Genomic DNA, 57,671 nt, shown 5'->3' with positions numbered 1-57,671 from the left:
ACCTTACCTTTTGGATAATCTAACATAGGAAAAGATAAAACATCTGTTTCTTTATCCATATTCCTAGTTTCTTTATTTATTTCCTTTATAGCTATATTATCTACAAATATTACACTTATTTCACAAGACCTATCTACATTTTCTTCATTTAATGCACTTATTATTACATCCTCTATTATTTTTTCAAAATCCTTATCTAAACTAATCTTATCTTGTCTATTGTCTATATATATCATTTTATCCCGACCTTTGTAGCTAAATTTATTTTAATTATTTTATATGAACCACTTCATACTAAAACTTACATTTTCAAATCCCACTTTCAGAAACAGAGGAGATTTGAAAAGAAAGTTATGATCGAAGTGGCTCATCTAAGCATCGGATTACCGACCACTTAATTTCAACACTGTACTTTAACAGAACCTTTTTTTAAATCTTATCTTTCTCTGTTGGATACTCTATCCTCTGATGATATATTCCATTAAGAACTTTTAAAAAGCACTTAGATATCTTATTGATATCCTTCAAGGTAAGATCACAATTGTCTAGTTCCCCAGAGTATAGCTTATCCTTAACTATCTTGTTTACCATTTCATCTATCTTTCCCTTAGTAGGGTCACTTATGGATCTTACAGAAGCCTCTACGCTATCTGCAAGCATTATGATTCCTGCTTCCTTACTTTCAGGCTTTGGTCCAGGATATCTAAAATCCTCTTCCTTAATTTCATCAGGATTTTCAGCATTATTCTTCATGGTTATATAAAAATATTTAACTAAGGTAGTTCCATGATGCTGTTCTATTATATCTCTTATTACCTTAGGTAGATTGTATTCTCTCGCAAGTTCTAATCCATCCTTAACATGAGATATTATTATTAAAGTACTCAAATTAGGAGTTATTTTATCATGAGGGTTTTCTTTCCCTATTTGGTTTTCCTTGAAGAAATAAGGCCTTCTGGTTTTTCCTACATCATGATAGTAAGACCCTATTCTTGCCAGCACTGGGTTACCTCCCACTTCTTCAGCGGCAACTTCTGAGAGGTTAGCAACCATCATGCTATGATGATATGTTCCTGGTGCTTCCATTAAAAGCTTCTTTAAAAGCGGATTGTTTGGATTTGATAATTCTAAGAGTTTCACAGTGGTAACTACATCAAAGGTGCTTTCAAAGAAAGGTAATAACCCAACAGCCATAACTCCTGAGAATAGACATCCTATTATTACAAAACCAGACTTCATTAAGATGTCCAGTATATTATTCGAAAGTATAATTCCTTGAGTAAATGTAACTATTGCTCCAATCACTGATAAAAACAGCGTAGAATACAGTATATCATTTCTTTGCTCTATCTTCCTTAAAGAAGTAGAAGCTAAAATAGAAACCAAAAATGATAAGACAATAGCTTCTGCATTAAAATTCACAGCTCCAGCAATAAGAATGCAGTTAAGCACGCTTAGAAATAAAGAAACCTTATAATTTACCAGCAAGGTTAATAATATAGGAGCACAAGCTAGAGGTATTAAAAATGGAGATACTATAGCAAAGGCTCTAGCCAGAATTAATGAAGTTATATTTACTATACTAATAAGCAGTAACTTACTATTATCATCGTATACGGCCTTATAATACTTTTTAAGGTATCTAAACTGTAAAGATAGTATAGTCGCTACGAAAAATGCTGTAGAAATATATATAATGAAATTTATATCCGATTTATTAAGTAAACCTAAAGAGTCAAGAATCTTTATTTGATCTTCAGTAACCGGTTCACCCTCTTTAACTATTGTTTGATTTTTTTTGATTACTATAGGAGCTACTTCCTTTATAGCTTCTTTTTTCTTTTCTTCAGTTTTATCCTTATCAAAGAATAGATTTGGCTTAATTATATAATAGCCTATATTACGTAGGATATCCTTTATATTTCTATTGTAATTTATGTTTGCTATTTGATTATCGAGGATGCTTTTTGAACTCTGCAGATCCGAAGGCTTATCCTCTTGTATATTTTTCTCATAAGACTTTTTTAGGCCATCTAACATGACCCCTAACAATTCATTGAGATTGTCTTTAGAAAGCCCTAGCAAGCTGCTTATTTCATCGTTGTCAAGTTTTATTGGTGTAAGCTTGCTAATTTGCGATATTTTATCAGTCTCAGGAATATTTGAATCCTTAAGGGCACTTATTTTATTAAACAAGGTTCTTAGATTATCTTCCGCATCCTTCTGTATATCAGTCTTTAAAGTGTATTGCTGTCCATACTTATCCGCCTCTGCCTGTTGCCTCTTAGTAGTTGCATCTTGGTCTACTATTTCTCTCGGCGCTTTTATGTCTACCTTTGATATGTCTCCTTCTTTCAAGTCATATTTCTTAGTTACAAGAGAAGATATAATACATAGATAAGCTATTAAGAATGTCAATACAAACATAATTATTCTTTTAGGATTATTTATAAACTTAAAACTGATTCCTTTTTCTTTGCTCAAAACTCCCACCTTCTTGTTAGGCTTATTTTTTTGTAAATCACTCTACATCCTATAGATAAACAAATCCTATTAACATAGATTAGGTACTAATCCTTAGATTTGTTATATCTGTTTATAAATCTATGGCTTTATAGCTATATTTTGTTCTATCACTACCGCTACCTTAAGTCTAACCTTACCTTCACCAATATCTTCTGTATTAACCATCTTTTTAACGAACTTTCCTTGCTTATCGATATCCTTCATTATAGCATCATATAGCTTATTTGTTGCATTATTAATTATATTTTCTTTAGTGTCTGCAATAGGCTTTACACTTTTCTCATAATATACTATTTTATTAAATATTTTACCCTTATTTTCTATTTTATCATAATTAGCGAATTCTTTTGTAGGCTTTTTTATATAAATTTTCTTGCCAAAAATCTCAAGATAAACAGCCTCCTGTTTATTGCCTGTTTGCTCTTCTACATTTCCACTTATCTGAAGCTCAGTTATCTTTTCATAGAAAGTATTAGCAAAAACCTTTCCAGCAGCTTCTACTTTATATTCTGCTCCTTCTTTGCCTTGTACACCTTTTATCAGAACTTGTCCCTTTTTTACCAAGTCTCTTTGATTCACAGCTGCAGTTCCAGATGTGGTATATACTCTTACAACTTCTCCATCCATCTTTGCTACTACATCATTTTCATTAGCTTGTTTTACTATCTCTGGAGGATTAATTTTCTCCTCTATCTTCACCTTTAAGGTGGAGCCTTCTATTCTTGCTCTTACCCACATTATCTCTCCATTGCCATCCTCAAGCTTTTTCTCAAGCTGCCTAAAATCTACTAAGGACTTTTTTACACCTGGTTTTATTCCAAGCCGTCCTAATTGCTGCCTTATTTCATAAGGTGATACATATCTACTAGTATCAACCTGAATACTCCATATGTATGTTGAAAGATAATATAAGATCGCTAAAAACAAAACTGAACCAACTATAAGAGTGCTTTTCTTTTTCATCCTTAGTAAAGTAAAGGCTATGCCTTTCCTTCCTATTACCTTTATCCTAGCCTTTGACTTCTTAGCTAAGTCCAATACTTCATTATAATTTTTAAGCTCCACTTCTATAGTTATAGTAGATATGTCTAGTTTTTGAATATTCTTGGCTAGTATTCCGTTTCTCCACAGAAGATTTATAAACTTCTCAGGATACAATACCTTTACTTCTAGATTTACAATTCCTTTACTATATCTCTTAAAATCCATAACATCATAACTCCTCATATACTAAAGATTTGAATTTGCCGCTTATGGTTATTGTGTTTCCCCCTATAAATAAAATCTCTAAATTGTGTCCACCTAAAGTGATGGTTCCAACCTTCGAATTTATTTTTATCTCATTATTATCAAAGGATATTATTCCTTTATGGTTCTCAATAATTATTTCGTTGTCACCTGTAATAACTATCTTAGGAATATTAAGAATAATATCTCTTGGCAAATCAAGTTTTTCCGCAAGCCCTTCTTTAACCTTGTCTAGTTTATTCTCCATTACACAAAACTCCCATAAAGTACTTTCATATTAGTTTATGAATTAAATTTTGTATAAATGCTAACTTTCTTATAAGAGGTGTTTTTGAATATAAAAATTTGGTTCTGCTTAAGTATCCTTTTAAACTTAAGGCACTGTTAAAGTACCGTGTTGAAATTAAGTGGTCAGTCATCCGATGCTTAGATGAGCTTGCGCTAGTTGCTCGCTCATATAGCATCTCCTTCATGACCACTTAATTTCAACAATATCATTAAACATAGTCACGAATTTAAATTGTTATCTTTTTATATTGTTATCTTCTTATATTCTTAAATTGTTAAATTGTTAAGAATTTATAGTAATAATGCGGATTTCAAGGATATCGCAAAGTTATACTCTAATATATTAACAGCTTAATGCCACTAGGTTTAGCTAACAAAAACCTTATACTTTTAAAAACAGTAAAAAAGGCAGCACCACTAATTGGTACTGCCTAAATTTCATTATTATTATTTAAACAATTCTTCAAAAATATATATCCGAGGAATTCAAACAAAAAAGAACTCAAATAGAGTTCTTCTTTATTTATTTAAATAATCTTTTACCATTTGACTAACAAGTTTACCATCAGCTCTACCTAAAACTTTAGGTTTTACAGCTGACATAACCTTACCCATGTCTTTCATGTTATTCGCACCCACTTCGATAGCTGCTTCTTTGATGATTTCTAAAATTTCGTCATTACTTAACTGCTGAGGAAGGTATTCTAACAAAATCTGGATTTCAGCATTTACTTTGTCTACAAGATCTTGTCTATTTCCCTTTTCGAATTCAAGCATAGCTTCTCTTCTTTGCTTGATTTCTCTAGATAGAATCTCTATAACTCGTTCATCCTCAAGCTGTACTACTTCAGTTTTTTCAACTAAAAGTATTGCAGACCTAGCAGTGCTTAATGTTTCAGCTTTAAATTTGTCTCTCGCCTTTAAAGCTTGCTTCCAGTCTTCTTGAAGTCTTTCTTTTATTGTTGGCATCGTTCTACCTTCTTTCAAAGAAATTCCTACTTAAACTTTCTCTTTCTAGCAGCTTCTGACTTCTTCTTTCTCTTTACGCTTGGCTTTTCGTAGTGTTCTCTTTTTCTAACTTCAGAAAGAACACCAGCTCTAGCACATTGTCTTTTAAATCTTCTAAGTGCTTGATCTAATGATTCATTTTCTCTAACTCTTATTTCTGACATTCCTTTTTTCCCTCCCTCCGCTAGCTATATACTGTATTAAATATATCACAGCTGTGGGCTTAACAACACACGCTATATTATACAATAGAATTTTAAACACTGTCAAGAATTTCATTGCTATTTTTAGTTTGTTTTTAGCCTGGAGGCCATTTTAGTTCTCTTCCGCCTAACACATGAAAATGCATGTGATTAACTGTTTGTCCTCCGTCAACACCACAATTATTAATAATTCTATATCCAGTATCAGCTATGTTAAGTTCTCTTACTATTTTATTAATAACATTGAATATGTGTGCAATTACTTTAGAACTTTCTTCATCTATATGATTAACACTTTCTATATGCTTCTTAGGAATTACTAGAAAGTGAATTGGAGCTTCTGGATTAATATCATTAAAAGCTATCACATCTTCGTCTTCATAAATCTTTTTTGAAGGTATTTCACCTTTTATTATTTTACAAAAGATACAATCGTCCATATATATTCACCTCCTTTTAAAAGATATACATATATCTTACCACTAAATGAGGTATCTTAACCATAATATTCTAAATAAATACTATATTATTTCTCCTACAGCATAGTCAGTGCTACTTTCAGTTATCTTCGTAGGCATTATTTTTCCTATTACAGAGTCACAGTCAAACTTTGCCACAACTCTAACATAGTTTTCTGTGTAACCTTCATAACAGCCTTCCATGTTTGAGACAGCTTGTTCAAATAAAACCTTTTGAGTACTTCCATTTAAAGCATCAATAAATTGCTTTTCATTTTCTTCATTTAGTCTTATTAATAGCTTGCTTCTTTCTTCTTTTATATTACCATCAACTTGCTTTTCCATAGAAGCAGCCCTAGTGCCTTTTCTTGGACTGAACTTGAATATATGTGTCTTAGTTAACTTTATATCCTTTAAGAAGTTATAAGTAGCCTCAAATTCTTCTTCTGTCTCACCTGGGAATCCAACAATAACGTCAGTAGTTATAGAAACATCTTGGAAATGTTTCCTTAATACATCCACTATATACTTATAATCCTTAGCTGTATACTTTCTATTCATTCTCTTTAAGGTTTCATCACAGCCGCTCTGTAGAGAAAGGTGGAAGTGATGACATAACTTTTTAAGCTTTGATATACGGTCTACCACTTCTTCTGTAAAGAAGGTTGGATCAATAGAGCCTATTCTAACTCTTTCTATTCCATCTATGGCTTCTATAACCTCTAATATATCAACTAAGGTTACCTTCTGTTCCAAATCTACTCCGTAAGAGGCAGTATGTATACCTGACAGTATTATCTCCTTAAATCCATGTTCTGAAAGCTTCTTTACTTCTTCTTTTATCTTCTCTGGATCTTTTGAACATACAGCTCCTCTTGCATAAGGAATCAAGCAATATGAACAGAATCTGTTGCATCCATCTTGAATCTTTAAGAAAGCTCTTGTCTTATCTTGATATTCTTCTATATTTAGATCCTCAAACACATTATTCTTTAGAACCGGGGAAACCTGGATCTGCTGTTTACCTTCATCAATAGCTTTATTTACCCAATAAACTATTTCTCCTTTGTTCCTAGTACCTAGTACAACATCTACCCCTTCAATGTTCCCAACTTCAGTTGGAGCTATTTGAGAATAACAGCCTACTACAGCTATTACTGCCTCTTCATTTTCACGTCTAGCTCTTCCTATAATCTGCCTAGACTTCTTATCTCCCATGTTAGTAACGGTACAAGTATTTATCACGTATACATCAGCAAAGGAATCGAATTCAACCACTTCATAACCTTCTCTGATAAACTTTTCTGCCATAGCTTCAGATTCATATTGATTTACTCTACATCCAAGTGTAGAAAAAGCCACCTTCATCACTTATTTCCTCCTATATCCCCAAGTTCATATTGCAAAAGAGACAGTGCAGTAAAGCCTGCAGTCTCTGTCCTTAAGATTCTAGGTCCTAAAGTCACAATATGCGCTCCATTCTTCTTAAGTTCTTCTATTTCAAATTCTTCAAAGCCACCTTCAGGGCCAATGATAATTGCAATATTAATAATCTCCGCACTAGAAATTTCACTTACAGCATTTCTTATACCATACCCCGTAGCATTTTCATAAGGAACTATAACCATATCCATACTCTTCAAAGCTTGAAGCATAGCACTGAATTCTATTGGTTCATCAATATTAGGTATAATAGTTCTCTTGCATTGCTTTGATGCCTCTAAAGCTATTCTATGAAGTCTATCTAGCTTTTTAAACTCTCCTTTAAGCTTTACATCCACTCTATTAGTTATCAAAGGAGTTATTCTTCTTATTCCAAGCTCAGTACACTTTTGGACTATCAGATCCATCTTTGTAGATTTAGGTAATCCCTGAAACAAAGTGACATTAATATTACTTTCATTATTGCAGGCTAGCTCTTCAACAAGCTTAACCTTAACATACTGCTTTGTAATCTCTTCGATTTCTCCAAGGTACTCCTTGCCTTCTAAGTTGTTTAAAGCTATCTTTTCTCCTTCTTCTAATCTTAGAACCTTGTAAATATGTTTTACATCATCTCCAGATATAGTAGCATGAGTTTCTGTAAAGGTGTCCTTTGGAGTGAAAAACTTATGCATCTTACACTCTCCTTAAAAGTTTATTTTACTTTTGCTATAATGCAGTTCCATTCACCATCTTTATTAACTTCAACTATTTCAAAGCCTGATGCTTCTAATTTGTCTATAACCATTTGTCTTCTATCATGTATTATTCCTGAAGTTATGAATAATCCACCTTGATTCATAGCCTTTTTAACATCGTCCACTAATACACATATTATTTCTGCTATAATATTAGCTACAACTATATCAGCTTTTCCACTAACAACATCTAAAAGATTTCCTTCTAATATCTCAATATTATTAAGGTTGTTAAAGCCTACGTTTTCCTTGGCAGAATCAACTGCAACCGGATCAAGATCAACTCCTACAACATGCTTTGCTCCCAGCTTTGAAGCAACAATAGCTAGTATTCCTGATCCTGTACCTATATCAAAAACTACGGAGTTCTCTTTAACATTATTTTCCAGGGCTTCTACACACATTCTAGTAGTCTCATGAGTTCCTGTACCAAAAGCCATACCTGGATCTATTTCAACTACAAGTTCATCTTTTGTAACTTGGTATTCTTCCCATATAGGCTTTATAACTATGTTCTTACCTATCTTAGTAGGCTTATAATATTGTTTCCAGTTATTAGCCCAGTCTTCTTCCTTCATCTCTGTTGCTATAACTTCACCTTCGCCTATATCTATGCCGGACTCTTTAAGCTCAGCAAGCTTTTCTTTTATATATGTAACCACTTCTTCTATGTTATCTTCTTGAGAAAAGTACCCTTTAACTACTGCCGCTTTTCCCTTATGCTCTAATATATTTATGTCTGCAAAGTCCCAAGTAAGAGGCCCTTGTTCTCTTGTTAATATATCGTTTGGATCCTCAATAGCTACACCTTTGCAGTCCAATCCATAAAATATACCTGACACAGGCTCTAAAGCCTCACTTTTACTTATTACCTTTATTTCTATCCATATTCCGTTCATATGCTCAATCCTTTCCTGCTTTAACTACATATATATGTTTGACAAATAAGCTTATATAAATACCTCTAGCTCGTAGAGACGCTATCTTAAATCAAACATTATATCTCTTTAATATATCATAATATTTTATGCTTTGTCATAACTCATATATTTTACACTCTTAGTTATCTTATGTAAATAGATTATCCTCTTAGATTTGTCAATTCCTCTAAATTTAACTAGGCTTTAATATAATTATTGAAATATGGATGCTAGGCAAGCTATACTATAAGAGTAATCATTTACATGAGATATTTTTACATTTCACTTTAACGGTTACTGGCAGTATAATTTTTATCTGCATTTTTGTCCCAGAAGTACTTTTCTATAATCTGTTGCATATCATATAAATAAATATTTATAAAATAGGCGGGTGATAACATGAATTGTTATGAAGCAATGAAGAGAATGCTTGAAATCGACTCAAAGATGCTTGAATTAGGCAAACTATTAGCAAACGCTAAGACTGTTGATGATAAAGCTAGATATGAAGCTAGTATCGATACATTAGAATTAGAATTTATAAAATTGAAACATCAATTACAATTTACTGAACTTAATACTAATAACCCATTAAATCTATAGCATAGTGAATAAAATCTTATGGACTAACTATAAGATTTTATCTTAAATAAACTGGCTTCTGCCACACTTTTCTTAGTAAATCTTACAACTATTAATACAGTAAATAAGTACTATGGGACATATTTATCAATTTACTAAGCTTGTGGCAAAACATATATACTAGAATCTATATTCGATTGAGTATAAAAAGTAAAAGTAGTTAATGAACTGTCATTAACTACTTTTTGCATACTATCCAAATATCTTGCCCATGAAACCTTTTTTATCTTTATCTTTATGATCGTTACTATCACTTACTTTTTCACCTGAAGCTTCTAAGAACATGTTTAGAGCTTCTCTTTGCTTATCATTTAGACTCTTAGGAATATCTACGATAACATTAACGTATTGATCACCTCTGCCTGAGGAGTTGACTCTAGGTACACCTTTTCCTTTTAATCTAAATAAAGTTCCTGGTTGAGTTCCTGATGGAACAGTGTATTTAACATCACCATCAACTGTTGGAACCTTTATCTCTGTACCCATAGTAGCTCTTATCATATCCAAATGATAATCTAAGTAAATGTCAAAGCCTTGCCTCTTAAAGACCTTAGAAGGCGCTGCATTGATTCTTATATATAAATCTCCAGGTGAACCGTTGTTTGAACCGTGTTCTCCTTGTCCTCTTAAAGGCATTACATTGCCAGTATCAACACCTGCTGGTACATTAACTTTTATCTTTCTAGTCTTTCTTACCTTACCTTTTCCTCTACAATCTGGACATGGATCTTCTATTACGTGTCCCCTACCACCGCACTTATCACAAGTAGTTTGGCTAACCATATTGCCAAAAGGAGTTTGTCTCTGCACTCTTATTTGACCTGTTCCACCACATTTTGAACAAGTCTTTGGTGATGTTCCAGGCTTAGCACCTGAACCTCTACAAGTCTCACAGTTTTCACTTCTAGTTAAAGAAATCTCTTTTTCTGCTCCAAATACTGCTTCTTCAAAGGAAAGATTAAGAGTATATTCTATATCAGCACCTCTTTGTGGTCCATTTCTTCTGGCACCGCCACCGCCGCCTCCGAAACCTCCTCCAAAAATACTTTCAAATATATCTCCAAAACCACCCATACCTCCAAAATCAAAACCATCAAAACCGCCTGCACCACCGGCATTAAAGTCTGTTGTTCCGAATTGGTCATATTGAGACTTCTTCTGAGGATCACTTAAAACTTGGTAAGCTTCATTTAATTCCTTGAATTTTTCTTCTGCTTCCTTATCCCCTGGATTTCTATCAGGGTGATATTTTAGGGCTTGCTTTCTAAAAGCTTTTTTTATCTCATCATCACTTGCACCTTTTTCAAGACCAAGTACACTGTAATAGTCTTTGCTTGCCAATTATTTCACCACCTAAGTTGTAATATTAAAGGGAAGACGAGTTAGCCTTCCCTGTCATATTATATATTAAATACTCGCTTTGTTACAACTATTTGTCATCATCAACTTTAAAATCAGCATCTACAACATTGTCATCATGAGGTGCTCCAGCATTTGCTCCACCTGCATTAGCAGCGTTTGGATCGAATCCAGCACCACCTTCAGCATTTGCTGCTCCATATACCTTAGATGAAATTGCATAGAATTCTTGAGTTAAGTCTTCTACAGCTTTCTTTATTCCTTCTATGTCATCACTATCTTTTATTCTCTTAACTTCATCAAGCTTAGCTTGAACCTTTGCTTTGTCCTCAGCAGAAATCTTATCTCCAAGCTCAGTTAGAGTTTGTTCTGTTTGATATACAACTTGATCTGCATTGTTCTTAACTTCTATTGATTCTTTTCTCTTCTTGTCTTCTTCTGCAAATCTTTCAGCTTCTTTAACTGCTGCATCTATTTCAGAATCACTTAAGTTTGTTGAAGCTGTAATAGTGATATTTGCTTCTTTTCCAGTTCCCTTATCAACTGCTGATACTTTAACTATACCGTTAGCATCTATATCGAAAGTAACTTCTATTTGAGGAACTCCTCTTCTTGCTGGAAGGATTCCTGATAGTGTAAATCTACCAAGAGTCTTGTTGTCAGCAGCCATTTGTCTTTCACCTTGAACAACGTGTATTTCAACTGATGTTTGGTTGTCTGCTGCTGTTGAGAATACTTGACTCTTTCTTGTAGGTATAGTTGTATTTCTTTCTATTAATGGAGTTGCTACTCCACCTAGAGTTTCTATACCAAGGCTTAATGGAGTTACATCTAGAAGTAATACGTCCTTAACATCTCCAGTTAATACACCAGCTTGAATAGCAGCACCTACTGCAACACATTCATCTGGGTTAACTCCCTTTGAAGGTTCCTTGCCAGTAAACTTCTTAACAGCTTCTTGAACTGCTGGTATTCTTGTTGAACCACCAACAAGAACTATCTTATCTATATCGTTTAAGCTTAAACCTGAGTCAGCAAGTGCTTTTCTCATTGGTTCTATTGTTCTATCAACTAGGTCACGAGTTATTTCGTTGAATTTTGCTCTTGTTAGAGTTAATTCAATGTGCTTTGGACCTGAAGCATCAGCTGTAATAAATGGAAGATTTATTATAGTTTGAGTTGAAGATGAAAGTTCTATCTTAGCTTTTTCTGCTGCTTCTTTAAGTCTTTGTAAAGCCATCTTATCATTTCTTAAATCAATTCCATTTTGTGATCTAAATTCTTCTGCTATATAGTCTATGATCTTTTGGTCGAAGTCATCTCCACCTAGGTGAGTATCTCCGTTTGTTGCTTTAACTTCGAATACACCATCACCAAGTTCAAGTATAGATACGTCGAATGTACCACCACCTAAGTCATATACGAATATCTTGTGGCTGTGATCTGTCTTATCTAAACCGTAAGCAAGAGAAGCTGCTGTTGGTTCGTTTATTATTCTTAAAACTTCAAGACCTGCTATCTTACCAGCATCCTTTGTTGCTTGTCTTTGTGAGTCATTAAAGTAAGCTGGAACTGTTATAACAGCTTGAGTTACAGTTTCTCCAAGGTATGCTTCTGCATCAGACTTTATCTTCTGAAGTACCATTGCTGATATTTCTTGTGGAGTATAATCTTTTCCATCTATTGTAGTCTTATGGCTAGTTCCCATATGTCTCTTTATTGATATTATTGTCTTATCTGGATTTGTGATCGCTTGTCTTTTAGCTACTTGACCAACTAATCTTTCTCCGTTAGCTTGGAAAGATACTACTGAAGGAGTTGTTCTAGCACCTTCTGAGTTTGCTATTACTACTGGTTCTCCTCCTTCCATAACAGCTACACAAGAGTTAGTTGTTCCTAAATCGATACCTATAACCTTTCCCATTTCCTATTTCCTCCTCGTTATTGCGAATTTAATTTATTTATTCAAAGTAAATATGTTTACTAGTTTGCTACCTTGACCATAGTGAATCTAAGAACCTTGTCACCCTTTTTATAGCCTTTTTGAAACACTTCAGCTATTGAGTTTTTGTTAAAGTTCTCGTCTTCTATATGCATTACTGCTTGATGTAAGTTAGGATCAAACTCTCCAGTTGTGTCAATTTCCTCAACACCTAACTTTTCAAAAGCATTTTTGAACTGTCTTATTGTCATATCAACGCCTTTCTTAAGGTCATCCACACTTCCTTCAACAGCTACAGCTCTTTCAAGGTTATCTAAAACTGGAAACATTTCTTTTAGTACGTCTTCGCAGGCATCAGTGTAAATGCCTTCTTTTTCTTTAGAAGTTCTCTTTCTGAAATTGTCATACTCTGCATTTAGTCTTAAAAGTCTTTCCTTTAATGCATCTAATTCATTATTAAGCTTAGAGTTTTCGTTTTTTAGTTTAATCATCTCATCTTTGAATGAAGTAACATTATCATTACCACTCTCAAACTCTATATCCTCTAAAACTTCACCTTCTAGAACTTCGTCTACGTTCTCTGTTTCTTCAACGTTGTCAGTGATATTTTCTGAAGCATTTACTTCATCTTTTTCATTAACTTGATCGCTATTCACTTCTTTCATATCTTGTTACTACACCTCATCTCTCATTTATGAAATAGGGCTTTTTTCTAAAATTATATAAACCCTTTGTTGGTTTTTATCTTAAATATATATCTATTAAACTCAAAGCTTATTTTAAGCCCTGATTTTTTAACGATTCGTTTAGTTCTCTCATTACTTCTTCCATAATGGACATAACCTTCGGATAATTTATCCGTGTGGGGCCAATCAGTGCTATGATTCCTGTATTTTTATTACCTAAGGTATAAGCCGCGGTAATCACACTACAATCCTTAGCTTCAGGCAGATAATTCTCATCACCTATTCTTACAGAGATATCATCTTCACTGACTATTAGTTTAGCAACATTATCCTTATCATAAAGAAGCGATAATATTTCTTTAGCTTTTTCTATGTCATTGTATTCTGGGTAATTAAATATGTTAGTTGTACCCTCCATAAAAACCTCGCTTTCAGAAGTATTTAAGGTTTCATACAATGCAGGTATCAGAGCATTGAATATTTCATCAAAACCTGATAAATCTTTCTTAAGCTTATTTATTGTTTCTAAATTAATCTGCTCTATAGTTAAATCCTTAAGTCTTATATTCAATATGTTATTTATTTTTATTAAAGTCTCTGACGAAGGTATACTAGAAACCTTAATTAGACTGTTCTTAATAACTCCACTGTCTGTAACAATAACACAAAGAAGATTTGCCTGATCTACTGTTAGTAGTTGTATAGACTTTATAACACTCTTCTTTACTGAAGGAGCATTTACTATACAAGTTAACTTTGTAAGCTGAGATAAAAGCGTACTCGCTTGCTTTATCATCCTATCTACTTCAAAAAGAGCCGAGTCTATAAGATATTTTTTAATCAATAATTCTTCTTCTAAGCTAACGCCTTGAAACTCCATTAGTTTATCAACGTATAATCTATAGCCTTTACTTGACGGAATTCTACCAGCAGACGCATGAGGTTGTTCCAGATATCCCAATTCTTCTAAGTCAGACATTTCATTTCTTATAGTGGCTGAACTTATTCCTAAATCATATTTTTTAGCGATAGTCCTTGATCCTACTGGCTCACCTGTCATAATATAGTCATTTATAATCGCCTGAAGAATTTTTATTTTTCTCTCATCTACCACTAATATCACCTCTTTTGTTAGCACTCGTTAGTAGTGAGTGCTAATGACTACGATTTAAATATATTATTTATATATTTTTTTGTCAATTTGTTTTATGCTAATAAATCTATAGATTCAATTAATTTAAGCCGTTATAGAGAAATTTTCTTTCAAAATCTCAAGATTACTCCATGTTTCTCAATAATTCTTTTTTACAACTATTATAGCCCTCTTCTACAGCTATTATAATAATAAAAAACCTAGTTTATTTTAAGTTTAGACTACATCCAATAATATCGTTAAAGTTAAGTGGTTATAAAGGATATTCTGTATGAGCGAGCTACTAACGCAAGCATCGGATGACTGACCACTTAATTTCAACACAGTACTTTAAAACAACCTAAATTTATGCCAGCATAAAATCACTCATAACATAGTTTGACAACTCTATACCTTTTTTACTCAAAAAGATTCTTCCATTTTCTCTTATTAGAAGTTGTTCTTTAATATGTTTTTCTATGATATCTGAGAATATTTCATCTATAGTTGCTCCGAATCTAACTCTAAAATCTTCTTCTGAGATTCCATCTAATTTTCTTAAGCCCATAAAAATAAATTCTTCTATATTATCTTCTCTAGAATTTTCTATAACTTCTTCGTATTCCTCTAAATTGTTTTCCATAGCTTCCATATACTTATCTAGGTTAGAAAGATTCTTATATCTTGTTCCATTAATATAAGACGATGCTCCAGTTCCACAAGCCAGGTAATCTTCCATATTCCAATATACCAGATTGTGTCTGCACTCTCTGTTAGGCTTGGCATAGTTAGAGATTTCGTATTGCTCATATCCTGCCTCTTTAAGTAAAGTATGTGTCAACTCATTCATTTCTCTTTCTTCATCTTCTGACGGAAGATTCAGTTTATTTTGTTCGTACCATCTATAGAATACGGTATCTTCTTCAACTATAAGACTGTAGGCAGATATATGCTCTGGTTTTAATTTGACTATTTCTTTTAAGCTTTCTTCCCAATGACCTACCTTCTGACCAGGTAGTCCATACATAAGATCTATATTTATATTAGAAAATCCTTTACTTCTGGCTAAGTAATAATTTTCTTCAAACTCTTTATAATTGTGTATTCTGCCTATAACCTTTAGCAAGTTATCCTGGCAGGCCTGTAGTCCAATTGAAAGCCTGTTCACCTTGTTTTCTTTCATAATTTCTAATATTTCATTACTTAAAGTTCCTGGATTACATTCAACAGTATATTCAACATCCTCACAGAGTTTTAAATCTCCAATGCACTTGAGCAGCTTTTCAAATAAATTTAAATGTAAATAGGTGGGAGTTCCCCCACCTATAAAAATAGTTTTAATCTCATATTTATGAGCTTTTCTATTTATCTCTGCTATAAGAGCATCTGTATATCTATCCATTATGTTTTCAATACCTTGAAATGAATGAAAATCACAGTAAAAACACTTTTGTTTACAAAATGGTATATGTACATAAAGCGCTATCTTTTCCATACTGCCATCCTCCAATATCAAGTTTATATCATCAGTTATAATACTTATGCTATATTGGCAAAAGTATCGTAATAGTTTCTCAAAATACTTAAGCTTTTCTATAGCTTATTAACTTATAGGAATCTATAGAAGCAGTCCTATTCTACCTTTAGAACAGCCATGAATGCTTCTTGTGGAACTTCAACAGAACCTACCTGTCTCATTCTCTTCTTTCCTTCTTTTTGCTTCTCTAAAAGCTTCTTCTTTCTGGAGATATCTCCTCCATAGCATTTTGCAAGAACGTCTTTTCTCATAGCCTTTACAGTCTCTCTTGCTATTATCTTTGTACCTACGGCAGCTTGAATTGGAATTTCAAAAAGCTGTCTTGGAATTATTTCTTTAAGCTTTTCAGCTATTCCTCTACCTTTATGATAAGCTCTCTCTTTAGGAACTATCATGGATAAAGCATCTACAGTATCACCATTTAATAATATATCTAACTTAACAAGCTCAGAAGTTTCATACCCCTTTAGTTCGTAGTCTAGGGATGCATAACCTTTAGTTCTTGATTTTAATGCATCAAAGAAGTCATAAACTATCTCGTTTAGAGGTATCTCATAATTGATAACAACTCTAGTAGTCTCGATATACTCCATATCAAGATATTTTCCTCTTCTCTCCTGACATAGCTCCATTATAGGTCCAACATATTCAGTAGGGCTTATTATTGCCGCTTTTACTATTGGTTCCTCCATGTAGTCAATTTCAGTTGGTTCTGGAAGATTTGTTGGGTTTGTAAGCTCTATTAAAGTGCCATCTGTCTTTATTACTTTATATATAACAGAAGGTGCAGTAGTTATAATTTCAAGATTGAACTCTCTTTCAATTCTTTCTTGAATTATTTCCATGTGCAATAGTCCTAAGAATCCGCATCTAAATCCAAATCCTAAGGCAATAGAAGTTTCAGGTTCAAATGACAAAGCTGCATCATTTATTTGAAGCTTTTCAAGAGCCTCTTTAAGCTCTTCATACTTTGCACCGTCTACTGGATATATACCTGAGAATACCATTGGTACCGCTGGTTTGTATCCTTCTAGTGGTGTATCAGTAGGCCTATCAGCCTCAGTTATGGTATCTCCAACTCTAGCATCTCTTACATTTTTTATGGAACCAGTAATATATCCAACATCACCAGCTCTTAGCTCCGCAATCGGCATAAAGCCAGGTGTAAACACTCCAACTTCAGTTACCTCGTATACCTTATTTGTAGCCATTAGTTTTATCTTTGTTCCTACTCTAACGGATCCCTCTTTTACTCTTACATAGGAAACTACTCCTTTATAGCTATCATAGAAGGAGTCAAATATAAGAGCCTGTAAAGGGGCTTCTTCATCACCAGTAGGTGCAGGAACTTTCTCTATTACTGCATTTAATACATCAATGATGTTAAGTCCAGTCTTAGCTGATATAAGCGGTGCATCATGTGATTCTATTCCTATTACATCTTCAATTTCCTGTTTTATTTCTTCTGGTCTAGCACTAGGCAAATCTATCTTATTTATTACTGGAACTATCTCTAAATTATTGTCTAAAGCTAGATAGCAGTTAGCAAGAGTTTGTGCTTGAATACCCTGAGTAGCATCTACAACTAATACTGCGCCCTCACAAGCAGCCAAACTTCTCGATACTTCGTAGTTAAAATCTACGTGTCCAGGAGTATCTATAAGATTAAGTATGAATTCTTCACCATCTTCTCTTCTATAAACCAGTCTTGCAGCCTGAGATTTGATGGTTATTCCTCTTTCTCTTTCAAGCTCCATATTGTCTAAAACTTGCTCTTCCATTTCTCTTTGGGTTAAGGTTCCTGTGGTTTCAAGAAGTCTATCTGCCAATGTAGACTTACCATGATCGATATGTGCAACGATTGAAAAGTTTCTTATGTGTTTCTGTCTATTACTTTGCATATTCATAAACCCATCCTCAAGGAATTTCCTTGGAACAGTTTTCACCCCCATGTAGATTAAATCTTGTTAAATTATATCATAGCCTCCAGCTTGATTGTCAACATATATATGCTATGATACCACACCATCTATCTTTTTACTTATCTTTTCGTAAAAATACTCCATCCCATTTCCTATCTTGTCTATGATAAGACCGCCTTTTTCCTTTATTTTACCTACAGATTTAAGCTTTGACGCAATTCCATTTATATCATAATACTTTCCATTGAACTCTAGTTTATAACTTCCATCTTCATCATGTATCTTTAACTCACAATCATCTTCTAAAAGCCCTAAAAAATCCTGTCCAAATTCACTTTTTAACTCCTTATAATCGTCTTGTGATATAGTGTTAACGCCTTCCGTACTTTTGCTTAAAGAAGCAGTATTTATGATATTTATATTTATAATGCCCCATAACACAAAGGATATAATCATAAACACAAAAATAACATTTATTAATTTTCTCAAAAAAAACACCCCCGAGATTTAAGTATTGAGTTCTAACTTATATCTATAAGGATGTTCATTTTTACCATTTTTATTCAGTTCTCACTTAGTTTCAATTATTATCCTACAGTACTATTTACTTTATTCAAGCTATATTTAATAATATAATTGAAATTAAGTGGTCATGAAGGAGATGCTATATGAGCGAGCTACTAGAATTAAATGATTTTTTCAGATGGAATGGCCTCAAAAAATCGCTAATTGCTCTTCATTAGTGATTTTTTTGCGCATCTGCCTTTTCTGAACGTATGTGAAGAAATTCTGGCAGGCGACATAATTTTTTACTCTTTACTCTTTGAAATCAAAACATCTTATATTATTTATATTTAAATTCAGATATAAAATGTTTATAAAGATTACAATAGCTAAAGAGTAAACCTGTATGTTCGAACGTAGTGAGTTTACAATTTTAGCCATGGAATATGACAAAATCATATTAATTCTTTGCGCAAGCTCATCTAAGCGTCGGATGACTGACCACTTAATTTCAAGAAGTTATTTAAACAAAATCAAAAATCTATTAATTACTTTTTATTCAAATACTCAGCAATTACTCTAGCTACATACTTTGCTGACCCTTGAGACTCATCGCAAGTATTGATATCAGAACCAACCTCTATCAATATAGAGTGATTACTTAAATTTTGATTAAAAGAATTCATTCCTCTTCTATAGGACAATATTCCTTTTGAAAAGCCTGGAAAAAGCTTTCTGCTTATATCATTTAAACTTTCAGTTATTCCATTATTCTGATCATAATAAGGCGTATTTTGTGCAGTAACAAACATTATTTTTGCTACATTTTCACCATTTATATTCAAGGTAGTTGCATTTTTATTTTCAGTGGAATCTCTATGAAGATCTATTATCAACTTAAAATTGTTATACTTTCCTAAATATTTTTTTACAGTTTCCGCTGACCTTAAGTAACTGTCGTTATATACCATACTGTGCATGGTCTTATCGTGAATTACAGAAATACCGTAATTCTCAAGCTCCTTTTCAAGAGCAGTTCCAACTCCTACCACACTATATTTTTCTTCTGTAGAATCAGAATTTGCTGGTTTGTAGGCTTCTGTTGTATGAGTGTGATATATAAGCACTTCAGGTTTGGATTCATTTAGCTGTTTCTTAAGCTTTGGATCAAAAGCAGCAGAAACTTTAATTGGTGTTCCGCTATCTCCCTGCTGATTCGTACCTTGCTTTTCTTCTGGATTAAGCTTAGCTATAGCTCCATCAGAAAGGCTAAATGGATTGATTGATGCATAGTTTTCATTATATTCTTTTTCATTGCCGCTGGCTAAATTGAAGTAAGGTATCTCCTCAGCCAATAGATTTGATGGGTTCATTAGGCCATTGGTTATTTTATCGTAGATAAGATCCCTAAAAGATTCACTTTTTTCGCTTTTGTCATTAGTAGCTTGTACATTTGTACCAAAGTAAGGTATAGATTTCTCTATAGCTTTTATATAAAGATAGGAATCCTTTATTAAAGCTGTCCTCATATTAGTAAACAATACCACCACTACTAAGGCTAAACAAACTATCATAAAAAGCATAAATTTTAAAGAGCTATGTTCATTACTTCTCCTCCTATTATAATACAAATTCATCCCCTCCTCATATAATTTATATGAGAAAGATATTTAAATTATGTTATGTAAAATTGCTAGTTATTTAATGAAAAAATCGCCAATACATTAGTCGTATTAGCGATTTTTTGAGCATATCGTCTTTAACCCATAAATTTATTTATATCATCCATATCAAGGCTAGGCTGTAGTGCCATATTTAGGCCATTTGATATTATCTTAGACACAGAATCTATAACAACATCTACTTCTTTTGGTGTTACCATTAAATCACCTACATGAGGATTTAATAAGGACTTTATCATCTTACTCTTTTCATTTTTATCTATTGTCTTAAGCATATTATAAAATTCACTGCCTTGAGTAGATTGGTGTATCATTTCATCTAATACCAAATCCATAGCATCATTTACTATTGTGGCAGCATCTACCACAGTAGGAACTCCTATGGCAATAACTGGTATTCCCAGATTCTCTTCATTAATTTCCATTCTCTTATTGCCAATCCCTGCTCCAGGAGATATGCCTGTATTGGCAATTTGTATTGTCCTATTTACTCTCCTAGTGCTTCTAGAAGCTAAAGCATCTATACATATTACCATATCAGGTTTTATTTTTTCTGCTACAGCTTTTATTATTTCTCCTGTTTCTATTCCTGTTATGCCTAGAACTCCAGGAGCTAAAGCACAAACCGGTCTCACCGAATCGTCGATAGAATCTGGCATAACTGCTTTTAAGTGCCTTGTTATCATCAATCTTTCCACAACCTTTGGCCCCAAAGCATCCGGTGTTACATTCCAGTTACCTAACCCAACTACTAGAGCAGTTTTAGATGGATTTATGTCAATTAGTTTGTTTAAGCTATCGTTTAAAACGTCAGATACTTCATCCATAACCTCACCATCATAATGAGTAAATTCAGGTATATCAATTGTTATGTAGGTACCAATTGGTTTTCCAATCTTTACAGCACCATCTTCATTTATTATTTTTACAGTAGTTACCTTTATATCATTTATTTCTTCTTCCTCGGAAATAATGCCATCTGCTTCTCTTTTATTTATTTGTTTATATAATTCTCTTGCTTCCACAGCCAGGTCAGTTCTTACATTTATCATAAGGTTCACCTCCGAAATAATTATTTTGTTCATATTTTATCCCACTAAATAAATAATTATTTATAGCTGTTGATTGGTATCTCAAGCTTATTTAAACTATTGGTTATTTTGAATTATTAGTAATAGCGCTTTATTTACTTGCCTTTATGCTAAAGTATTAGTATATTTAATACATCTACATTTTTCTTGTAGAATAATTATTTTGAATAATTATAGGGAATTTTAATGATATTAGGCTATAGCTTTATTCGCTGATACCGTTATTATGTATAATTTTAACTGGAATTTACCAGCTAGTATGGCTTAAAAAAATAAAATAGTACTTGAATTAGGCACTTATCAATGCTATAATATCATTTGTTGAATATGAACTCGTACGCAGATTTCCCCAAAAACTGCAGAGACCCTATAAAATTGAAGGGGGTGAACATGAATGGCAAATATAAAATCAGCTAAAAAGAGAATAAAAGTTATTGAAACTAAGACTTTAAGAAATAAGATAATAAAATCTGCTCTTAAAACAGCTATAAAGAAGTTTGAAGTAGCTGCTGGCGCTAACAATGTTGAAGAAGCTAAGGTTACTTACAAGGACGCTGCAAGAGCTTTAGATATGGCTGCTGCTAAGGGAGTAATCCATAAGAATATGGCTGCTAGAAAGAAATCAAGATTAGCTGCTAAGTTAAACACTATAGCATAATAAGCTTGTAAACCGGTCTAAAGACCGGTTATTTATTTTTCAAAAACTACTACCCTTCTATTTATCTTCAGCTGGTAATTTTCCCAAAATACTTTAAAAGCTTTAAATACTTTCGAAGTTTTATCCTTCTAATGCATAGTTCCTTACTAAACAAAACAACTTAAATCATATTGTAGCTTACAATCTTCTATAAATTAGAAAAGTCACGTACATGAAGGATCGGTTCCAAACACATACATGACTATTTATTTAATATAATTGCTAAATCAAATAATTATTAATATACAAATTAATATTAATTATTTAAACCATCAACGTACTCATTATCATAATTTCCATCTCTGTTTTCTTGTCAAAGGCTGTACTCTTTAGCTTTCTTTCTGTTTCTATGCATAGCTTCATACAGCTATAAAGCTGCTTGTAAGAAAACTTTCTACTTTGAGTCATGAGCTTTTCACATATGAAAGCTGGTCTTCTGATCTCCTTTGCTAGATCATCCTTAGTTTTTCCCTTCTCCATACCAAGCTTTATCTTGTACAACATGGTAAATTGGGATTGTATTAAGGACAGTATAAGCATTAAATTCTCACCTTTATTTATAAGCTCATTCATAATATCAATTGACTTTTCTGACTTCTTTTGACTTATAAAGTCTACCAAATCAAATACATCATCTTCACTTTTATGAGGAAGCATCTTAGTTATATCCTCTCTTGTTATATCTCTACCTTCTGTATAGCTTATAAGCTTATCTATCTCTCTTTCAATTATATTAAAATTGTTCTCTACAGAATCACAGAAATATCTTAACTCTACCTTACCTATATTCTTTCCCCTCTCTTCAAATATAGATCCTACCTTTTTATAAAGCCTTTCTCCCTTTAATTTATCAACCTTTACCACTGTAGCATTTTTTTCAAGGGTAGTTAGCTTTTTATTTCTAGTAGGATTTTCTCTCTTATCATTTAAAAGATAGTACATAACTAGTATACAATGAGAAGGCGCATTTTTTAAATACTCTACCAGCTGGTTATATATTTTAGTACCCGCTGCATCACTTTTATCTCTTATAAAATTAGCTCTATATATTACAACAACCTTTTTATCTGCAAAAAATGGCAAGGTTTCGCAGGCATTCATTATTTCATCGAAGGAGGTTTTCATTCCATCTATTCTTATATAATTAAGATCTTTAAATTCACCACTTACGGTTTTAGCTACTATCTTATCTATATTTTCACTGATTATCATCTCATCTAAGCCTACAAAGACATATGCACCTTCTAGGCCTTTTTTCATCTTACTTTCTAATCCATCTAAATCAATCACCGTTATCACCTTCAGACTCAATTATAGTATCGCTTAAAACATCGGAGGCTTTTTTGCTTGAAATAAGCTCTCCCTTTCCACTAGTCTTTATTATATCATAGTATTGTTTGCAAATATAACACTGATTGTTAAGAGCTACTATGTAGCTTTTTCCTTTGTTCACTATCACTATCTCTTTTTCCTTATCTTTAGGCATGACAGCAATATTACCTTCAACATAGGGCTGCTTATTTACCCACTTTAAACTTTCAGTTGGATAATACTTTTTGTTGATAACATTATAACTATAACCAGTTAAATTAGGGATGATTAAGATTCTCTTAAATCCCTGCTCTATCAATAATGCCTTAGTTTTATTCTCATTAATTAAAGTTACCTTTGTTTGAAAACTATATAAAGAGACGATTACACATACAAATACCGCCCATGCTACAGCCTTAGCTTTCCTATACCCTTTACTATACATATAAATACAGATCAGTATGAGACAGTATCCGTAGACTATATTAAAGTTAATAGTAGTAACCTTCAGAGAAAACTGATCAATAAAGCTTATGCCTCCTTGCAGTGCCACTATAAAGAGCTTTATTATATAAGCCGATATCGTAAATACTTTATCATTAAACATAAGCAGAAACGCTATGTTGCCAAGTATTACTATAGCTGTAAACATCGGCAGCAAAAATAGATTTCCCCACATAAAGTTAGGTGAAAAGTTATTTAAGGACAAGGTAGCTACTGGAAAGGAAAATACCTGAGCTGAAATAGAAATACAAAAGGTGTCACTTATCAGCTCCGGTAGCTTATAAAACTTTCTTCTAAGCTTATTATAAAACAGCAATATACCTAAGGTTGATAGGTACGACAACTCAAAGCCTATGTCATATAAATAATAAGGCTTATAACATAAAAGAAGTATTGCTGAAAAGCATAGGGATGATATAGAATCATAATTTCTATACAGCTTTTTAGATAACTTAAGGATAAGTATCATTATGAAGGCTCGCCAGGTAGATGACTTTCCTCCACTAAATATGGTATATATAAAGCTTATTAACAGAGCCACCTTAAATCCTAGCAACCTTTCTATGATTGAATATACAACGGCTATATGAAAGCCTGACACTGACACCACATGGATTATTCCAAACTTACTCATCAATGTATTTTCATCATCTTTTAAGTATTTAGTATATCCAAAGGCAGCTGAACAGACTAAAGCTGTTCCATCTTCTCCTATATATTTTTTCATTCTATTATAAAATTCATCTTGCTTTTCGTTTGAACTGCCGCTAAATCCATTCTTTAAACAACTATATTTAGATACTTCTATGGCTCCTACTATCCCTTTTTCATAGTCAGCTTTTCTCTCAAGCCTTCCATATAGAACGTATTTACCACCATCCTTAAGCTCTGGCAGCTTGCCCTGAAGCTTAAAGCTCTGTCTGCCAATCTCACAAATATTACTTTTAGAATTCAAAACTTCAACCTTAAAAACATCTTCTGTATTGGTGTAAAAATTGTAATACACCATAGAATTAACATAGGACGCTATAAAAAATATAATAATAACTGCTATAAAATTTTTGCTATATATGAAAAAATGTATTAAAAAAAATGATGCAGCTATAAGCACTGCACCAAGAAAACTTACTTTTACTATATTGAAAGTTAAAATCCCAGCAATACATGAAACTAGTATATTAACCGCTGGTCTTTTAACCTCTTCATTGTTTATAATCTTATTTATCATAGTAATCAAAATATCATATATAAACTAATAAAAATAATACCTTTAAATATACTCACTATACAATATCCTTCATACATTAACTTATCCTATAGATATTACACTTTGTAATAAAACCTATATTTTCAAATTAATCTTCTCAGAACCCAAAGGATTTTTGAAAATAGATTTTCTATGAAAGTGATACATCTTTATAATTCAATAACAAGCTTTATATATAATACTAATTCCTTTCATAATATAAGTGATATAAGTTTAAAAGGACTTTCTTAGCTTTCCTTGTATATTCTCTCCACTTATTTGCAAAAATTTCAATAATTCCATATAAAATCATAAAAACAGCTGCAATTATAAGCACTTTTGAATTAAATCCATACAAGAAATACAATCCTAAGATGACTTCAACTATATATACTGGTAAACCGTAACCTATAAACTTCAACAACTTCTTAGATTGTTTAAGGTTAATATCAAATACTATATATGCTTTTAACAATAATAAAAGGTAAAAACATAGGGTTATAAGCTGTCCATAATTTACGAAATTAGTAATCTTACATATGACTGCAAAGATGACAGTTGGTAAAACAGCAGTTCCTGCCAGATATGCTAAGCTTTTTTCCTTAATTACATATCTTTTGTTAAATAATAGCCCTACTGCCAGTAATGGAATCAGTAATATATTTTCAACAATAGTTAAAAACATGTCCCTATTGAAGTCAATGGCAAAGATTTTTGGTACTACCAAGGAAGAAATCTGTAGTAACACTAAATAAATCAATAAACTTTTTCCTATCCTTAGATTTCGTCTCAATATAGTTATCTTCTTTATTAACTCCAAATACTTATGTAAACAATCTTCCTTCATGTACACGTCTGATAGTTTCTTAACCAAACTAGAACATTTCTCTCCGTTGGATATTCCAAGCTGAGCTGCACTTAAGGATGGAAGGTCCGTTAGGTTATCTCCTACAACCGCTACTTTATATCCATCATTTATAAACATATTGATTATCCTATTCTTCATCTCATAGGATATCCTAGAATAAACCTTTACTTTTGAAAGTACATTTATCATCTCTTCTTCAGTTAATGAGTCCAATTCAACACCTGATATTACTTCGTCTATACTGTTTATTAGTGATATATCTGTTGCTACTTTTGCGGCAGCTATCTTGTTCTCTTCTGTTATTATCATAGGAGCTATATTATTTCTTTTCAGAGTCTTAATTATTTCATCACTATCTTGTACTACTGGATTTAAAAAGGCCATAATACCTACAAAAACCATATTACTTTCTATATTTTCATCTGGGGTAGGCTGATATCCAAAGCTACGATAAGCAAATCCAATGGTTATTAACCCTTCACTAGAAAAATTATAATCACAGTTTTTGATATTTTCTATATCTTCTTCTGTTATTTCCTTTTCTACTCCCTCTTTCATTATATGAGTACATCTGCTTAGTACTTCATCTAAAGCTCCTCTTGTGTTTACTCTGTAATTCTTCTCCACCTTATTTAAAGTTGTAACCATTCTTCTTTCTGTATCATAAGGCAGCTCAAAAATCCTTCTCTGCTGGGTCATAAGCATTCCCTTGTAGATTCCTCTACCTGCCCCCAGTCTCAATAAGGCTATCTCAGTTATATCTCCCTTTCCAGAGTCATCATTAACATTGTATATGGCATTATTAGTTAAAAGTCCGATATTAATCATTCTTTGAAGGTTTATATCATTATTGTCCCCTTCATCTTCTCCATAAACTTTTTCATCAGTATACATCTTCTTAGCTATCATCTTATTAACTGATATAGCTCCTATCTTCTCTAAAAAGATTATATCTATCTTTTCTTCAATATCAAGAACTGAAAGATTTATGAGTTCTATCCCTTCTGATGCTAATTCCTTCTTATAAAGATATATAAATGAAATCACTATAATTACATACCCTACAGTCTCTAAAGAATATAATTCGTTTAATAATAAATTAATTCCACTATTTCTCCCAGCAAAGAAATACTCTGCTAAAGCTACCACACCTGCAATAATCAATGTGTACTTAAAAACAGTATTAATCTTCTCTTCTAATTTTCTTCCTAAGGTATTTTTTCTAATACCTGCACTGTTAAGAAGAGCCATATTCCTACCTAGCTGAGTTTTACTACCTATAGCTATTACAATTCCTAACCCGTCCCCTCTTACAATAGTGCTTCCCTTGAAAAGTATATTTTTCATTTCTGACAGAGAGTTGACAGCCCCTTCTATCATAGTTTCATACTTCTCACATAAAAACTCTTCTCCGGTAACATTCTTTTCATTTACTTTAAGCTCTTCACTTTCAATCACTCTTATATCTGCCGGAACTAACATGTTTTTTGTAAGAACAACAATATCTCCAACAACCAGTTCTTCTGAATTAATATTTTCCCTAATTCCATTTCTTATAACTCTTGTAGTGGTATAGTTTAGGCTATTTAGCAAACTTAATTCTTTTCTACTTTTAACAATTTCATAATATCTTATAGCAACTGTTAAAATAGCCAATAATACTATAATTACACCTTGTACAAAGAAATGAAAAAATATAAAAAGTACTGTAGTGGCAAGCATAATTAGAAACCATGGCCTTAAAAGAAGCTTTATCAGTATAACCTTTGAAGTTTCTTCAATAGTTATTGGCATTATATTTAATCCGTTTGCTTCTCTTCTCTTACTTACCTCGTCACTACTTAACCCTCTATTTAAATCACTTTGCAACTTATCTATGACTTTATTCCAAGATATGTTATACCATCTTTCCACTATATTTACTCCCTGCTATAATTATTTGTTACTTTAATTTTCGTCTATATTGCTAACACACTTTACCAAGTAAATATAAAAAGTAAAATTATACTTCTCAAATTAATTTACTTTGTATTATTTATTATAACAGAGACCCTATATGTAATGAACTAGCATTTTTAACTAATGATATAGCACTTCAATCAAAAACTTATTTTCCAAACTCTTATGAGTTTTGAGAAGAGTATTTGAAGACATAAATTTTAGCATGAAGTGATACATCTATAGTATACTTCTTATGATTTCGTCTTTGGATTAAATATAAGCCCCATTATATATCCAAAGAATATTGCAGCAGTAATACCTCCTGCAGTTCCAGTGATTCCTCCTGTGAAAGCACCAATTAAGCCATTTTCTTTAACTGCCTTTATAGCTGCTTTAGCTAAGGAATTGCCGAAACCAGGTAAAGGAACAGTAGCCCCAGCTCCTCCTATGTCTATTATCTTATCATATATGTTAAAAGCACCTAATATGACACCTAGAGTTACAAAAGCTACTAATATCCTTCCTGGAGTAAGCTTAGTTTTATCCATCAACACCTGAGCTATTACACAAATAGTTCCACCTACTAAAAAAGCATAAATGTATTCACTCATATTATTTATTATCTCCTTTCAAGATTGTGAATCTCATTTTAACTATATTCAATGGCCACTGCATGAGCTATACCTGGTATTGTTTCCCCTTGAAGGGAAGTTGTTGTACTCATCAGTGCTCCAGTGGAAACAAGTAATAGCTTCCCAATCTCACCTTTCAACATCTTTTTGTATAAATAGCCACAAGTCACAACTGCTGAACAGCCGCAGCCACTAGCTCCTGAGTTAGTCTTTTGCCTTTCATTATCATAAATAACAGCTCCGCAATCTATGTAAACATCCTTAATATCATAACCATATTCTAAAAGAAGCTTTTGTGTTATTTCTTTACCTACAAGTCCCAAATCTCCAGTGGCAATAATGTCGTAATCATCTGGTGTTCGTCCTGTATCTTGAAAGTGTCTATAGATAGTATCTACAGCAGCCGGTGCCATTGCTGCTCCCATGTTTGATGCATCCTTAATACCATAATCTTTTACTATTCCTGTGGTTACGTAAGTTACATATGGGTTATCTCCTTCATTCGATAGAAGTATGGAACCTGCCCCTGTAACAGTCCATTGAGCAACCTCTGATCTTTGAGCTCCATACTCTAGCGGAAATCTAAATTGCCTTTCAGCTGAGCTAAAATGTGATGAGGTTGCTGCTATAACGTACTTTGCATATCCTCCATCCATAAGAAGAGATGCAAGCCCAAGAGATTCAGCCATGGTAGAGCAGGCGCCATATAGACCTATAAAAGGTATATTCATATCCCTTGCAGCAAAGCTTGAAGACGCAAGCTGATTGAGTAAATCCCCAGCAAGTAAATAATCGATATCTTTTTCCTCAAGTTTTGCCTTTTTTATAGTTTCTTTTATTGCAGTGTACATCATGGAAGACTCCGCTTTTTCAAAGCTTTCTTTCCCATTGGTATCATCTCGAAGTATTATGTCAAAATAGTCCTTTAAAGGACCATCACCTTCCTTTGGACCAACTATACTGGTAGTACATATTATCTTAGGTGGATTCTGTAGTTTAACGGTTTGTTTTCCTACCTTTTTCTGTTCATTGTTCATATATATCTAATAGCCAAAAATTTATTATGTAATATATAAACTTTAGCACCTTCAAATTTTTGGCCTCTCCTTTCTATCTATATAATTAAGAGAAAAGTTTTAATAAAGTACCCTAATTTAGTAACTTTTAAAGCATCTGTCTTAAAAAAACAGAGTTTCAAAGTTTTACATTATAATACCGATAACATAGTATATCAAACCTACTATTACGGAAGTTCCAATTCCGTAAACTAGCACTGGACCTGCAATAGTAAACATCTTTGCTGCTAATCCAAATATATAACCTTCTTTTTTAAACTCTATAGCAGGAGAAACTATGGAGTTCGCAAAACCCGTTATAGGTACAACAGTACCTGCTCCTGCAAAGGACGCAATTTTATCATACACTCCTATACCTGTTAATAAAGCTCCTATAAAAACCATAACTATTGCTACCCAGGTCCCAGCATCTTCTTTGGACATACCCCAATATAAAAATGTATTTGAAAAAAACTCTCCTACATCACAAATTAAACCGCCAACAATAAATGCATTAATACAGTTCCTTAAAAGCTTTGGTTTTGGTTCTGATTCCTTGGACAACTTGTCAAATCTCTTTTTTATACGTTCTTCTTTAGGCTCCATCTTATCCCTTCCTTCTAAGAAATGAACTAAACCCTTTTATGCGTATCTTATTCTATGAAATAATTTATTATAATACTAAACTCAATTGATTTTTTTCTTTAGTGTAATTTTTCGTCTAAGTGTATTTTATGGATTTGTAATATATTTATAAGCAAGAAAATTTGCCAATAATAAAAAACTTTTATAAAAGAAAAAAAACGGTGGCAATCCATCCGTTTTTTTAAAATTCCGATAATTTTTTTCGCATTTGTTGCAGTACCTTTTTCTCTATTCTAGAAACTTGTACCTGACTTATCCCAAGCATCTTAGCTACTTGTATTTGAGTTTTATCCTTAAAATATCTAAGTAATATAATTTGTCTTGACTTCGGTTCCAAACTCTTTAAAGCTTCCTTTAAAGCTAATCTATCTATCATTTCAGCATCTTCTTCACCATTTTCAGCAATCTTATCTATAAGCAGTACTGGTGACCCATCATCTTGATGTATAGTGTCATATAGATATTGCATACTATTAGCTGATTCTAATGCAAAAACGATTTCTTCCTTTTCTACACCAGAGTATTCTGCCAATTCTTCAATAGTAGGTTCCCTATCTAACTTTTTTGATAGTTCCTCTCTACTAAAGTGAAGTTTTCTGGCTAAGGTTTTAGTATTTCTAGATACTTTTATAAAACCATCATCCCTAAGAAATCTCTTTATTTCTCCTATTATCATTGGAACTGCATAAGTGGAAAATTTTACATTGAAGGAATCATCAAAATTATTGATAGCCTTAACTAGTCCTATTGAACCTATTTGAAATATATCCTCATAATCATAACCTCTATTTAAAAACTTTCTACTTATTGAAGAAACTAGAGGCATGTTAATTTCAATAAGCCTATTCATAGCTTCTACACTACCAGCTTTAGCCTGCCTTATCAGTGTGGTATTATCATCATAATTGAACTCTTCTTTTTTTAAATTATTATTTTCCATAGATTATCACCTAACCTACAGAATTAAATTTTTTTTTCATAACTATTTTAGTCCCTTTTACTCCATCACTGTATACTTCTAAGGAATCCATAAAGGTCTCCATAACAGTGAATCCCATACCTGATCTCTCTAAATCCGGTCTGGAAGTATATAAGGGCTGCATTGCCTCGTCTAAATTCTTTATTCCTATTCCTTGATCTTCAATTATGATGGTTGCTTCACTCCCCTCTAATATGGTCTCTATGCTTACTACTCCATCTTCTTTTTCTTCGTAGCCATGAATAATAGAATTGGTCACAGCTTCAGATACAGCAGTTTTAACATCACTTAACTCTTCTATAGTAGGGTCTAGTTGAGATATGAAGGCAGCTACAGCAACTCTGGCAAAACCTTCATTTTGAGATTTACTTAAAAATTCTATCTTCATTTTATTTCCTTCCATGTTAATTCCCCCTTAATTAGCCGCATTTGATGGCATCATTTATGCTTTCGTAGTAATTAATAATTTTGAACATGCCAGACAATTCAAATACTCTTTTTACATTTTTATTTGCTGCTACCACACTTACCTTCCCTTTTCTAATAGAAAGCCTTTTATATCTTCCTATCACCATGCCTATTCCTGAACTATCCATAAAAGTTACCCTAGAAAAATCAAAGACAAGATTATTTATTCCATCTCTATCAATTCTATCATCAACTTTAACTCTTATTTCCTCAGCACTATGGTGGTCAAGTTCACCTGTCAGTGCTACCACTAAATTATTATCAACTTTACTAAAATTTAATTCCATAAGCATTACTCTATTAAGAGTAATCCACCTCCTTAGCTCTTTCGCCAATTTAGCTTCCTTCTTTTTCCATAATTTTAACATAATTTTTTGTAATAAGTCAAACATATTTATCATATATTTGTAAATTATGGTATTTAATTCTGCAAATATATAAAAAAGTGGCTGAAGTGAGCTTTTTTCTCCATCTGCATTTACAGAAAAAAACACACCGAAGCAGCATTAAAGAGTAAATATATTTCGAGTTAAAATTCCCCAAAAATGCAATAAAATATGGTATAATATAATAAGGTAAAGCACCTAATTTACTACGTTTGCGGGGATTAAATATGGATAAAATAACAAGAAAACAAAAGAGAGAAAAAGAGAAAGAAATAAATTATTTCGGAGAATTTTCGAAAATTAAAAACCACTTTTTTAAAGATTTAAATAAAAAATTAGCTATTGTAAAAGACAAAAGAAAGCAGAGTTATGTTACTTATACTCCAGAAATAATACTATTTACGGTAATAATGAAAAATGTTTCAGGCATAGTAAGCATGAACAAAATGACAAAAGATTTTAATAATGACGCCGTAATAGAAAATATTGCAGCGTCATTAGGATATGAGTCTTTAGAAGAAATACCACATTATGATACAATTAATAACTTTCTAAAAGAGTTAGAAGTAAGTGAATTAGAAAAAATTAGAGACTACATGATAAGAGAACTTTTTAAAAAAAGATCCTTAGAGAAATATAGATTGATGGATAAATACTGGTGTATAGCCATTGATGGTTCACAACTATTTTCTTTTAACGAAAAGCATTGTGATCACTGCTTAAAAAAAGAATATAAAAATAAAGAAACTGGAGAAGTAGAAAAAACTGTATACTATCATACGGTTTTAGAAGCAAAGTTAGTCTTAGGAGATATGGTGTTTAGTATATTAACTGAATTTGTTGAAAATGAGACCGAGAGCGTCAGCAAACAGGATTGTGAAATAAATGCAGCTAAAAGGCTAATGAAAAAATTAAAATACAAGTTTAGAAAGCTAAATATCTGTCTTCTAGGGGATAGTCTATATGCTTGTGAACCAATATATCAATTGTGTGATGAGTATAATTGGAAATTTATCTTTAGATTTAAAGAAGGTAGAGCCCAAAAACTCTGGGAAGAAATTCAGGTTATAAAGGGTTTTGAAAACAACGAACTTAATTCTAAATTTGTTTTGGCAGAACAAGAGGTTATTTGGGATGCAACTTATATTAATGAAGTCTCATACAAAAATATATTTATTAATACAGTAGACTTTACTGAGACAATTTTCAAGAAATCTAAAGATAAAGACAGCCGTGAAAAAACGTCCAAAAACTTTGTTTTTGTTACGAATATACAGATTACCAAAATAAATGCGTTCAAAATTGTATCTGCTGGTAGAAGTAGGTGGAAAATTGAAAATGAAGGTTTTAATAACCAAAAGAATATAAGATATGATATAGAACATGCTTGTTGTTTAAATTATCAAGCTATGAAAAACCACTATTTATTGATACAGATCTCAGACATATTAAGACAACTTTTAGAAAACGGTAGCGTAGCAATAAGAGAATTAAAAGTTGGTATAAAAGAAATATCTTCAAGAATATTAGAATCTTTTCGTCGAGACACTCTAATATCTGAAGATATATCACGATTAAATCAACATATAAAAATACGCGACCTATAACAATACAATTTTAACAAAGGTGATGATAAAAAGAAAGACTATGGAACAAAAAAATAAAAAAAATTTTATTGGTTGCAAAGCAACCTAAGATATTATTTTTAAAATTATCGTAATAAAGATATTTTCTTAATTTTCTGAAAAAGAAAAAATCAATTTAAGAAGATTTTCTAAACATAAATTAATTTAATCGTTGATACTGACACCGAAGTAACTTACTTCAGTGTGTTTTTGCGTATCTGCCTTTTCCAATACATATGAGGAAAATCTAGAAGGCAAATAAATTTCATTTATTATTTTGATTTATTATATGCATTTATTTCACTTTTTATGGAACTCAGTATATCTTCAACGGTACATGTATCCTCTGCCATAAGTATCTGAATAGCATCATCTATATCATTTATAGCGTAAATATGGAATTCACCATCTTCAATAGACTTTTCCACTTCGCTGTTCAGTACTATGTCACTAATATTACTAAATGGTATAACAACTCCTTTTCCATATACATTATCTATAGCTTTACACACCTTATAGAAACCTTCTATCTTTTCATTTACTCCTCCAATTGGCTGAACCTCACCAAATTGATTTAAGGAACCAGTTACTGCTATACTCTGCTTTATTGGCACCTTGCTTAAGGCTGAAAGCATGCAGACAATCTCTGCTATAGATGCACTATCCCCCTCTAGCATCCCATAGGTTTGCTCAAAACTAACATGAAAATCTACAGGAATCCTGGAGTAAGGATCTATTAGCTTATTTAATAAACCATTTAATATATCTATGGATTTTGCATGAATATTTCCACTTAAGTTGCTTTCCTTATGCACATCAACTATTCTGCCAACTCCCTTATGACATACACAGGTTATTCTAGTAGGTTTTCCAAAACTGTAATAGCCTGTATCTAAAACTGATAAACCATTTATACTTCCAACTATTTTAGACTTAACATCTATGATCATTTTCCTTTCCTTGAACATAGAAATTATTTCTTTTTCTATAAGCTCTTCATTGTAAGCTACTGAAATTATCTCATTTTTTCCTATTATTCTCTTATCGATTTTCTTTGCAATATCATTTGATAAAATAAGTATCCTGCTTATCTCCTCATCATCGATAAACAACTTATTTTTATCCTGAGCCTTTCTTGATAGATATTTTCCTATTTCATTTATAGCTTCATTACTGACTAAAAGAAGTTTGTTTCTTTCCTTTATCTCTTTTATTATGGAGATTAATGACATCTTTACTTCTTCATTTATACTCACATATGGATTATATTGAGCTTTTATTTTAAATAGATTTCTAAAGTCCTCATCGTAGGTATATAAAAGATCGTAAGTTTCACTGTCACCAATTATAACAATCTTCACGTTTATATCTATTGGCATTGGTTTAAGCCCATTAAGTGCTAAGAATTCTAAATAACCTCTATTATAATCATAGCTTAATTTATTGCTCATCAAGGTTTTTCTAAGATAATAATAGCTTCCTGGATTGTTAAGCAGTGAACTTGCTCTTACTATAAGACATCCTTCATTGGCTTCTAGTAGTGAACCTGAAGTTATTAGAGATATATCAGTAGTATATACACCATTATGGTTTTCGTATTCTATACTTCCTATCAAACTAGTTATGCTAGGATCTTCTTCAAAAACAACTTTTGGATGTTCTGTTTCATTATTATCTACTAACAAATTTATCAGTAGTCTATTAGCTAGTTCTTCTATTTTCTCTATATCCTCTTCATAGTTCATAGAATAATTCTCTATGACTTCCTTTTCAATCAAATCACATATTTTATTTAGATAATCTAAGGCTTCCTTCTCTTCAATAAACTCCTTAAATACATCTTCCTTTATATCCTTGGACTCTTCTATTAGATACTGTTTAAATATCTTTTTTATTTTATCAATAGAATTTAACTCTATATCTTTTAATTGTTCTAAAACGTCCTCAGCTCCATACTTCAGCTTACTTGCTTTTGTTACAATTTGATCCTTTGATACTTCTTCCAAGCCTTCATATTCTTTTTCTGTCATGGCCTCTCCCTCTTTAAGAGGTATGAAAGCAAAGCCATTGGTTGTAGCCTTTACATCAAACCCTTCAGTCTTAGCCATTTCAACAAGGCTACTAATATAATCGCTTCTCTTCTTCTGAATTTCCTCTATTATATTTTCTTTCTCTTTATTGGATGATGAATTGTAAAAAGCAAAAACTTTTTCAAGATAGAAATTCTTTATGCCTTCCAACCTTTCTTTAAAAAGCTTTCCTTTTCCATTACTTAAAAATAAAGGCTTAGGGTATCTATCATCTTCTAAAACAACATAGCATATATCCTTTGGCGGAGCTTTTTTTACAAAAATATCTTCAATGAAATTAATTATATTTTCTAATTTGTCTTTTGAAAACAAGTCTATAAGATAAACATTAAACCCTTGCTTTTCGATTCTAAGAGCTGTTTCTAGACTCTTATAAACTTCTGCATATTCTGGTATAAATCTTTTATCCTCTGCTTTTGAAGCTTGACTAAAATCAACATTGTAAATGACCTCTTGTGGAGTTAACTCTCTCTTCATAATGTCCCACTCAAAAATTGCAAAAGGCAAATCTTTTTCCAATTTATTAGAGTAGTTTCCTCCTCTATAAAGTAATCTACTATATTAATATTCTATTTTTTTAATTTTAGGTGTAAATTTTACCAATTTATTTCATCAACTTTCATCAGAATTATACATTGTTTAAATATTAGTAATTCACATATCATACTTTTATTACTCTGTCATCTCAAGATATCTATTCTCAACTTATGTATTGATTGGCACCTTTTGTATAAATATAATTATATATAAGGATGTACTACTTCAATCCCAAATCTATTTTCGAACATATATAACTTAAGTTTTAGTAATTGAACCCTATATAGATAATTCAACTCCTGATAATATATCCACCCTAAACCAAGCTCATAATTAAATAAATGGAGGAATCTTGTTTTGAAAGAATTGTATTTAATTAATGTCAACAATCGCTACGGCTTTATTGATAATGATGGAAAATTTGTTATTGAACCAGTCTATACCTCTGCAAACGAGTTTTCTGAAGGCTTAGCTCATGTTATAACTTTAGATAATACTAAAGGATATATAAATACAAATAATGAAATGGTAATAAAACTAGACGCAAGTTTCTACGATGACTTTCATGAAGGACTTGCTTCTGTAACTTTAGATAAAAACTCAGGTTATATAAATAGTGAAGGAAAATTTGTTATAGAGCCAATATATTCTTATGCAAGTCAATTTAAAAATGGTACTGCCTCTGTTAAACTTGGAGTCAAAGCTGCTATAATTAATAAGCAAGGAGAATATATAATAGAGCCTAAGTATGATAATATATCAAACTTTTCAGAAGGCTATGCTGTTGCTACACTTAATAATACTGCTGGTTTTATAAACAAAGACGGAGAAGAAGTTATTGATTTCAAGTTTCAATCTGCCTACAGCTTCTCAGAAGGACTTTCCTGTGCTAGAGTATACGGTAAATGGGGATTTATAAATAAAACTGGCGAGTTTGTTATTGATCCAAAATACTATTATGCTGAAAGCTTTAAAAACGGCTATGCTAAGGTCACTATAAATCCTGATGGAGGAATTGGCTTCATAGACAGGTTGGGTAACGAAATAATTAAGGATGATTTTTATTATGCAGAGGACTTTTCTGAAGGTTTGTCTGCTGCTGGCTATTACAATGTAGGTTTTGGCTATATAAATCCCCAAGGTGAATTTGTTATAAATCCAATATTTAATGTAGCACATAGCTTTCATAATGGAGTAGCTTTGGTTGTGTATAGAGGTGTCTGGGGATATATAAAAAAAGATGGTTCCTGGCTTTATAAGCCAGAAAACTTAGAATAATAAAAAGTTTTATACTTTTCTTAACAAGAAAAAGGATGACTGAAATAATTTTCTTCAGTTATCCTTTTTTATAACATGTCTTATCTAATACATTTAAATAATTTTTTATATACACTTAATTTCAACAGTGTATTTTAAATAGACCCATCTTAGTAGTTTGAAGTAGATACTTTTCCTTCGCATATTTCTATAGAAGCTGATGCCCCTATTCTAGTTGCTCCGTTTTCTATCATCTTTAAAGCATCTTCTTGACTTCTAACTGCCCCAGAAGCTTTAACTCCTAGTTCTGGTCCTACAGTGTCTCTCATTAATTTAATATCTTCTGCAGTCGCCCCACCAGTTGAAAAACCAGTTGAAGTCTTCACAAAATCAGTCCCTGCTTCTTTTGCTAGTTTGCAAGCCATTACCTTTTCTTCATCAGTCAATAAACAAGTCTCAATTATTACTTTTGTAAGCGCTTTACCTTTTGCTGCATCTACTACAGCCTTTATGTCTGCTTTAACATATTCATAATCTTTATCTTTTAACTTGCCTATGTTTATAACCATATCAACTTCAGTAGCACCCTTAAGTATTGCATCGCTTGTTTCGAAAGCTTTTACTTCTTTAGTGTTTGCTCCTAAAGGGAATCCAATTACTGTACAAACCTTTACTTCACTTCCGCTTAAAAGCTTTGCTGCTAGTTCTACATTGGAAGGATTCACACATACTGAGGCAAATTTATACTCTAATGCTTCTTTGCAAAGCTTTTCTATTCCTGCCTTAGTAGCTTCTGGTTTAAGTAAAGTATGATCGATCATTTTTGCTAATTGTTCTTTATTCATTTCTTCCTCCTATTATAAAAAGGTTTCTTTAATATTCTAGTTAATTATAAACTTCTACAGAGTTTTCGTCTACAGTAAAAAAACTAACTAATCTGCCCCTTCTTCGATGATATTTTTTAAATACATACCAATAGGGCGTTAAGACTATAAGCCTAAACCCTACGAGCTCAACAGCCTAAAAGTCCATAATAAAAAAATCACCGAAGCTACCTTCTGTGACTTTTTAGGACATATTCCTTTTTCGAAATCATACGAGAAAATTCTAGTAGATGAATAAGTTTTGCTTTTTCACATCTACTCTTTAAGTATGCAATTATATATTATACATATCTAACTACATTCTTACTTTTTATTCTTTTTAGTAGTAGCTTTGTTTTCATAAGAGCATACTACACCTAAGACGCTTATAATAAACAACACACCTTCTACTAAAAATGCCGTTAAGCTGAATCTCTCATAAAAAACTACAGAAAATGCTATAACTGCACTTAGCACCATAAAAAACTTATAAAAGCTCTTTACCCTAAATGCAACAAATATCAAAACTAAAAACCTTATACCATATAAAATGCTGAGTATTATAGTTTGACTGTCCGTAGGAATTATGTCAGATAAAACTGGTACCTTGAGCATTTTATAAAAATATGTTCCACTCATAAATAGTGTTTCAAGAAAGAGAATAGTTATAAAAACCACCCTATAAGTTCTTAAGTTAATTTTCATCTTTTCTCCTGTTCCTTAGGCTCCTTAACTATTAATAACCTTTGGTAAGAAGCTCATCTTTATTTCTAGAATTCCTAACTCAACTATTTATTAATACATGCTTGATGATACCAAGAAGTCGGTATCATCTAATCCTCAAAAGCCAGAATTTTAAGACAAGTATAAATCAAGTTTCGGCATAGGAACTCTTTAATTAGCATTATATATCATAGCTTGTTGCTGACTTACTAAACAGTAATTTATAGTAAGAGCTATGATTGAATTCAAATATCCGTCTCCGAAATGTTTCTTACTAATTATAACCATAAACATAGAAATCATCAATCTAAAGCTTTTATCCATAAAAAATTCATATTCATGGGTCTCACTTAAGTAAGTTTCTACGGTTTGCACTTCTCTCATAAACTTATTAACATCCTGTACTAGAATGGAAGCAATCCCTATTATCCCAGCATATTGTGGTTGTACACTACCAACACTACTTCTTACGATTTCGCATATCTCTATAGCCTTATCTAAATTATTACTATAATTCTCTGGATCAGTACATATTATGTTTGATAAGGTCTGAGCGCCATTATTGCTCATTATATCTTCTGAAGTTATCTTATCATAACACTTATCAGCTATATCAATATTTTTTCTATTGTCAAGACCTAGCGACACTAGAATAGCACACATTATATAATCATCTGAAGAAGTAACATTTGAGTACCTATCCTTTAGTAAATCAAAAACCTCTTTCATTCTACAAGAAACCGTATACAACTCTTCATCCTTGAAATAATCAGTTAAAATCCAAATACCTACTGATAAATAAGGACTTTCAATGAATCCTTCTTCTTTTAATTTATCTTCCCAAATTAATATTCTTTCAAACCTGTCTTTCCAGTCATTTTTTAACGATAATAATATAGAAATAATATATAGATTATTTCCTCTAAAGGTTGAAAACCAACTTGTTTTCTCCTTTATATATTTTCTTATAGCTCTAATCTTATCATAATTAAATTCCTTATTGGAATTTGTAAGCACTAGAGCTACAAAGTGATTTAGCAGATCACCATCATATTTTAATTTATCTTTACTTTTTAAATAATCATTTTTCATTGTATCAACATGTTTTTTTAGTACTTTATCCATAAATTTACCTCATCTTAGTTTAGCTTATCATTTTAAGAGTTATTTAATATCCTATACTAATATTATAATTTTTTTCCCTTAATAGCAATTAATATTTTGTAACAATGCTGTGAATTATTTTTTACTGTTTATAAAGGCATATGTGCAAAAGGCTCACTGAATAAGTTTGCTTTATCAACTCTTTACTACTATCACCAATTTATACATATCTAATTTAACACAATGTATACGTTATCACATTACAAATTGGAGATAAAAAATAATTCTAAGTAGTTTATTGGCAATTACTAAGTATATTCCTAATAAAAAATTGTGATTAGTAACTTAAGTTTTTGTTTATAATAAACTATACCTAGTGATTTTGCACTTTAGTATTTTATTAGCATTGATTATATGCTATAATACTAGTTGTTTATTGTGTTTTATAATTTTTTATATTAAACTCGACTTATATATATCTTTATTCTTAGTTCATTAATTTATAACTCATATTATTATTCTATTGCAAATATATGAATAAAATTATGTGAAAATAGTTATTTTTTTGTGAACTAACATATTAATTTCCTATTTAACTACCTTATATAATCATCAAGGAATTTTATATTGTTAAAGATGTCAATTTGAAGTTAGAAGTTTAAATTAAAAGCTAAAATGGACTTATAATATATGAAAAGGGGTTTTAACCATGGGTTTTAAGGAAAAACTATCAAAATATTATACTGACTCATACATAAAAAAGTATGGTGATAGAATGGCTCAATTTCAAGGAACAGTTATTTCAGCTAAAGTTGAAGAAAAAACTATTCTTTGGATATTCCATACATTAGCAGCTACACTAATAATCAGACCAGAAAGAAGTAAAGCTGTAATTAAGTGTTCTTACAAGAAAAATAGATGGTTTAAAAAACCTGAGTTTATAGCAATAAATCAAGGTCACAACGTTTTAGTTCAGGGACTAAAAGGTAAAGGCGATAAGAAATCAAAAGCAACTGGTGACGTAATCACTATCATGAATGTAGTCAACTTTACGACGAAGAAAGATTTGTTCCCAGTGGATCATTCACAAATAAAAAAAGCTAGGCAGCAACAAGTTACCAGAACAAAATAAAAGAATTGCGATAATATCGCAATTCTTTTATTTTGTTCCGCTGTTTAGGTGCTGTGTTGAGATTTAATGGTTAGTGATTTCATTCCTTGATTTATGCCAACATACCCCTATAAAGTATATTCTACATAATTATTTAATTTCAATAATACTCTCAAACTCAGTTATTTTTTCACTTTTATATATAGGTATACACTATTTATAAATGCTATAACGCCAGAGAAAAATAAAACTATAAGCCATTGTCCCCCACTAAGTGGTGTTGTATGAAATAACAGTTGGAAAAATGGCATATAAACTATAGATACCATCATTGTTATAGAAACAGCAACTGCTCCAACTAAGTAAGGATTAGTTAAGAATTTTATTTCAAAGATAGAGTGTCTCTCTGATCTACATTCAAAAACATGAATTAACTGAGACATAACTAATGTACACAAAGCTAAGGTTCTACTTGTATCAAGGCTCCATTTATAATACATACCTACCATAAAGGAGAATAATGTACATATACCAATAAGCGTTCCTCTTACCATTATCTTTTCGGTTAATCCTCTAGAGAATACACTTTCATTTTTTTCTCTAGGTCTTTGCTTCATGATATCCTTATCTGCTGGATCCACACCTAAAGCTATGGCAGGAAGTCCATCTGTAGCTAGATTTACAAATAGTATCTGAATTGGGGCCAATGGAGTTGGCAGTGAGAATATTGAAGCTAAAAACATGGTAAGCACTTCTCCTAGATTACAGGATAGTAAATACCTTATAAACTTTCTTATATTTGAGTATATGACTCTTCCCTCTTCTACTGCTGCTACTATGGTAGCAAAGTTATCATCCATCAATATCATAGATGATGCTTCTTTAGTAACATCCGTACCAGATATCCCCATAGATATTCCTATATCTGCTTCTTTTATAGCTGGTGCATCATTTACTCCATCACCAGTCATAGCTACTATATTGCCATTCTTCTTAAAAGCTTTAACTATTCTAAGCTTATGATTAGGACTTACTCTAGCAAATACCCTTATCTTATTAACCTTACTGTAAAGCTCCTTATCACTCATTTTCTCAAGTTCTTCACCAGTGATTACCTGATCTAGTGATGAACATATATTAAGGTCTTTAGCTATAGCAAAAGCCGTATTCTGGTGATCTCCAGTTATCATAACAGGCTTTATTCCAGCTAATCTACATTTTAGTACTGCATCTTTTACCTCTAACCTTGGTGGATCTATTATTCCTGCTATTCCCAAAAAGGTAAGATTTGTCTCAAGGGAATCATCCCTTTGAATATTGGAATCCTTATATGCAGCAGCGATACATCTAAGAGCCTTATTGGACATAGAGTCTACAAAGGACACAATTTGCTTCTTCTTTTGAAAGGTTAATGGTCTTACTTTTCCATCTTCATATATATAGTTACATTTATCTAATAGTCTTTCAGGTGCCCCTTTTACATAGCATATTTCTCTTCCGTTTTCCTTCATTATTACACTCATCATTTTTCTTGTAGAGTCAAAAGGAATATCAAATACCCTGTGTCCTCCAGCTAAGAATCCTCTTAAGGCCCCAACTTCTTTGAAATAAAGCTTTATTAGAGCTGTTTCAGTTGGATCTCCATGGAGGGCCTTGTCCATATTTTTCTCTTCAAAATTATAATTGCAATCATTACAAAATACAAAGGATCTAGTCAGCATAGAGTTTGGAGGAAGTTTTTCTTCGTTGAGGTTATATATCTTTCCATTCATATATACTTCTTTTACTGTCATGTTGTTCTGAGTCAAGGTTCCAGTCTTATCACTGCATATTATAGATGTACATCCCAAGGTCTCTACAGCTGGCAGTTTTCTTACCAGTGCATTTCTTTTGAGCATTCTAGATACACCTAGAGCAAGGGCTACAGTAACAATAGCAGGTAATCCTTCAGGTATAGCTGCAACTGCAAGACTTATACCTAGCAGGAACATCTCAGTCAAATCATTTCCTCTTACTATTCCCATAACGGTAACAACAGCACATATTACTATACATAGAATAACTAAGACTCTTCCTAAAGACTCCAGTCTTTCCTTTAACGGTGACTTTTCCTCTTCTATGTTTTGAAGTAAATTAGCTATCTTACCCATTTCTGTGTTCATTCCTATTTGGGTAACTTTAATAAATGCCTTTCCCTTTAACACGTTAGTGCCCATAAATACACTATTATCTTTTTTATTTGTACTTTTGTTTACACCTACGGACTCTCCTGTAAGAAGGGACTCGTCCACCATCAATCCAGTACATTCCACTACTTCTCCATCTGCTGGAACTCTGTCACCGGATTCTAGCACCACTATGTCTCCTATTGTAAGGAATCTAGCGTTGATAACTTTTATGTTACCATCTCTATATGCCTTGCAGGTAGGCGCAGCTAAAGATTTTAGTGCCTCCAATGATTTTTCTGTTCTAAATTCTTGTATAAAACCCATAATAGCATTAATTATAACTATTATTAAAATAGTTATAGCATCTGCTTTTTCTCCCATCAATCCTGATACTATAGTCGCTCCTATAAGAACCCAAACCATAAAATCATTGAATTGGGATAAAAATAATATCACAGGAGAGACCTTTTTTTTATGACTTAGTTCGTTTAAGCCAAAATTTTTAATTCTTCTTTCTGCTTCAGAAGAAGATAGTCCTCTTATAAGTTCCTTTTCCTGTATCACACTTCAGTTCCCCCTTTTTTCTGTAACATCTATAATAATATATGTAGACATGCTATAAGTTAGAACATTGTAAATAATATCTTTACAGTAAGAATCTTTACAATTTAGGTCCTAACTATTAGAATATATAAGTATAATAAATTATCACAAAGGAGGATTATTTCAGTGAAAGACGTTATATATGTTACTGGTCACAAAAATCCTGATTCAGATTCTATATGCGCTGCTATAGGATATGCAGAATTTAAGAACAAAAGCGGAGATATCCCTGCTATTCCAGTAAGACTTGGAGAACCAAACCAAGAAACTCAATTCGTATTAAATTATTTTGGAGTAGAAAAACCAGAATTTTTAGAAACAGTTAAACTTAAGGTAGAGGATTTAGATTTCGATAGAATCGAATCAGTTACTGCTGAAGTATCATTAAAGCAAGCTTGGAATGTTATGAAGGAAAATGGAGTAAAATCTATACCTGTAGTTGATTCTCACAAGCGTTTAGCAGGTATTCTTTCAACAGCAAACTTGACTTCTAGCTATATGGATACTTGGGACAATTGTATCCTTGGAAAAAGCAGTACTCCTATAGAAAATGTATTAGATGCATTATCTGCAGAAGCACAATACATAAACAAAGAAACTAAGGTTTATCCTGGTAAAATTGTTGTTGCTGCAATGCAACCTGATACTATGAAGGAAATTGTTTCAGCTGGAGATATCGCTATAGTTGGAGATAGAGCTGAAACTCAAGAAGCTCTTATAGATATAAAGGTTTCTCTACTAATAATTACAGGATCACACAAGATGAACGAAAACCTTCTTGAAAAAGCAAGAGAAAATGGAGTTACAGTAATATCAACTCCTTACGATTCCTTTACTGCTTCAAGATTTATAGTTCAATCAGTTCCTGTTGGATATGTTATGGCTAAAGATAACCTAGTATCCTTCTCTACAGATGAACTAGCAGACGATATAAAGCATGTTATGGCAGAAACAAGATATAGAAGCTATCCTGTAGTTGATGCTGAAAATAAAGTGGTTGGAAGTATTTCAAGATATCACTTAATCTCTAATCATAAAAAGAAAGTAATTCAAGTTGACCATAACGAAAGAGGTCAATCTGTTAATGGACTTGAGGATGCAGAAATACTAGAAATTATAGATCACCATAGAGTTGCTGATATACAAACTGGCAATCCAATATACTTTAGAAATGAGCCTCTAGGAAGTACTTCTACAATAGTAGCTAAGAGATTCTTTGAAAATGGACTTACTCCATCAAAGGAAGCTGCTGGATTACTTGCTAGTGCAATAATATCAGATACATTACTATTTAGATCTCCAACTTGTACACCAATTGACAAAGAAATCTGCTTAAAGCTAGCTGAAATAGCTGGAATTGAAGCTGAATCTTATGCTAAAGAGATGTTTAAAGCTGGTACTTCTTTAAAAGGAAAAACTGTTGAACAAATCTTTAACCAAGACTTTAAGCCTTTCAATATAGAAGGAATAAAGGTTGGTGTAGCGCAAGTTAATACAATGGACATAGAAGGCTTTATGCCATTGAAGGATGAAATGCTTGCTTACATGGAAAGAAAAGGAGAAGAAGCTGGACTAAAGGTAATAATGCTTCTTTTAACAGACATAATAAATGAAGGTTCTCAGCTGCTAGTTGCAGGTAAAATGCCTGAAATAGCTGAAAGAGCTTTCAACGTTACGCTTGTTGATAACACTGCTTATCTTCCTGGAGTTCTCTCAAGAAAGAAGCAAGTTATTCCACCAGTAACTAATGCTATTGCAAATCTATAATATATAGTGCACTTTAAAAATGCTAACATTAATTTGTTAGCATTTTTATTACCTAAATAACTTCAATTTTCTTATCCATCTAGCTTTTCTGAATGTATGTGGAGAAATTCTAGCAGGCGAATAAGATTTTTTTATTGTTTATTCTAAATAGCTACTCTAAGCTCTTGATATTAATAGGTTTAGCTAACAAAAAGTTTTACCATTCCCTTTGCAGTAAAAAACTTGCTAAGTCGAGCTTTTTTACTAAATCTTACTAAAGAATAAAAAAATCAAGGTAAAGAATTAACCTTACCTTGACTTTAAGTTATTGATCATACCCCACATCTCATCAGCAGTAGTTATTGCTTTTGATCCAAGCTGGAAAGCTCTTTGAGTTATAATCATATCTGAAAATTCCTTACCTACATCTACATTGGAATTCTCTAAATATCCTTGAAGCACATCTACATTATTACTTTTAAAAACCTGAGCCCCATCTTTAGGAACGTAAAGATTGTCTCCTACAGAAGTAAAAGCATCACTTCCAGTTGCAGTGTATATAGGAACTTGTCCTACTATAACATTACTATCTTTTAATGTGATAGTTCCTTTAGAATCTATTCTAAAGTTATCATCTCTCATTCTCTCATCTAGAGATACATTATCTTTATTGTAGCCTGCAGCATATTCTACATCTAGTCTATTTCCTTTTGAATCAACTAAATTGCCTAAGGAATCAATCTTGAAGGATCCATCTCTGCTATAAGCAACTGATCCATCAGACTTTGTAACTCTAAAGTAGCCTTCTCCATCTAAAGCCATATCGGAAGCTTTATTTGTCTGCTGTAACTGACCTTGAGTATTATCTCTAACCCAAGAAGAAGTTCTTACTCCTGTACCAGTATAAGAGTTCTTATCACTAACAGGATATCCCTGTCTATCTAAGCTTTCCTTAATCAGATCCTTAAAAGAAACATCTACACGTTTATAGCCTGTAGTACCAACATTAGCTAAGTTATTAGATATAGAGTCTAGCTTCTCTTGGTTTGCAAGCATCGCGCTTTTACCATTCCATAAAACTCTAAACATGTTTACCTCCTATTATCTCACTGAACCTATCTCATTAGCAGCCTTTGATAAAGTCTCATCCATAGTTTGTACTACTTTTTGAGTTGTTTCAAAGCTTCTCATAACGGTCATCATATTTACCATCTCATTAACTATGTTAACATTTGATTTTTCAAGAGTCTTTTGTTTTACACTTACCTGTGCGTTGTAATTAGGATTTTCGCTTGCTTCATACAGATTGTCTCCAAGCTTTTTTAGATTCTTATAGTCATTAAAATCGGCAGTCTGAATCTTATACTGAGGAGCCCCATTAACAATAACATTATTACTGTTATCAACGTTAAAGCTTCCATTGCCCACATTAATTGGTTCGGTTGCACCAGTTTTTATATTTCTTCCAAGAACACTATCACCTTCGCTAGTAACTAAATATCCTGCTGTATTAACTCTAAACTGTCCATCTCTAGTAAAATATGTATTATTGCCTCTTTTTACTGAAAAGAATCCTCTTCCATCAATGGCCATATCAGTATCTTTATCTGTACTTGAAAGATCACCTTGTGTAAACTTAACATCTGTTCCATCAATAGTTGCTCCGAGACTTAGGCTTCCTATGGTATTTTTTACGTTTTGACCAGCTACAACCTTATCCTTATTTTGAATCAACACATCTTGAAACTTTTTTACCTTAAGGTCTTCAGATTTGTATCCATTGGTGTTTGCATTTGCCATATTACTTGTAATAACATCTTGCTTTGCCTCTAAAGTTACCATAGCATTTACAGCTGTATATAACCCTCTAATCACTTTTTCACATCCTTATTAAATATTACTTTACTTTCATCCTCATATATCATACCATATCCTCTAGCCTTCTCCTCAATGGTTGCTCTAGACATACTTCTGTTATATTGATATCCAAACATGCAGAAAGTACCTATTAAAATTCCTATACCTATTCCAATTAGTAACTTTTTATCTGCTAAAAATAGGAATATCTCTCTTATTTTCTGTATAATCCTTTTATTAATAGTACTTCCCCCTTTCCTATAGCAAGCTCTTCACAGATTTGATCATCTGTAAAACCTCTGTCTAAAAGTTCCTTAACTGCTCTTGCTTTATCAGAAATCACATTCTTACTTGGATTTTTTGTTTCAGTCTCTTCATTATGCTCAACTTTAGCTTCAGTATGTTCTTCATCATCAGTATCAATATCCAAATTTAATATATCTATTCTATTATCGTTATCTTCTGAACTGTTCTTTATAGCTTTTAATCTTTCTATTTCTAATTGCAACTCTAATATAGTCTCACTAAACTCTCTTCTAAGTTTAGCTATTTCTATATCATGATCATTAACGCCTTCTTCTCTTTCTCCAAGAATTTTATCGAAGGACTTATCTTCTTTTTTTAAAGCTCTATAGTTTATCACAATAAGCAATATTGCAATAATAATAAGTACAAATGGCATATTAACAACCTCTTTATATGTAATGAAGCTTCTTCATTGCTGCTCTAAGATTTCTTATAGCTCTACTATGTAATTGACATACTCTAGACTCAGATACCTCTAGTACCTTGCCTATTTCCTTAAGCGTAAGCCCTTCATAATAATATAGACTTAACACTATACCGTCTTTTTCATTTAGAAGCCCTAAAGCTTTACTAAGTACTTCTACCTCTTCTTTTTCTTCTAAAGTCTTTTCTGGACTAGGACTGTTCTTATCTTCAATAATACCCATAATAGAGATATCATCGTCTTCAGAAAATATTATATTTTCTAAGGATACAACCGATATGTAATTTATATAGTTCTCTACTTCGCCTACATCCTCTAAGGACATATTTAGTGCTTTAGCTATTTCCTCATTGCCTGGTTCTCTGCCTAAGCTTTTTTGAAGAGAGTCTATAGCTTCATTATATCTATTAAGTTTATCCATAGCGCCTTTAGAAATTGGACTGTTTCTTCTTATCTCGTCAATCATAGCACCTTTAATTCTTATTGAAGCATAAGTTGAAAACTTCATTCCCTTGCTCTCATCAAATTTATTCATAGCGTCCATAAGACCTACCATACCATACCCAACTAAATCATCATACTCCACGTATTTACTCTTTCCAAGAATAACTCTAGATGCTATGTATTTAACCAGTGGTATGTATTTCTCTACTATCTTATCTCTATACGCTAAAGCACCTTGCACTGCCATATAAGTTCCTCCTTTAGAGTAGTTCTCTTTGTTTTCTCATTATATCGAATACCATTCTAATAATTCTATCCCTTGTTCTTTCATCTATTTCATCAAACACAACACCATATATCCACTTTTTATCTTCTGTAGCTTCCACTCTAACCACTGTTCCCTTAACAAACAGTTCTTGAGTGCCATATTTAAGCTGAGATATTATCTTATCTCCTTTAGTTATCTGTTCTTTAACCTTTACTCTCATGCCTCCACCACTTAAGTCAAGCAGTATAGCATTGTTCAATCTGAGTTCATCTATATCTTCTAAAGAATAATCTCCAGTTATGTAATTTATTATTTGAGCAACCTTTACTCTAACGTAATCTCTTCTTTGAATTTTTTGAATTTCAAAGGGATTTGCCATTACATACATAGATATATTATTCTCTTGTGATCTAGAAATTATAGTAGATTTAAACTTATATACATCTCCGTCATCACAAAAACTCATAAACTCTAAGTCTATACCTCTTGGAACTGTAAGATACTCACCCTCAGATACAGGAATGTTTACATTGAAGAAGTTTTCTTCCAAGTCCTGTACCTGACACTTATAAATCTTTTCCTCATAAAGTACATCAAGTCTGTTGTTTACTTCCAAAGCTAAATCGCCCATTTACTTCACCCCTACGAAAACATCTTAAATATCTTTTTAAATAATCCTTGAACTCCAGTACCATCATCCTTAGATGCCGCTCCAAGTAAAGAATTACCTATATCTTGAATACATCCTGCAGCATCAGAAGATGGATATCTTACTATAAATGGCATTTGCTCTCTAACAGCCTGAACTAGCTTTCTATCATCTAGCACGCAGCCTAGATAGTTTAACTTCATAGTTAAAAATCTATTGACTACGTTATCAAATTTTGAAAAAGTATCTTCACCTTCTTTATAGTTAAGTGCCTTATTAACAACTATATTTGCCTTATTTTTTATCTTAAAATGGCTAGTGGCCTTAAGAAGACTATAGGCATCTGTCAGTGATGTAGGTTCTGGTGTAGTTATAACAATAAGTTCATCACAACATGATATAAATGCTAATACGGTTCTATTAATACCAGCTCCGGTATCCATGAAAATATAGTCAAAATCTTCTATCTGAGAGATTTTGTTTAAGAATACCTCTCTTTCTTTCTCTGTAAGATCTTCTACTTTATTAAGTCCTGATCCACCTGGTAATAACTTTATTCCATATGGTCCTGTAGCCAAAACATCATTTAAATTTTTATTATTATTTATTACATCAAATATATTATACCTCGAAGATATTCCCATTAAAACATCATCATTGGCCATTCCTATATCAGCATCGAAAATTAATACCTTTTTGCCCATCTTTTGCATATGAATCCCTAGATTTACTACAAAGTTGCTTTTTCCAACCCCTCCCTTTCCGGAGGTTATAGTTATTATCTTTCCTTTTTTTGTTAAAGAAGGATTGCTACTCTGCGCAAGCTTCCTAAGGCTCTCAGCTTGATCTAACATATATTATCCTCCCCCATAATGAGCTTAGCTATCTTTTCTTTTGTAAAAATAGTTATATCATCTGGCACGGTCTGCCCTGTGGTCATAAAGCTTATAGGCTTATCTGCTAATTGCAATATATTTAAAATTGAGCCATATACAGAGGTCTCATCTAATTTAGTTATTATAACATGGTTATAATTTAAGATTTTGAACCCTTCTACTATGGATTTTATATCTCTATTTTTAGTTGTAGCACTTATAACCAAATGTATGTTATCTGAATTTACCTTTTGAACAAAAGCTCTAAGTTCAGATATCTGCATGGAATTCTTACTGCTTCTTCCAGTGGTATCTATAAGGATTACATCACAGTGTTCCATGGACTTTACTGCATCCTCCATCTCCTTAGTAGTAATAACTACTTTAAAGTCTAGATTCATGATTTCAGCATAAGTTTTTAACTGGTCTACAGCACCAATTCTATATGTATCTACAGTTATTAGTCCTACCTTCTTTTTTTCAATAAGAGCCATTCTTCCTGCAAGTTTTGCTATAGTAGTAGTCTTTCCAACTCCTGTCGGTCCTACTAAGACTACAGGTCCTTTTAAATCAACATTTTCTACTGCTATACGCTTCTCTATCGCTTCTTTTAAAATGTCTATATCTTGTTCTGCTGATAGGGGAATGTCCTTTATTATGTTCTCCACTAAATTTTCTTCTATATCATTATTTATAAGGCTTTTTCGAAGATTTTCATAGGGTTTTTCTTTAGCATCTTCTCCAGATATAACCTTGGAGATTAAACTTTTCATCTCTCTCATTTCTTTTACTAAATAATCTTGATTATTTTGTGAAGGATACTGATTTTTTGTTGTATCCTTCACATCCCTTATATCTTCTTTTTTATACGAATAATCAGTTTCATTTTTTCTCTCCGAACTATAACTTGGGCTAGCTTTAGAGCTGGAAATCTGATCATTCATCAACTTTTTAATACTTTCAATCGAGTTTTCTAAAGTGTTTTCTTGTTTTTTATTATCAGTATTATCCTTTTTTGATGAATTTTCTACAGCCGCTGTTACTTCAATCATTCTAGGTGAAAATAATCCAAAAAAGCCAGGCTTCTTTATTTTTCTTTGACTTATTATAACAGCATCTTTTCCGAGCTCATATCGTATCCTCGTCATAGCTTCATTCATACTCTTTACCATATATCTTTTAATTAACATTAAAACGTCACTACTCCTTCAGTTCTAATCTCTACGTCATTAGGAATCTCATTTAGAGATATTACCATAACATGAGGAAATACCATCTCAATAAGCTTTCTGAAAGGAGCTCTCACATTAGGTGATACTAAAATAACTGGTTGATTGTTGAAAAAATAAACAGAATCTAAAGTATTCTTTATAGAATTAAATATTATCGTTGTAGTATCTGGATCCACTGCAGGGAAAGAGCCATTAATAGACTTCTGAACATTGCTTGCTATAACCTCTTCTATCTGTGGATCTAAGGTTACAACAGATACTCTTCTGTTCTCATCAATTATTTGATTACATATAGTTCTTGACAATGCAAATCTAACATATTCAGTGAGAAGCTCAATGTCTTTAGTATTTCTAGAGTTATCCGCTAAGGATTCCATAATGGTTACCATATCTTTTATTGGAACCTTCTCTCTTAGAAGACTTTGTAATACCTTTTGTAACTCTCCGATTGTTATTAAATCTGGTATTAATTCATCTACAACTGCACTATACTTTTCTTTTGTATTATCTACTATTAGTTTAACTTCTTGTCTGCCTAATAATTCATATGAGTGAGCTTTAATTGTTTCAGTTAGGTGAGTTACCATAACTGTTGTTGGGTCAACTACTGTTAATCCCTTAATTTCAGCATCTTCTCTTTGATCTTTATTTATCCACATAGCTGGAAGTCCGAATGTAGGCTCTATAGTTCTAATTCCTGGGATATCTACATTTTCACCAGCTGGATCCATACATAAAAGCATGTTTGGCATCATTTCTGAACTTGTTACTACTGTTCCTCTAATCTTTATAACATATTCATTAGTTTTAAGTTGAAGGTTGTCTCTTATTCTAATAGGTTGTACAACAATACCCATTTCAATAGCACATTGTCTTCTTACAGAAGCAATTCTTTGAAGTAAATCTCCTCCATTGCTTTCATCTGCAAGAGGAATAAGACCATATCCAATCTCTACTTCCATAGGTTCAACAGATATTAAAGTCATAACATTTTCAGGTTCTTTTCTTTCTACTTCTGCTATTGCTTCTTCTTCTTGTACAATTTCTCTTACTATCTTAGCTTGTTCATCTTTATATAAAGCATATGCTGCTGCTCCAAAGCCTACAGCCATTATTAAAAATGGTATCTTAGGCATAGCAGGGATCAAAGCTAAAAATAACATTAGTGCTGAAGCAAGTCCTAAAACTATAGGAAAGCCTGTTAACTGTTTAGAAAGAACTGAACCAAAGTTTTCTGAATTACCTGATCTAGTAACCAATATACCAGACGCAGTAGAGATTAAAAGCGCTGGCACCTGGCTCACAAGACCATCACCTATAGAAAGTCTAACGAACTTTTGAGCTGCTTCTGCTATTGGAAGATCCATCATAACTACTCCGATAATTATTCCACCTAGAACATTTATCATTGTGATTACTATAGCGGCAATGGCGTCTCCTTTTACGAACTTAGACGCACCATCCATAGCTCCATAGAAGTCAACTTCAGCCTGAAGATCTGCTCTTCTTTTTCTTGCAGTGGTCTCATCTATAATTCCTGCATTTAAATCAGCATCAATACTCATTTGCTTACCTGGCAAAGCATCTAGTGTAAATCTAGCTGCTACTTCTGATACTCTTCCAGAACCGTTAGTGATTACAACAAACTGAACTACCATTATGATTAAGAATATTATAATACCTACAACGTAGTTACCCCTGATAACAAACTCACCAAAGGCATCTATTACCTGCCCTGCATATCCTCCTGTAAGTACAAGTCTAGTAGAGGATATATTAAGTCCTAATCTAAAAAGCGTTGTAACTAGCAATAATGTTGGGAAAACTGATAACTGCAATACATTGGTAGTAAACATTGTTATCAGTGCTATAACCACTGATAAGGTTATATTAAGAGCTATTAGCACATCTAGCATACCTGCTGGAAAAGGTATTATTATCATTAATATGATTCCAATAACACCTAAAGCAACTAGTACATCTAAATTCTTTTTTAAGCTTAACTTTTTACTGGTTCCTTCCATAAATTAACCTCATCCCTTTCCTACTTCTTTTTCATCTTAAAGACTAAAGCTAGAATCTCTGCTACCGCTTGATACATATCTGCTGGTATTTCTCTATCTACATCTACCTGCTCATATATAAGCCTAGCTAGAGGTTTATTCTCTAGTATAGGAATATCATTCTCTTTTGCTATTTCCTTTATCTTAAGAGCTACATTATCAGCACCTTTTGCTAGTACTCTTGGTGCCTCCATGTTCCCCTCCTCATACTTTATTGCTATTGCTAGATGAGTTGGGTTTGTAATAACTACTGTAGCATCTGGCACTGCTTGCATCATTCTCTTTGTTGCCATTTCTCTTTGTCTTTGCTTTATTTTATTTTTTATCTGAGGATCTCCTTCCATCTGCTTGAATTCTTCTTTAACTTCTTGCTTTGACATCCTCATTTCTTTACTGTACATTCTTCTCTGCATAAAATAGTCTGCTGCAGCTATTACAACTAAAACTAAAGTTATTTTCATAAATATACTTAGTAAAAGCCTTTTAAACTCTGCACCTAGTGATGGCAAATATATATTGCCTATATTTATAATCTCCATGTAATTTGATTTTACAAAATCGTAGCCAATATATGACAACACACAAACTACTATAAAGTTTTTCCCTAACTCAACGAAATTTCTTTTAGAGAACATATTCTTTAATCCTTTTAATGGATTAAGTTTTCCTAAAGAAGGTTTTAGAGGTTCACTTGTAAATAAGAAACCACTCTGTGCTATAGAAGATACTATACCTATAACCATTATAGGTACAACTATAGGGATCAAATCCTTAAGTATCCTGTATACCACCATAAGGGATAACCCGTTGAGGTAGCTTATGTTTATCTCTTGGTGAAAGTTATTTGACAAGAAGTATATTAGATTATACTTCAAATCAGTAGATACATAGCCTCCTAAAATAGCTATCACAAGTGTACAAGCTACTAAGGTCATAGCTAGGTTTACATCTTTACTACGAGCAATCTGTCCTTTTTTACGAGCTTCAGATTTCTTTTTAGGAGTAGCTTCTTCTGTTTTATCTTCTGCTGCAAATATTAAAACTAGGGGGATCGCCTTATATATGCCTTTGTAAACATCAGGCAAATAACTAAAGGCAGCTACCATAGCTTTAGCTATCATTGGAAGAGCTATCATAAATGCAGCCATGCCCACTAGCATCTTTATTGGCATGCCAAGTATCATAATATTTAACTGTGGTACTGTTCTTGATATTAGCCCCATAGTTAAATCTGTTATTATTATTATCAATACTATTGGTATTGCAATTTTCAATCCTATTATAAAATACTGAGTAAAGGAGTTTATTATAGTCATTACGCTGTCCTGGAAAATAATGCTCTTTCCTATTGCTACAACTTTATAACTACTAGATAGCTCTCTTATCAGCATGTGATGTCCATCTACTATAAAAAATATCAATATTGCAAGCCAGTATAAAATTCTGGACAAAAGTGTTGATTGATTCTTTGTGACTGGATCAAACATAGAAATCATTCCAAGACCTATCTGCTGATCCATAAGGCTTCCTGCCATCTCCACAACATAAAATATCATAGATGTGACAAAGCCCAAGGTTATTCCTGTCATAACCTCATTTAATGCATAAATTATAATAGTATAATTGCTTTGGATATTTTGTACGGCACCTATATCTACAGTGCCTACAAGTATAAACGCTAATATTACATTTAAAGATATTTTAAAGGTTGCAGGTGTTCCCGAAGGAAAAAAATTAGGTATTATCGTAAAGAATGTTACCAGTCTTAAGAATATAAAGAAAGTAGCTAAATAATATGCTGTATCAATCAATCTTATCACCCTTAATGAACTATATTAGATATAAGTTGAAAAATACGTTCTGTAAAAGACATAAGTTGCGTTAACATCCAACTACCTAATAATAATCCTATCGCTGCAACAGCTACAAGTTTTGGAACAAAAGTAAGTGTCTGCTCTTGTATTTGAGTAGACGCCTGAAAAATACTTATTAATAAACCTAACACTAGTGAAACCACTAAAAAAGGTGCTGAAAGATATAATGCAGTTGTTAATGCATCTTTTATTATTCCTATAACTAATTGTTCACTCATAATAACTCACCTCAAGAAAAACTCAAAATTAACGATTTCACTAGTAAGTACCATCCATCTACCAATACAAATAAAAGAAGTTTAAACGGTAGAGAGATCATAGCTGGTGGTAACATAAACATACCCATGGACATTAATACGCTGGATACTACCATATCTATTATTAAGAATGGCAAAAAAATCAAAAAGCCAATTTGAAATGCCGTTTTTAGCTCACTGATTGCAAAAGCTGGAACCACAACATATAGTGGTACATTATCTTTAGTTACTTTTGTTTCATCAAGTTTTGCTGCTTCTATGAAAAGTTTTAGATCTTTTTGTCTAGTTTGTTTGAGCATAAACTGTCTTAATGGCTTTGAACCATTATCTATAGCCTGCTGCTGGGTTATTTTATTGTCGAAATAAGGCTGCAAAGCATTGGCGTTAATATCATTATACACTGGCTGCATAATAAATATAGTCAAAAATAATGCCAACCCAATCAAAACTTGGTTAGGTATAGACTGTTGTGCTCCAATGGCATTCTTTAGGAAAGAGAAAACCACCACAATCCTTGTAAAGCTGGTCATCATGATAAGAAAAGATGGTAACACTGAAATTAGTGTAAGCATTACCAGCAATCTTATATTTGATACATAATCTTTAGGATTGGTTGATCCTCCAACAGAAAAATTTATGTTTGGCACAGGGGTGTCCTGTGGAGCTGCTTGTGCTTTATAAGTTACAAGTCCAACAAAAGCAAAAGCTAATATTAGAATAAATATGTATTTTTTTTTATATTTCATTTTATTTTTCCTTTGAATCCTTTTATCTTTATATTTCCTATCATATCAGAGTACTTCTTCATCATCTCTTGGCCATATTGCTCTTTATTTGCAATTATGCTTTTCATTGTCTCCTCATCAAGTTCCTCAAGTTTTTCAGTACTATGTGGGGAACAACTCATAACATAACCTTTATCTCCTGTCTGAAGAAGTACTATTGATATCTCTTTAGATAATTGAATCTTCTCTATTACTTTTATATATCTGCCTTTTTGTAAGCTATTATACTTGTTTCCAGTAAGTTTTAAAGATATTAATACCAAGCATAAAGTTAGTAATACTCCAAATACCAACTTTATAATAATAAAAAATAATTCCATAGTTAAATCATCCCTTACTGTACTATAAGTTCTTGAAAGTATGCCTCTATAAACTGTCCTTGTGATACTCTTTTATTAAGGTTATCAATAAGCTCTTTTTTTACATTTTCTAAGTTTGTTGATTTGAAATCCTCTGCCTTCTTAGATTGTAAGTACTCAAGCGCTGTTGATTGAAGAGCAATAAGGTCTTCTGTAGCTTCTGTTCCAAGTTTTTTGTTTGTCTTATCATAACCAACTGATAACTTAGCCTTAAGATAATGCTTTTCCTTATCATCACTTAGGTTAACTGTGTATTCACCTAACTCTAAATAGGTTTGTTCTACTTTTACCACCACTTTAGTCTCAGGTGTAGCACTTTTACTTTTTTGATAAAAATAAAATCCTGCAAAGCTTCCTATTCCAATCAATATAAGAACTAGTAAAGCTATAA

53 protein-coding genes (2 of these 53 only partly in view) are annotated in these 57,671 nt (G+C 32.2%); 6 read left to right on the top strand and 47 right to left on the bottom strand.

Annotated elements, in window-relative coordinates; genetic code table 11:
• The 10 genes from ybeY to prmA form a co-directional block, all read right to left on the bottom strand.
• A protein-coding gene (gene ybeY, locus C1I91_RS08760) for an rRNA maturation RNase YbeY (RefSeq protein WP_128212545.1) crosses the window boundary here: on the bottom strand, positions 1 to 236 show its beginning. It extends 271 nt beyond the left edge of the window; only the first 236 of its 507 coding nucleotides appear in the window; its start codon is at positions 234 to 236; its stop codon lies off the left edge, out of view.
• 193 nt (positions 237 to 429) lie between these two features.
• Positions 430 to 2,484: an HD family phosphohydrolase gene (locus tag C1I91_RS08755; protein WP_420808454.1), complete on the bottom strand. Its 2,055-nt coding sequence runs from the start codon at positions 2,482 to 2,484 to the stop codon at positions 430 to 432.
• 120 nt (positions 2,485 to 2,604) lie between these two features.
• Positions 2,605 to 3,735: a sporulation protein YqfD gene (yqfD, locus tag C1I91_RS08750; protein WP_128212544.1), complete on the bottom strand. Its 1,131-nt coding sequence runs from the start codon at positions 3,733 to 3,735 to the stop codon at positions 2,605 to 2,607.
• Between the two features lie 4 nt (positions 3,736 to 3,739).
• Positions 3,740 to 4,021, bottom strand: a complete 282-nt coding sequence (yqfC, locus tag C1I91_RS08745; protein WP_128212543.1) for a sporulation protein YqfC — start codon at positions 4,019 to 4,021, stop codon at positions 3,740 to 3,742.
• A gap of 560 nt (positions 4,022 to 4,581) precedes the next feature.
• A complete protein-coding gene (locus tag C1I91_RS08740; RefSeq protein ID WP_128212542.1) occupies positions 4,582 to 5,031 on the bottom strand; it encodes a GatB/YqeY domain-containing protein in 450 nt (149 codons plus the stop codon).
• Between the two features lie 26 nt (positions 5,032 to 5,057).
• The gene (gene rpsU / locus C1I91_RS08735) at positions 5,058 to 5,234 is read right to left on the bottom strand and encodes a 30S ribosomal protein S21 (protein ID WP_072897356.1); all 177 of its coding nucleotides are present in this window, start codon (positions 5,232 to 5,234) and stop codon (positions 5,058 to 5,060) included.
• A 134-nt stretch (positions 5,235 to 5,368) separates the two neighbouring features.
• Positions 5,369 to 5,713 carry a histidine triad nucleotide-binding protein gene (locus C1I91_RS08730; RefSeq protein ID WP_128212541.1) on the bottom strand — a complete coding sequence of 115 codons (345 nt, stop codon included), beginning with the start codon at positions 5,711 to 5,713 and terminating at the stop codon, positions 5,369 to 5,371.
• Positions 5,714 to 5,794: 81 nt separating this feature from the next.
• Entirely contained in the window at positions 5,795 to 7,099 is a 1,305-nt protein-coding gene (gene mtaB / locus C1I91_RS08725; RefSeq protein ID WP_128212540.1) for a tRNA (N(6)-L-threonylcarbamoyladenosine(37)-C(2))-methylthiotransferase MtaB, read from the bottom strand.
• Positions 7,099 to 7,848: a 16S rRNA (uracil(1498)-N(3))-methyltransferase gene (locus C1I91_RS08720; protein ID WP_128212539.1), complete on the bottom strand. Its 750-nt coding sequence runs from the start codon at positions 7,846 to 7,848 to the stop codon at positions 7,099 to 7,101. The genes mtaB and C1I91_RS08720 overlap by 1 nt, the downstream gene beginning before the upstream one ends.
• A 20-nt stretch (positions 7,849 to 7,868) precedes the next feature.
• Positions 7,869 to 8,810: a 50S ribosomal protein L11 methyltransferase gene (gene prmA, locus C1I91_RS08715; RefSeq protein WP_128212538.1), complete on the bottom strand. Its 942-nt coding sequence runs from the start codon at positions 8,808 to 8,810 to the stop codon at positions 7,869 to 7,871.
• 420 nt (positions 8,811 to 9,230) lie between these two features.
• On the opposite strand from prmA, the gene C1I91_RS08710 reads away from it, so the two are divergent.
• Positions 9,231 to 9,434, top strand: coding sequence for a hypothetical protein (locus C1I91_RS08710; RefSeq protein WP_128212537.1), 204 nt, complete (start codon positions 9,231 to 9,233; stop codon positions 9,432 to 9,434).
• 231 nt (positions 9,435 to 9,665) lie between these two features.
• On the opposite strand, the gene dnaJ is transcribed toward C1I91_RS08710, so the two are convergent.
• The 9 genes from dnaJ to gpr all read right to left on the bottom strand — a co-directional run bounded on the left by dnaJ (position 9,666) and on the right by gpr (position 21,289).
• Positions 9,666 to 10,814, bottom strand: a complete 1,149-nt coding sequence (dnaJ, locus tag C1I91_RS08705) for a molecular chaperone DnaJ (protein WP_128212536.1) — start codon at positions 10,812 to 10,814, stop codon at positions 9,666 to 9,668.
• A gap of 88 nt (positions 10,815 to 10,902) precedes the next feature.
• Entirely contained in the window at positions 10,903 to 12,756 is a 1,854-nt protein-coding gene (dnaK, locus tag C1I91_RS08700; RefSeq protein WP_128212535.1) for a molecular chaperone DnaK, read from the bottom strand.
• Between the two features lie 59 nt (positions 12,757 to 12,815).
• Entirely contained in the window at positions 12,816 to 13,439 is a 624-nt protein-coding gene (grpE, locus tag C1I91_RS08695) for a nucleotide exchange factor GrpE (RefSeq protein ID WP_128212534.1), read from the bottom strand.
• 109 nt (positions 13,440 to 13,548) lie between these two features.
• Positions 13,549 to 14,520, bottom strand: coding sequence for a heat-inducible transcriptional repressor HrcA (gene hrcA / locus C1I91_RS08690; protein WP_238476028.1), 972 nt, complete (start codon positions 14,518 to 14,520; stop codon positions 13,549 to 13,551).
• Between the two features lie 439 nt (positions 14,521 to 14,959).
• Positions 14,960 to 16,087 (bottom strand): radical SAM family heme chaperone HemW, encoded by a 1,128-nt coding sequence (gene hemW, locus C1I91_RS08685; protein WP_128212532.1) that lies wholly within the window; start codon positions 16,085 to 16,087, stop codon positions 14,960 to 14,962.
• Between the two features lie 137 nt (positions 16,088 to 16,224).
• On the bottom strand, positions 16,225 to 18,030 hold the full coding sequence (gene lepA, locus C1I91_RS08680; protein WP_128215943.1) for a translation elongation factor 4: 1,806 nt from the start codon (positions 18,028 to 18,030) through the stop codon (positions 16,225 to 16,227).
• Positions 18,031 to 18,141: 111 nt separating this feature from the next.
• Entirely contained in the window at positions 18,142 to 18,540 is a 399-nt protein-coding gene (locus tag C1I91_RS08675) for a hypothetical protein (RefSeq protein WP_128212531.1), read from the bottom strand.
• Between the two features lie 563 nt (positions 18,541 to 19,103).
• Positions 19,104 to 20,186: a stage II sporulation protein P gene (locus tag C1I91_RS08670; protein WP_164880487.1), complete on the bottom strand. Its 1,083-nt coding sequence runs from the start codon at positions 20,184 to 20,186 to the stop codon at positions 19,104 to 19,106.
• Positions 20,187 to 20,314: 128 nt separating this feature from the next.
• Positions 20,315 to 21,289 (bottom strand): GPR endopeptidase, encoded by a 975-nt coding sequence (gpr, locus tag C1I91_RS08665; protein ID WP_128212529.1) that lies wholly within the window; start codon positions 21,287 to 21,289, stop codon positions 20,315 to 20,317.
• Positions 21,290 to 21,722: 433 nt separating this feature from the next.
• On the opposite strand from gpr, the gene rpsT reads away from it, so the two are divergent.
• Positions 21,723 to 21,986 carry a 30S ribosomal protein S20 gene (gene rpsT, locus C1I91_RS08660; RefSeq protein ID WP_128212528.1) on the top strand — a complete coding sequence of 88 codons (264 nt, stop codon included), beginning with the start codon at positions 21,723 to 21,725 and terminating at the stop codon, positions 21,984 to 21,986.
• A 303-nt stretch (positions 21,987 to 22,289) separates the two neighbouring features.
• Here the strand turns inward: rpsT and holA are convergent, their stop codons facing one another.
• The 9 genes from holA to spoIIAA form a co-directional block, all read right to left on the bottom strand.
• On the bottom strand, positions 22,290 to 23,315 hold the full coding sequence (gene holA, locus C1I91_RS08655) for a DNA polymerase III subunit delta (RefSeq protein ID WP_128212527.1): 1,026 nt from the start codon (positions 23,313 to 23,315) through the stop codon (positions 22,290 to 22,292).
• Positions 23,308 to 25,068: a ComEC/Rec2 family competence protein gene (locus C1I91_RS08650; RefSeq protein ID WP_128212526.1), complete on the bottom strand. Its 1,761-nt coding sequence runs from the start codon at positions 25,066 to 25,068 to the stop codon at positions 23,308 to 23,310. Before C1I91_RS08650 ends, holA begins: the two co-directional genes overlap by 8 nt.
• A 220-nt stretch (positions 25,069 to 25,288) precedes the next feature.
• Positions 25,289 to 27,868, bottom strand: coding sequence for a P-type ATPase actuator domain-containing protein (locus C1I91_RS08645; RefSeq protein WP_128212525.1), 2,580 nt, complete (start codon positions 27,866 to 27,868; stop codon positions 25,289 to 25,291).
• Positions 27,869 to 28,146: 278 nt separating this feature from the next.
• The gene (gene spoVAE / locus C1I91_RS08640; RefSeq protein WP_128212524.1) at positions 28,147 to 28,506 is read right to left on the bottom strand and encodes a stage V sporulation protein AE; all 360 of its coding nucleotides are present in this window, start codon (positions 28,504 to 28,506) and stop codon (positions 28,147 to 28,149) included.
• 38 nt (positions 28,507 to 28,544) lie between these two features.
• The gene (spoVAD, locus tag C1I91_RS08635) at positions 28,545 to 29,564 is read right to left on the bottom strand and encodes a stage V sporulation protein AD (RefSeq protein WP_128212523.1); all 1,020 of its coding nucleotides are present in this window, start codon (positions 29,562 to 29,564) and stop codon (positions 28,545 to 28,547) included.
• Positions 29,565 to 29,729: 165 nt separating this feature from the next.
• Complete coding sequence (gene spoVAC, locus C1I91_RS08630; RefSeq protein WP_128212522.1) at positions 29,730 to 30,188, bottom strand: stage V sporulation protein AC; 459 nt, start codon at positions 30,186 to 30,188, stop codon at positions 29,730 to 29,732.
• A 220-nt stretch (positions 30,189 to 30,408) separates the two neighbouring features.
• Positions 30,409 to 31,167 (bottom strand): RNA polymerase sporulation sigma factor SigF, encoded by a 759-nt coding sequence (sigF, locus tag C1I91_RS08625; RefSeq protein ID WP_128212521.1) that lies wholly within the window; start codon positions 31,165 to 31,167, stop codon positions 30,409 to 30,411.
• Between the two features lie 10 nt (positions 31,168 to 31,177).
• A complete protein-coding gene (spoIIAB, locus tag C1I91_RS08620; RefSeq protein ID WP_128212520.1) occupies positions 31,178 to 31,609 on the bottom strand; it encodes an anti-sigma F factor in 432 nt (143 codons plus the stop codon).
• Positions 31,610 to 31,625: 16 nt separating this feature from the next.
• Positions 31,626 to 31,961: an anti-sigma F factor antagonist gene (gene spoIIAA / locus C1I91_RS08615; RefSeq protein WP_128212519.1), complete on the bottom strand. Its 336-nt coding sequence runs from the start codon at positions 31,959 to 31,961 to the stop codon at positions 31,626 to 31,628.
• A gap of 326 nt (positions 31,962 to 32,287) precedes the next feature.
• Between spoIIAA and C1I91_RS08610 the strand changes: the two genes are divergently transcribed.
• On the top strand, positions 32,288 to 33,667 hold the full coding sequence (locus C1I91_RS08610) for a transposase family protein (protein ID WP_128212518.1): 1,380 nt from the start codon (positions 32,288 to 32,290) through the stop codon (positions 33,665 to 33,667).
• Between the two features lie 290 nt (positions 33,668 to 33,957).
• Here C1I91_RS08610 and C1I91_RS08605 read toward each other — a convergent pair whose 3' ends face one another.
• Positions 33,958 to 36,252 (bottom strand): AAA family ATPase, encoded by a 2,295-nt coding sequence (locus C1I91_RS08605; RefSeq protein ID WP_128212517.1) that lies wholly within the window; start codon positions 36,250 to 36,252, stop codon positions 33,958 to 33,960.
• A 417-nt stretch (positions 36,253 to 36,669) separates the two neighbouring features.
• On the opposite strand from C1I91_RS08605, the gene C1I91_RS08600 reads away from it, so the two are divergent.
• The gene (locus C1I91_RS08600; protein ID WP_128212516.1) at positions 36,670 to 37,590 is read left to right on the top strand and encodes a WG repeat-containing protein; all 921 of its coding nucleotides are present in this window, start codon (positions 36,670 to 36,672) and stop codon (positions 37,588 to 37,590) included.
• A gap of 149 nt (positions 37,591 to 37,739) precedes the next feature.
• Here the strand turns inward: C1I91_RS08600 and deoC are convergent, their stop codons facing one another.
• From deoC to C1I91_RS08585, 3 genes are all read right to left on the bottom strand, one after another.
• Entirely contained in the window at positions 37,740 to 38,414 is a 675-nt protein-coding gene (gene deoC / locus C1I91_RS08595) for a deoxyribose-phosphate aldolase (RefSeq protein ID WP_128212515.1), read from the bottom strand.
• 342 nt (positions 38,415 to 38,756) lie between these two features.
• The gene (locus C1I91_RS08590) at positions 38,757 to 39,137 is read right to left on the bottom strand and encodes a hypothetical protein (RefSeq protein WP_128212514.1); all 381 of its coding nucleotides are present in this window, start codon (positions 39,135 to 39,137) and stop codon (positions 38,757 to 38,759) included.
• Between the two features lie 189 nt (positions 39,138 to 39,326).
• Positions 39,327 to 40,280 (bottom strand): DUF4003 family protein, encoded by a 954-nt coding sequence (locus C1I91_RS08585; RefSeq protein WP_128212513.1) that lies wholly within the window; start codon positions 40,278 to 40,280, stop codon positions 39,327 to 39,329.
• A 688-nt stretch (positions 40,281 to 40,968) separates the two neighbouring features.
• Here C1I91_RS08585 and C1I91_RS08580 point away from each other — a divergent pair.
• Positions 40,969 to 41,391, top strand: a complete 423-nt coding sequence (locus C1I91_RS08580; protein ID WP_128212512.1) for a hypothetical protein — start codon at positions 40,969 to 40,971, stop codon at positions 41,389 to 41,391.
• A gap of 161 nt (positions 41,392 to 41,552) precedes the next feature.
• Here C1I91_RS08580 and C1I91_RS08575 read toward each other — a convergent pair whose 3' ends face one another.
• Positions 41,553 to 44,102, bottom strand: a complete 2,550-nt coding sequence (locus C1I91_RS08575; protein WP_128212511.1) for a calcium-translocating P-type ATPase, SERCA-type — start codon at positions 44,100 to 44,102, stop codon at positions 41,553 to 41,555.
• A 165-nt stretch (positions 44,103 to 44,267) separates the two neighbouring features.
• Between C1I91_RS08575 and C1I91_RS08570 the strand changes: the two genes are divergently transcribed.
• The gene (locus C1I91_RS08570) at positions 44,268 to 45,908 is read left to right on the top strand and encodes a putative manganese-dependent inorganic diphosphatase (RefSeq protein ID WP_128212510.1); all 1,641 of its coding nucleotides are present in this window, start codon (positions 44,268 to 44,270) and stop codon (positions 45,906 to 45,908) included.
• Between the two features lie 288 nt (positions 45,909 to 46,196).
• Here C1I91_RS08570 and C1I91_RS08565 read toward each other — a convergent pair whose 3' ends face one another.
• The 14 genes from C1I91_RS08565 to C1I91_RS08505 form a co-directional block, all read right to left on the bottom strand.
• On the bottom strand, positions 46,197 to 46,976 hold the full coding sequence (locus C1I91_RS08565) for a flagellar basal-body rod protein FlgG (protein ID WP_128212509.1): 780 nt from the start codon (positions 46,974 to 46,976) through the stop codon (positions 46,197 to 46,199).
• A gap of 12 nt (positions 46,977 to 46,988) precedes the next feature.
• The gene (locus C1I91_RS08560; protein ID WP_128212508.1) at positions 46,989 to 47,762 is read right to left on the bottom strand and encodes a flagellar hook-basal body complex protein; all 774 of its coding nucleotides are present in this window, start codon (positions 47,760 to 47,762) and stop codon (positions 46,989 to 46,991) included.
• Entirely contained in the window at positions 47,759 to 47,881 is a 123-nt protein-coding gene (locus C1I91_RS29350; RefSeq protein WP_275051650.1) for a hypothetical protein, read from the bottom strand. Before C1I91_RS29350 ends, C1I91_RS08560 begins: the two co-directional genes overlap by 4 nt.
• Before the next feature lie 77 nt (positions 47,882 to 47,958).
• The gene (locus C1I91_RS08555) at positions 47,959 to 48,426 is read right to left on the bottom strand and encodes a DUF6115 domain-containing protein (RefSeq protein ID WP_128212507.1); all 468 of its coding nucleotides are present in this window, start codon (positions 48,424 to 48,426) and stop codon (positions 47,959 to 47,961) included.
• A gap of 13 nt (positions 48,427 to 48,439) precedes the next feature.
• Positions 48,440 to 49,165 carry a FliA/WhiG family RNA polymerase sigma factor gene (locus tag C1I91_RS08550; RefSeq protein WP_128212506.1) on the bottom strand — a complete coding sequence of 242 codons (726 nt, stop codon included), beginning with the start codon at positions 49,163 to 49,165 and terminating at the stop codon, positions 48,440 to 48,442.
• Between the two features lie 13 nt (positions 49,166 to 49,178).
• Positions 49,179 to 49,817, bottom strand: a complete 639-nt coding sequence (locus C1I91_RS08545; protein WP_128212505.1) for a flagellar brake protein — start codon at positions 49,815 to 49,817, stop codon at positions 49,179 to 49,181.
• 11 nt (positions 49,818 to 49,828) lie between these two features.
• A complete protein-coding gene (locus tag C1I91_RS08540; protein ID WP_128212504.1) occupies positions 49,829 to 50,689 on the bottom strand; it encodes a MinD/ParA family protein in 861 nt (286 codons plus the stop codon).
• Positions 50,683 to 51,900, bottom strand: a complete 1,218-nt coding sequence (gene flhF, locus C1I91_RS08535) for a flagellar biosynthesis GTPase FlhF (RefSeq protein WP_128212503.1) — start codon at positions 51,898 to 51,900, stop codon at positions 50,683 to 50,685. The genes C1I91_RS08540 and flhF overlap by 7 nt, the downstream gene beginning before the upstream one ends.
• The gene (gene flhA / locus C1I91_RS08530) at positions 51,900 to 53,966 is read right to left on the bottom strand and encodes a flagellar biosynthesis protein FlhA (RefSeq protein WP_128212502.1); all 2,067 of its coding nucleotides are present in this window, start codon (positions 53,964 to 53,966) and stop codon (positions 51,900 to 51,902) included. The genes flhF and flhA overlap by 1 nt, the downstream gene beginning before the upstream one ends.
• Before the next feature lie 20 nt (positions 53,967 to 53,986).
• Entirely contained in the window at positions 53,987 to 55,816 is a 1,830-nt protein-coding gene (locus C1I91_RS08525; protein ID WP_128212501.1) for a fused FliR family export protein/FlhB family type III secretion system protein, read from the bottom strand.
• Positions 55,817 to 55,827: 11 nt separating this feature from the next.
• Positions 55,828 to 56,097: a flagellar biosynthesis protein FliQ gene (fliQ, locus tag C1I91_RS08520; protein WP_128212500.1), complete on the bottom strand. Its 270-nt coding sequence runs from the start codon at positions 56,095 to 56,097 to the stop codon at positions 55,828 to 55,830.
• A gap of 11 nt (positions 56,098 to 56,108) precedes the next feature.
• Positions 56,109 to 56,882, bottom strand: a complete 774-nt coding sequence (gene fliP / locus C1I91_RS08515) for a flagellar type III secretion system pore protein FliP (RefSeq protein ID WP_128212499.1) — start codon at positions 56,880 to 56,882, stop codon at positions 56,109 to 56,111.
• Positions 56,879 to 57,241: a flagellar biosynthetic protein FliO gene (locus tag C1I91_RS08510; RefSeq protein ID WP_128212498.1), complete on the bottom strand. Its 363-nt coding sequence runs from the start codon at positions 57,239 to 57,241 to the stop codon at positions 56,879 to 56,881. Before C1I91_RS08510 ends, fliP begins: the two co-directional genes overlap by 4 nt.
• A gap of 14 nt (positions 57,242 to 57,255) precedes the next feature.
• Positions 57,256 to 57,671: the 3' portion of a flagellar basal body-associated FliL family protein gene (locus C1I91_RS08505; RefSeq protein WP_128212497.1), read on the bottom strand. 73 nt of this gene lie beyond the right edge of the window; 416 of the gene's 489 nt are visible here — the last part of the coding sequence; its start codon lies off the right edge, out of view — the gene reads right to left on this strand; the stop codon is at positions 57,256 to 57,258.

Origin of the sequence: Clostridium manihotivorum (genome assembly GCF_004015185.1) — a bacterium.
In the GTDB taxonomy this organism is placed as follows: domain Bacteria; phylum Bacillota; class Clostridia; order Clostridiales; family Clostridiaceae; genus Clostridium_AR; species Clostridium_AR manihotivorum.
Note: the sequence above shows the minus strand (reverse complement) of the source record. Positions and strands in the feature narration are given on the sequence as shown.

Coding starts and splice junctions, on each gene's coding strand:
- fliP (WP_128212499.1), bottom strand. CDS start 56,882: ATGAAATATAAAAAAAAATACATATTTATTCTAATATTAGCTTTTGCT.
- C1I91_RS08565 (WP_128212509.1), bottom strand. CDS start 46,976: ATGTTTAGAGTTTTATGGAATGGTAAAAGCGCGATGCTTGCAAACCAA.
- hrcA (WP_238476028.1), bottom strand. CDS start 14,520: ATGACAGGTGAGCCAGTAGGATCAAGGACTATCGCTAAAAAATATGAT.
- spoIIAA (WP_128212519.1), bottom strand. CDS start 31,961: ATGGAATTAAATTTTAGTAAAGTTGATAATAATTTAGTGGTAGCACTG.
- rpsU (WP_072897356.1), bottom strand. CDS start 5,234: ATGTCAGAAATAAGAGTTAGAGAAAATGAATCATTAGATCAAGCACTT.
- hemW (WP_128212532.1), bottom strand. CDS start 16,087: ATGGAAAAGATAGCGCTTTATGTACATATACCATTTTGTAAACAAAAG.
- flhF (WP_128212503.1), bottom strand. CDS start 51,900: ATGTTAATTAAAAGATATATGGTAAAGAGTATGAATGAAGCTATGACG.
- rpsT (WP_128212528.1), top strand. CDS start 21,723: ATGGCAAATATAAAATCAGCTAAAAAGAGAATAAAAGTTATTGAAACT.
- sigF (WP_128212521.1), bottom strand. CDS start 31,167: ATGGAAAATAATAATTTAAAAAAAGAAGAGTTCAATTATGATGATAAT.
- C1I91_RS08650 (WP_128212526.1), bottom strand. CDS start 25,068: ATGATAAATAAGATTATAAACAATGAAGAGGTTAAAAGACCAGCGGTT.
- C1I91_RS08740 (WP_128212542.1), bottom strand. CDS start 5,031: ATGCCAACAATAAAAGAAAGACTTCAAGAAGACTGGAAGCAAGCTTTA.
- prmA (WP_128212538.1), bottom strand. CDS start 8,810: ATGAACGGAATATGGATAGAAATAAAGGTAATAAGTAAAAGTGAGGCT.
- fliQ (WP_128212500.1), bottom strand. CDS start 56,097: ATGAGTGAACAATTAGTTATAGGAATAATAAAAGATGCATTAACAACT.
- C1I91_RS08545 (WP_128212505.1), bottom strand. CDS start 49,817: ATGGGCGATTTAGCTTTGGAAGTAAACAACAGACTTGATGTACTTTAT.
- C1I91_RS08555 (WP_128212507.1), bottom strand. CDS start 48,426: ATGCCATTTGTACTTATTATTATTGCAATATTGCTTATTGTGATAAAC.
- C1I91_RS08540 (WP_128212504.1), bottom strand. CDS start 50,689: ATGTTAGATCAAGCTGAGAGCCTTAGGAAGCTTGCGCAGAGTAGCAAT.
- spoVAE (WP_128212524.1), bottom strand. CDS start 28,506: ATGAGTGAATACATTTATGCTTTTTTAGTAGGTGGAACTATTTGTGTA.
- yqfD (WP_128212544.1), bottom strand. CDS start 3,735: ATGGATTTTAAGAGATATAGTAAAGGAATTGTAAATCTAGAAGTAAAG.
- C1I91_RS08550 (WP_128212506.1), bottom strand. CDS start 49,165: ATGGCAGTGCAAGGTGCTTTAGCGTATAGAGATAAGATAGTAGAGAAA.
- C1I91_RS29350 (WP_275051650.1), bottom strand. CDS start 47,881: ATGTTTGGATATCAATATAACAGAAGTATGTCTAGAGCAACCATTGAG.
- C1I91_RS08710 (WP_128212537.1), top strand. CDS start 9,231: ATGAATTGTTATGAAGCAATGAAGAGAATGCTTGAAATCGACTCAAAG.
- flhA (WP_128212502.1), bottom strand. CDS start 53,966: ATGGAAGGAACCAGTAAAAAGTTAAGCTTAAAAAAGAATTTAGATGTA.
- dnaK (WP_128212535.1), bottom strand. CDS start 12,756: ATGGGAAAGGTTATAGGTATCGATTTAGGAACAACTAACTCTTGTGTA.
- C1I91_RS08585 (WP_128212513.1), bottom strand. CDS start 40,280: ATGGATAAAGTACTAAAAAAACATGTTGATACAATGAAAAATGATTAT.
- grpE (WP_128212534.1), bottom strand. CDS start 13,439: ATGAAAGAAGTGAATAGCGATCAAGTTAATGAAAAAGATGAAGTAAAT.
- spoIIAB (WP_128212520.1), bottom strand. CDS start 31,609: ATGGAAGGAAATAAAATGAAGATAGAATTTTTAAGTAAATCTCAAAAT.
- deoC (WP_128212515.1), bottom strand. CDS start 38,414: ATGAATAAAGAACAATTAGCAAAAATGATCGATCATACTTTACTTAAA.
- mtaB (WP_128212540.1), bottom strand. CDS start 7,099: ATGAAGGTGGCTTTTTCTACACTTGGATGTAGAGTAAATCAATATGAA.
- C1I91_RS08590 (WP_128212514.1), bottom strand. CDS start 39,137: ATGAAAATTAACTTAAGAACTTATAGGGTGGTTTTTATAACTATTCTC.
- yqfC (WP_128212543.1), bottom strand. CDS start 4,021: ATGGAGAATAAACTAGACAAGGTTAAAGAAGGGCTTGCGGAAAAACTT.
- C1I91_RS08605 (WP_128212517.1), bottom strand. CDS start 36,252: ATGAAGAGAGAGTTAACTCCACAAGAGGTCATTTACAATGTTGATTTT.
- spoVAD (WP_128212523.1), bottom strand. CDS start 29,564: ATGAACAATGAACAGAAAAAGGTAGGAAAACAAACCGTTAAACTACAG.
- C1I91_RS08510 (WP_128212498.1), bottom strand. CDS start 57,241: ATGGAATTATTTTTTATTATTATAAAGTTGGTATTTGGAGTATTACTA.
- lepA (WP_128215943.1), bottom strand. CDS start 18,030: ATGCAAAGTAATAGACAGAAACACATAAGAAACTTTTCAATCGTTGCA.
- gpr (WP_128212529.1), bottom strand. CDS start 21,289: ATGATAAATGTAAGAACTGACCTGGCTGTGGAAGCAAGAGAATTATAT.
- C1I91_RS08730 (WP_128212541.1), bottom strand. CDS start 5,713: ATGGACGATTGTATCTTTTGTAAAATAATAAAAGGTGAAATACCTTCA.
- C1I91_RS08610 (WP_128212518.1), top strand. CDS start 32,288: ATGGATAAAATAACAAGAAAACAAAAGAGAGAAAAAGAGAAAGAAATA.
- C1I91_RS08580 (WP_128212512.1), top strand. CDS start 40,969: ATGGGTTTTAAGGAAAAACTATCAAAATATTATACTGACTCATACATA.
- spoVAC (WP_128212522.1), bottom strand. CDS start 30,188: ATGGAGCCTAAAGAAGAACGTATAAAAAAGAGATTTGACAAGTTGTCC.
- C1I91_RS08720 (WP_128212539.1), bottom strand. CDS start 7,848: ATGCATAAGTTTTTCACTCCAAAGGACACCTTTACAGAAACTCATGCT.